Below are 57,671 nucleotides of genomic sequence, written 5' to 3'. Positions count from 1 at the left end.
GCGAAGAAGAAATTAGCCGCCAAGGGCATCGATATGATTGTGGCTAATGACGTGAGTCAACAAGCCATCGGTTTCTCTAGCGAAGATAATGCCGTTACCATCATTAGTCAAAAGGGGGCAAGATCCTTGCCTCAAGCCGATAAAATGATGATTGCTGGAGGAATCTTTGCCCAAATTGCCCAAGAATTGAATGCATAAGAAAAAGGACTTAGCTCCAAGCCAATTTAATGGCTGGATCAGCTAGGTCCTTTTTTTCTTGGTCAAGGATTAAAACTCATCACCTAAAAGATAGGTGTGTTCGCCCAAGGAATATGGATCGGTTTTATTAATTCGCTCGTAGTAGAGGTGACCGTCAAGGTGGTCGATTTCATGTTGCAAGACGATGGCAGGATAGCCTTTGAAACGTTTCTTAAAGTGATTGCCTTCCAGGTCATCGTAAGTAATAGTGATGCGAGCGTAGCGGGGCACATAACCGGACACATCGTCATCGACTGAGAGGCAGCCTTCGCCCTCTCTGAGGCAAACTTTTTCTACGGAATGACTAATGATCTTTGGATTGACCATAACCCCTTCTAAAATAATCTCTTCATCGGAATCAGGATCTTCGATATTAGGAACCAAAAGGGCGATCATCTTTTCGCCGATACCTACTTGAGGGGCAGCGAGGCCTACACCAGCGCGGAGACCAAGTTCAGGGCCCTTTTCCTCATCTTGACTATTATACAGGTATTCCATCATATCATGAGCGGCTTGTTTTTGCGCTTCATTTAAGGGAAAAGTGATGGTGTCTGCTTCACGGTGTAAAACTGGATTACCATCACGGGTTATGTCATCCATTAAGTACATACAGCTTATCCTCCATTAACTATCTTATATTTTAATTCATTTTCTCAAATTACAGCAAATAAGTCAAAAGGATCTCGCCGTTTTTTAAGGCCATAAATCATCGAATCAGAACAATAAATGTATCGCTTAATTAATAAAAATTTCACAAGGTAAGCGCTTTCCTTGCTAAACTGTAACAGTATTATAACAGTTGTAAACACCTGTATTATTTTGGAAAATGGCTTTATATAAGTACTTTAGCCAGACTTTTAGGAAATCACTCACTACGCACATGTTAACGTTTACACAAATAAAGCAACTGTTCTAATATAGAAAGTTAGGATTTGACCTCAATTGTTTGAATTCGCTTCCTTTCCATGATAAATTAGTGAAGTGAAGGGTGAATAAGCCAATGCCAAGGCATGGCAAAATATTTTCTTTACAGAAAGGAATGTGTACAGATGGCAAAACAACCAGTAGATTATCAAGCACAACTTGCTGGTATTGACGAACAGTTCCAAATGGTTCGTATACTAGACGAGGAAGGGAAAGTCGTTAACCCTGACATTATGCCAGATTTAACTGACGACCAACTTGTAGAAATAATGAAACGGATGGTCTTTTCAAGAACCTTACACGAACGCTCAATGGCACTTGCTCGCCAAGGACGTTTAGGCTTCTATGCGCCAACTTATGGACAAGAAGCTTCACAAATGGCTAGCTCTTATGCCTTTGAACAAGATGACTGGCTATTCCCAGGTTACCGTGATATTCCACAATTAGTGGCTAAGGGATTACCAGTAGATAAGGCTTTCCATTGGTCTCGTGGACACGTTGAAGGAAATGATTATCCAGAAGACTTCCATGCAATGCCTCCACAAATTATTATTGGGGCCCAACTTATCCAAGGTATGGGTAATGCTGTTGGTCAAAAATTAAATGGTTCTAAGAATGTCACTTACACCTACACTGGTGACGGTGGTTCAAGTCAAGGGGACTCATATGAAGCTTGGAACTATGCTGGTCGCTATAAAGCACCAATTGTTTTCTTCATTCAAAACAATGGTTTTGCGATTTCCACCCCACGTCAAAAACAATCAGCGGCTAAATCCTTAGCACAAAAAGCCGTTGCAGCTGGTATGCCAGGTGTTCAAGTGGATGGTAACGATGCCTTAGCAGTTTATGCGGTAGCTAAACAAGCACGTGAATGGGCTGCAGCAGGTAACGGACCAGTCTTAATTGAAACCATTACCAACCGCCTCGGTGCTCACTCCACTTCCGGTGACGATCCTAAGATTTATCGTACCGATGAAGATATCCAAAGCTGGACCAGTCGTGAACCACTTATTCGTTTCCGTGCATACCTAGAAGAAAAAGGTCTCTGGGACGAACAAACTGAAAGCGACTATGTCGAAAGCGTTAAAGAAGAAGTTCAAGCAGCCATCAAGAAAGCTGAAGCTGCACCTAAGCAAAAAGTTTCTGACTTCTTGAAGAATATGTTTGAAGAACCAGGACAAAATATTAAAGAACAAATTGAAAAATATGAAGCGAAGGAGAGTGAATAAGGATGGCCAAGAGAACTGGAAAAACAATGGTAGAAGCCATCACTGCAACGTTAGACCAAGAAATGGCTCGTGACGATAAAATTTTACTTTTCGGTGAAGACGTAGGTAAAAACGGTGGTGTGTTCCGTGCTTCTAAAGGTTTATATGATAAATATGGTGAAGACCGTGTAAGTGATACGCCTCTATCTGAATCTGGTATTGGTGGTATGGCAATCGGACTTTGTCTCCAAGGTTTCCGTCCTATCATGGAAATCCAATTCTTCGCTTTCGTATTTGAAGTGATGGACTCCTTAGCTGGACAAATGTCACGTTACCGCTTCCGTTATGGAGCAACCCGTAACTTCCCAATTACCGTTCGTTCACCATTTGGTGGTGGGGTTCACACACCTGAAATGCACGCGGACTCAGTAGAAGGTCTCTTTGTCCAAACCCCAGGGATGAAAGTGGTTGTGCCATCAAGTCCTTATGAAGCTAAAGGTTTACTTGCTTCAGCAATTCGTGACAATGACCCAGTCTTATTCCTTGAACACATGAAGTTATACCGTTCATTCCGTGAAGAAGTTCCTGAAGAAGAATATACCATTCCTCTAGGTGTAGCCAATGTGGCTCGTGAAGGCTCTGACGTTACTGTGATCGCTTATGGTTACATGGTACGTGAAGCGCTTAAGGCTGCGGAAGAATTAGAAAAAGAAAATATTTCTGTTGAAGTCATTGACTTACGGACGATTTCACCAGTTGACTATGAAACCATTGGTAAATCTGTTGAAAAAACCGGCCGTGTTGTCATGGTACAAGAAGCTCAACGTGAAGCTGGTGCAGGTAACAATGTGATCGCTGAAATTTCTCAACGTTTCATTCTTTCTCTAGAATCACCAATTGAATTCGTATCAGCTCCTGATACAGTTTACCCATTTGGTTTAGCAGAAAATGACTGGTTGCCAAATGCTGATGACATCAAAGAAGCAGTTAAGAACACAGTTAATTTCTAGAAATAAGTAATCCTATTGAATCACTTAAGCTAAGAAGGGATGATGAAAAAAGATGACATATACTTTTAATATGCCAGACGTCGGTGAAGGCATGAGCGAAGGCGAAGTTGTTAGCTGGCACGTTGCTGTCGGAGACTCCGTCCAAGAAGAAGATGTTCTTGTTGAAATCCAAAATGATAAATCTGTTGAAGAAATCGCTTCACCTGTAAGCGGTAAAATTGAAAAATTATACGTTGAAGAAGGTGACGTAGCTATCGTTGGGGAACCTTTGATTGACTTCTCAGGGGAAGGTTTACCAGAAAGTGATAATACAGCCTCTGAAGCTCCAGCTAATGAAGAAGCCTCAGCTCCTTCAGCTAACGCAAGCACCGGCTATTACCAATTCCGCCTACCAGATGTTGGTGAAGGAATGGCCGAAGGTGAGATCGCTGAATGGTTAGTCAGTGAAGGCGACGAAGTCACTGAAGATACTGCGGTTGTTGAAATTCAAAATGACAAATCCGTAGAAGAAGTTTACGCGCCAGTTGCTGGTACCATTAAGAACATCATTGTGCCTGCCGGTGAAGTAGCCAATGTGGGTGATGTTCTTGCTGAAATCGACTCACCAGAACATAACAGCGAAGGCTCAGCACCATCTTCAACTCCAGCTTCTCCAGCTCAACTTGAAAAAGCTGACGAAGGCAATGAAGGAGCAACCGGTGCAGCTAATGGCAACGGTGGCGTTCCACAAACCGCTGATCCAAACAAACGCGTATTAGCAATGCCTTCCGTGCGTCAATATGCGCGTGAAAAAGGTGTTGACATCTCTCAAGTTGCAGGTACCGGTAAGAATGGCCGTGTTCTCAAAGAAGACATTGATAACTTTGATGGACAAGCTGCAAGCGCAAGTGCTCCAGCTGCTGAAGCAACAAGTGCTAAAGCCAGTGAAGAACCTGCTAAGAAAGCTGCACCTAAGAAGGAAAGCCATGAAGACGGCGATGTAGAACACGTGAAGATGACTCCAATGCGTAAAGCTATCGCTAAATCCATGGAAACCTCTAAATATACTGCTCCTCAAGTGACCTTGTTCAAGGATGTCGAAGTATCCAAGCTATGGGATCACCGTAAGAAATTCAAGGGTATTGCTGCTGAACGTGATACCAAGCTAACCTTCTTACCGTATGCAGTGAAAGCTTTAATCGCTGCGGTTAAGAAATACCCAATGCTTAATGCCTCAGTTGATGATGATGCCCAAGAATTCTTATTGAAGAAATATTACAACATTGGTATTGCTACTGACACTGATCAAGGATTATACGTTCCTGTAGTTCATAATGCTGACCGTAAATCCATGTTTGATATTGCTGATGAAATTAATGATAAAGCTGCCAAGGCCCATGAAGGTAAATTGAAAGCTGCTGACATGTCAGACGGTACTGTTTCAATTTCTAACATTGGTTCAGTTGGCGGGGAATACTTCACCCCAATTCTTAACTACCCAGAAGTTGCCATTTTAGGCTTCGGTGCAATTGTGCAACAACCTGTAGTTGACGACAATGGTGAATTAGCAGTTGGTCGCGTATTGAAACTTTCATTAACATTCGACCACCGTATCGTCGACGGCGCAACAGGGCAAAAAGCCTTGAACGAAGTAGGTCGTCTGCTTAGCGATCCTGAATTGTTATTAATGGAATCTTAAGGAGGTAGTTAGTAAATGGTTGTAGGTGCAATGGCAATTGAACTGGATACAGTCGTTGTTGGGGCTGGACCTGGCGGATACGTTGCGGCGATCCGCGCAGCCCAAATGGGACAAAAAGTAGCCATTATTGAACGTGAATATATTGGTGGTGTCTGCTTAAACGTTGGCTGTATTCCTTCCAAGGCTTTAATCCAAGCTGGACATGCTTACCACGAAGCCAATGGCGGTTTAGACGTCTTTGGTGTGGATTCAAAAGCTAGCTTAGATTTCACCAAAACACAAGAATGGAAAGACAATAGCGTGGTTAAAACCCTAACTAGTGGGGTAGAAATGCTATTGAAGAAAAATAAAGTGGAAATTATCCGCGGGGAAGCTTTCTTCAACAATGAACGTGAATTAACCGTGATGGGTGAAGGTGATGAACACCAACTCTATAGCTACAAACACGCAATCATTGCAACAGGTTCCCATCCAATTGAAATCAAAGGCTTTAAGTTTGGTGGCCGTGTCATTGACTCCACAGGTGCCTTAAACTTAAAAGAAGTGCCTAAGAAACTTGTTGTTATCGGTGGTGGGGTCATCGGTGCTGAGCTCGGTTCAGCTTATGCTAACCTCGGCAGCCAAGTCACCATCTTAGAAGGTTCTCCTCAAATCTTACCTAACTTTGAAAAAGATATGGTTAAGGTTGTCGAAAAAGGCATGAAAGCCAAAGGCATGGATATCCATGTTAATGCCATGGCTAAGGAAGCTGTCGACAACGGGGAATCTGTAACCGTTAAGTATGAAATTGACGGTAAGGCTAACGAAGTTGAAGCGGACTATGTCTTAGTCTGTGTTGGTCGTCGTCCTAACACTGAAGATCTTGGCTTAGAAGCCTTAGGTGTTAAGAAGAATGACCGTGGCCTAATTGAAGTTGATAACCAAGGTCGCACCAGCGTGAAGAATATCTTCGCTATTGGTGATGTGGTTCCTGGTGCTGCTTTAGCCCACAAAGCGTCCTACGAAGGTAAAATTGCTGCGGAAGCTATTTCTGGTAAAGCCGCTGCAGTGGACTACAAGGTAATGCCTTCCGTTGCCTTCACTGACCCTGAAATTGCTTCTTATGGTCTAACCGAAAAAGAAGCCAAAGACCAAGGTCTTGACGTGAAAGCAACCAAGTTCCCATTAGCTGGGAATGGACGGGCTTTGTCATTGAACCAAAAAGAAGGGTTCGTGCGCCTAGTTGCTACTAAGGATGACAAGGTGATCGTTGGTGCTCAAATGGTCGGCGTTGGAGCTTCAGACGTGATGGCTGAAGCAGGCCTAGCTATTGAAGCAGGTATGAACGCTGAAGACATTGCCCTCACTATCCATGGCCACCCATCCCTCGGGGAAAGCTTAATGGATACAGCAGAAGGCGTTCTCGGCATGCCAATCCATATGTAAGCATAAAATAATACAAGAAAGGCTCTTGCTCCGGCAAGGGCTTTTTTATTAGCTAATATGTGACTAATCAATGATCTATGACTTGCACTTTAGGGATTTCTTAGCCATACTAAGGAAAAAGACTAGGATGGAGTGTCGCTATGAGTAAAATTACTGATAAATTTAAGGACTATGCCTTAAAAGGAGGCGTTCCGGTTGAAGAATCTAAGCTGGAAGGTGGACAGAAGCTCTTCCGGATGGGAATACAGCTGCCGGATAGGGAGGTTATCCCTGTAGCCATCATTATCGACGGTAAGGAAGACCCGGCGGTGGATTATCAAATTACCTACAGTAAGCTAGCCTATGTGAAGGACTATAACCAACGAGGCGAGGCTTTAGATGAAATTAACCGGCTTAACCGGGTCCATACTGGCTATTTCCACCTGTGTTTAGCGGGTGATGGTGAAATTTATTTAAGAACTTTAGGCCGGGTATCGGAAGATGTGCGCCCCCTTTATGAGATTATTATGGCCGGCCAACAGGTCTTAAGGATCTTAGTCAAAGAATCAAAGCTGTTTAAAAACTAACGGATTAGACTTGATAGAGGAGACTGCATGCTAACATGCGGTCTTTTTTTATGCGCTTTTTTAGCTGAAAATTGTTAAAAAAAGTAACACATAAAAACCGGTTTTTCACGTAATGATTAGCAAATAACTTATTTTATTAATAAATAATAAAGAACCCTTAAATTTCTATGTAAAATAGTTTGACAATTCAGAAGTAAATACGTAAAATATAAACAACTATAGCAAATATGTAAGAAAATATAACATATTTGATTATCGCAGGATTGGAGTGAGAAAAATGATCATTGAATTTAAAGATGTGGAAAAGTATTACGGTGATTTTCATGCCTTAAAAGATATTAACCTTGGCATTGCTGAGGGAGAGGTGGTCACCTTGATTGGGCCGTCTGGGTCTGGTAAGTCGACCCTTTTGCGTTGTATTAATGGCCTGGAAGAAATTTCTAGTGGTCATCTCTATTGTGATGGCGAGGATATTGCTGATCCTAAAACCAATATCCGTCAAATCCGCCGTGACTTTGGCATGGTCTTCCAACACTTTGAATTGTATCCGCATATGACCGTTATGGAGAATGTGACCCTGGCACCGATTAAGGTCATTGGAAAGACCAAAGAAGAAGCCTATGAGCGTGCAGAGCGGCTACTCAAACGCGTGAATATGTGGGACAAGCGGGATTCTTATCCAAGCCAACTCTCTGGTGGTCAAAAGCAAAGAGTGGCCATTGCTCGGGGCCTGGCTATGAAGCCTAAGGTCTTGCTTTTTGATGAACCCACTTCAGCCCTGGACCCAGAAATGGTCGGTGAAGTCTTAGAAGTTATGCAAGGCATTGCCCAACGTGATCAAATGACCATGGTGGTGGTTACCCACGAAATGCGCTTTGCCCGCCATGTCTCAACCCGGACTATCTTTATGGAGGCGGGTGAAATTGTCGAAGATCGTCCGAGTGAGGAATTCTTCAGTCAACCGAAATCACGACGGGCGCGTGACTTTATCTCCTCCCTTGAAGGTTTATAAAAGGAGGGACTACCATGAAAAAACCGTGTAAAAAGCTCTTGCTCCTCGCCCTGACAGGCCTGCTGTGTTTGCTCAGCGCCTGTGGGAAATCTGTGAGTGAGAAAAATATTATGGACCGCTTGCAAACTGACCAAGCCCCTAAGATTCGTTGGGGAGTCAAGGTGGATACCAATTTATTCGGCTTTTACAACATTGAAAAAGGAGAAGTTGAGGGCTTTGATATTGATATCGCTAAGGAATTGACCAAGCGGATCGCCGGCCCCAATGCTCAAGCAGAATTTGTCGAAGTGACCTCTAAAACCCGGATTCCATTACTCAAAAATGCCAATATCGACGCTATTATTGCCACTATGACCATTTCTGACGAGCGGAAAAAACAGGTCGATTTTTCTGATATTTATTTTAATGCCGGGCAAGCTCTCTTAGTAGGACCAGATGTCAAGCTTAAGGGGGTTGAGGACCTGGGATCTGACCATACGGTTCTTGCGGTTAAGGGGTCTACTTCAGCACAAAGAATTAAGGAACACGCCCCTGAGGCCAAGGTCTTGGAATTGGAAAATTATTCGGAAGCCTTCACTGCTCTGAAATCTGGTCAAGGCCAAGCCATGACCACTGATAATGCCATTCTTTTGGGGATCAGTAAGGAAAATCCCGACTACCATATTGCGGGATCTACCTTTACCCGGGAGCCTTATGGGATTGCGGTCAATAAAGGTCAAGACGACTTCCGCCAAGCCATCAATCAGGGCTTAAAAGACATGGTTGCTGACGGCAGCTATCAAGCCATTTTCAAGAAGTGGTTTGGTGACCAGGCTCAAGAAGCGTCTATTGCTAATGACGCCAAGGAGGGGGAGTAAAATGTTTCAATTATTGAATAACTATTCCAGTGAATTGTTCCTCGGTTTTAAGAATACCATCATGGTCAGTGTCTTAGCCTTAGTTTTCTCCTTAGTTATCGGGAGTTTGGTGGGGATTATGCAAACCAGCCATCATAAGGGCTTACGGATGCTAGGAGACATCTACGTGGAATTTTTCCGCAATATTCCCTTGTTAATTATTGTAATGTTCTTCTACGTGGTGGTGCCCTTATACTGGGTGAAATTAAATGGATTTACTGCCGGTTTAATCGGTCTCACTATCTATACCTCGGCCTTTATTGCTGATGTGGTGAGGTCGGGAATTGAAGCCGTTCCCCATGGACAAATGGAGGCGGGTCTATCTCAAGGTTTCACCGCGACTGAGACCATGGTCTACATTATCTTCCCCCAAGCCGTTCGCATTGTGATCCCACCATTAGGCAACCAGTTCATTAATCTAGTGAAGAACTCGAGTATCTTGGCTATGGTTGCTGGGCTAGACTTGATGTATTTTGGGGATTTGATTGCTAGTGAAACCTTTAATACCTTTGATTCTTATATCTTAGTGGCTTTGTTCTACTTAGTGTTAACCATACCACTGACTGCCTTGATGCAGTATCTAGAACGGCGCTTGAGTAACTAGGAGGGATGATCATGAATTTTTCTGATGCTTTTTCTTGGGTAAATATTTCCTTTCTTTTAGAAGGATTATGGGTGACTTTGAAGGTCACCGGGATAACCATCCTTTTGAGCTTACTCTTAGGGACATTCTTAGGAGTCATTCGTTACCTCAAGCTCCCTTTTATAGCCAAGGGAGTAGGCTTAGTTGTTGATACCATCCGTAATTTACCCTTGCTATTAATTATATTTTTTACTTACTTTGCCTTACCACAAATCGGTCTGCGCTTGAATATCTTTTGGGCAGCGGTGGCAGCGATGACCATCTTTGAGTCTTGCATGATTTCAGAAATCATTCGTGGTGGGATGAACGCTGTGCCTAAGGGGCAAATGGAGGCGGGGCTTTCAACTGGCTTCACCCGTGGTCAGGTGATTATTTTAATTATCCTACCCCAAGCGATCCGGTCCATGCTACCGTCCATTGTCAGTCAGCTGATTGCTCTCATTAAGGATACCAGCTTAGCAACGGTGATTTCCTTACCAGAGCTGACCCATAATGCCCGGATTATCTATGGTCAGGAGACCTCTTATGTGATTCCAATTTTTGTGGCGATGACCTTCCTCTATTGGATCACCTGCTTCCTCCTGTCACGCCTAGCTAAGCGGTTGAAATTTGCCGGATAAAATGACAAATAAAAACTCCTCAATGCTTGCTTTAGGACTCTGTTGATTTAGAGCCAGAGCAGCAATGAGGAGTTTTTTATTTGATATGGATGGGACTTTTAGTCGGTCTCGTTTTGTAAAGCTAACTGGGCTTCCTCAGGGAGGAGTTTAAAGGCAGTACCGAGCTCAAGTTCTTCAGGCAGGTAAAGCGAACCGATTCGAAAGCGTTGCAGGTAGATAACCTCTTTTCCAACTGCTTGAAACATGCGCTTGACCTGGTGATACTTGCCCTCTGTCAAGGTCACGGTGATTTCCGACCGGTTCTTAGCTGGATCAGTGGCCAAGATATCTAGCTGACTCGGGGCACAGTGGTCGCCTTGGTCGATGGTTAAGCCTTTAGCAAAAGCTTCGACATCCTCTTCAGTCACAATACCCTCAATCTCAGCATAGTACTCCTTGCTGACTAATTTCTTGGGTGAGAGGAGGTCATGGGCGAAGTCGCCGTCATTCGTCAGAAGGAGAAGGCCCTCGGTATCCTTATCTAAGCGCCCCACGGGAAAAGGTTGGTAAATCTCAACTTCGTTAGCTGGCAGAAAATCCGTCACAATCGCTGTGGGACCGGGACGGGTAGTAGATAGACAATTTTGTGGTTTATTAAGCAGGTAATAAATGTAAGGTTCATATCCGATCCATTGCCCGTCTAGACTAATGGTATCGGTCTCTTCGTCAATCTGCATTTCTGGTCGGCTGGCAATAGAATCGTTCACTGTAATCCGTTTGGCCTTGATTAACTTTTTGACTTCTTTACGGCTATAGAGGGTAAAATTGGCAATGAATTTATCTAAACGCATAGTAATGCTCCTTTATTAATGACTTTATGGCTGGGATTAAAGTTCCAAACTTCTTTAATAGGAATGATTGTTCTTTGGCGTGACTGTCGCATTCTATCCAAACGTGCTCCAAGCGCAAGGCAAGCGTCCACTTCAGAAAATGCCGACAAATTCTCTTTGAGAATTCTTACGCCATTTTCTTCCAGTGGTCTTGCCTTCTGGTGCGCTTGTCACACTCTATTTCTTTATTAGCTGTTTTTGTTTGCTATAATAAATATAGTTAATATTAAGAGAGGAAATAAACATGAAAGCTTATTCTTATCCCTTTCCCTTTGAATGTTCTAGTCAAGAGATTGCTGATGTGATTGCTTTATGGGTTGCCTTGGAGGCGGCTTATGAAGGCGGTATTGACCGCCAGGAGTTTCTCGACAAGTACAAGGGCTTTAAGGAAATTATACCAAGTAAGATGGAAGAAAAACAATTAGCTAAGGAATTTGCCCAAGCATCTGGTTATGAACTCTATCCTACTGTGAAGAAAGCCCAGCAAGAATCCAGTAAAACAATAAAAATGGCTTAATGCTTTACACTCTTTTAAGTCTAGCATAAAGAGTGTAGGGCAGGATTAATGGAAACTATCTATATTAAAGGAGGTAATCTTTTGGATTTAAATAAACGTGCCCAATTGGTGAGACAGTGGATTTACCAAGCTGCTGATCAGATTCATGAAGGCTTGAAGAATCCCTTGATCGTTCAAACCAAGTCCAATCCTAAAGACCTAGTGACTAATCTCGATCAATCAACCGAAAAATTTATCCGCAGTCAGATTAAGGCCCACTTTCCTCAAGATAAGATCTTAGGTGAAGAGGGGGGGCAAGGACAGATTGACAGCTTGGAAGGACCAGTCTGGATCATTGACCCCATTGATGGGACCACAAATTTTGTCTGCCAGCATAATCACTTTGCTATCATGGTGGCCTTTGCCTTGGATGGGGATGTCCAACTTGGCGCCATCTATGACGTGATGAATGACGACTATTTTTCAGCTGTCAAGGGCCAAGGGATCCAACGCAATGGTCAACCCTACCAAGTCCCTTATGACGACTTAGCTATCAGTGAGAGTCTGATCGCCCTTAACCGGCAAATCTTACTCGATGACCGCTACCATGCTAAAGACCTGGTCAGTCAGTCCCTAGGGATTCGCTACAACGGCAGTGCGGGTTTGGAAATTCTCAATGTCTTAAAAGGGGAATTGTCCCTATATGCCGCCTTAGCCCTCAAGCCTTGGGATTTAGCGGCAGGGGTGGCCCTAGTCAATGAAAGTCCTTTGAAACTGACCCAGCTCGATGGCCAAGCCCTTAATCTCATGCAGGCTAATGCTTCTGTGATTGCCTATCCTAGCGCCTATCAAACCTTCCGTGACCTCTATGAACGCTCAGTGCAGGAAGGCAATTAGGTGAGTCGCTCTTGTCCATCGACTGTTAACCAAACTTTTGCTTGACTGCAGTCGAACGGATAAATCCTAGTTTTTTCCCAACTGATAAAAAAACTAGGATTTTAGACAGATGAGTGTTACAATGAATCGTCTGTAAAAACCAAAAGCATTAACAGAAAATCAAAACAAGTTCATTATTATTTTGTTTGGAGGAATTAAAATAATGGGAAATCGCAATGATATTCGTAACGTCGCAATTATTGCTCACGTTGACCACGGGAAGACAACGTTGGTGAACCAACTCTTAGAAGAATCAGATACACTGGATGAGCGTACCCAGCTGGCTGACCGTGCCATGGATTCCAATGCGATTGAACGTGAACGCGGAATTACTATCTTAGCCAAGAACACTGCGGTGAATTACAAGGGCACCCGGATTAACATTATGGACACTCCAGGCCACGCCGACTTCGGTGGGGAAGTGGAACGGATTATGACCATGGTGGATGGTGTGGTTTTAGTGGTGGACGCCTTTGAAGGGACCATGCCTCAAACCCGCTTCGTCCTACAAAAGGCCTTTGAAGCGGGTAAGCCAGCCGTGGTTGTGGTCAATAAAATCGATAAACCTGCAGCCCGTCCCCTAGAAGTGGTTGACGAAGTCTTAGACCTCTTCATCGAACTGGGGGCTGATGAGAGTCAAATTGAATTCCCAGTCGTTTATGCTTCCGCTGTGAACGGGACTTCAAGTTTGGCTCCTGATCCTGAAAAACAAGAAAAAACCATGGATCCGCTCTTTGATAGTATTCTGGAAAACATTCCTGCCCCAGAAGATAATGAAGATGAACCCCTCCAATTCCAAGTCTGCATGCTCGATTATAATGACTATGTCGGTCGTATCGGAGTGGGCCGGGTCTTCCGGGGAACCATTCGAGTGGGCGATACCGTGACCTTAAACAAGTTAGACGGTAGTCAAAAGAACTTCCGGGTCACTAAATTATTCGGTTATCTCGGTTTAGACCGGATTGAAATCGATGAAGCCAAGGCCGGCGACATCATTGCCGTTTCTGGGATGGAAGACATCTACGTGGGTGAAACCGTGACCGATACTGAAGTTCAAGAAACCCTACCAGCCCTACACATCGATGAACCAACCCTACAAATGACCTTCTTAACCAACGACTCACCATTTGCTGGTCGTGAAGGGGATAAGGTGACCGCACGTAAGATTGAAGAACGGTTGAAATATGAACTTCACACCGATGTTTCCTTACGGGTTGAAGATACCGACCAACCAGACCAATGGGTCGTTTCTGGTCGTGGGGAACTCCACCTTTCCATCTTGATTGAAAACATGCGTCGCGAAGGCTTTGAACTCCAAGTGTCACGGCCAAAAGTTATCCGCAAGGTTATTGACGGAGTAGAATGTGAACCATTTGAAGCCGTACAAATTGATACGCCGGAAGAATACCAAGGTGCCGTGATTCAATCCTTAAATGAACGCCACGGGACCATGCGTAATATGGAAAACACCGGACGGGGAACCGCGCGTTTAGAATACTTAGTACCTTCCCGGGGGATGATTGGTTACTCTACTGAATTTGTGCAAATGACCCATGGTTACGGGATCTTAAACCATACCTTTGAACAATACCAAGCTGTGATTAAGGAAGAAATTGGTGGCCGGCGTAATGGGGCCTTAGTTTCTACCGAAACTGGTAAGGCTACCACTTATGGGATCATGCAGGTTGAAGACCGCGGGACCATCTTTGTTGAACCAGGGACTGAAGTCTATGAAGGCATGATTGTCGGAGAAAACGCCCGTGAAGCGGACATTGACGTGAATATTGTTCGTTCTAAGAACTTAACTAACGTCCGTTCAGCAACCAAGGACCAAACCGCTACCATCAAGGCACCACGGATCCTAAACCTGGAACAATCGCTTGAATTTATGGATGACGATGAATACTGTGAAGTGACTCCAGAAAATGTTCGTCTCCGTAAACAAATCCTGAACAAGAGCGAACGGGCCCGTTACAACAAGCGTAAAAAGAAAAATGACTAAGCATGCTGATTGAAGCGGACTAGTCGAATAAAGGTTGAGACTTTGTCTTGGCCTTTTTTATTGAAATTTTATTTAAAACCTGTTCCAAAAGTCAGCCCTGACGTCCACTTCACAAACTATGTACGATAGGCTTTCGCCTATCTTTCATAGTTTGCTCCAGTGGTTCAGGGCTCTTTTGACTTTTGTCACACTCTCCACTTTTTTCCCCTCGCTATGCTATAATTGAAAAATAGGTCAGCATTTAATCTTTATTTTATAGAATATAATCAATGAGGAGCGTTTTGATGCGATTGATTCATTCAGCTAGTCAAGGCAAGGCTAGCCAAGCAAAATCTAATAAAAAAAGTAAAAAAGCCAGAAAAAAAGCGAAGTTTTCCCATCCGATTTTTCAAAACTTTTCCTGGGGGTTAAACCAGCATATCCTGATTCCTAGTTTTCTCTTGCTGGTGCTCGGTCTGATTGGGGTCTTTTCGGCTTCCAGTTACCGGTCCCTCCAAGAAACCGGCTATGAATCGGCCACCACTTATATTGTCCGCCAGGTTGTTTTTGCCTTCATTGGGACAGTTGTTGGCTTAGTGACTTATCGCTTTAAGCCTGATTATTTCAGAAAACCCAAGTTCAGAAGTGGCTTGCTCTTAGTGATGACAGTTCTCCTCTTGGTGGTGCGTTTCCTGATGCCAGCCATTAATGGGGCCAAGGGCTGGATTATTTTGGGGCCGATTTCGATTCAACCAGTCGAATTTCTTAAGCCCGTGATGATTCTGCTCTGGGCAGACTACCTAGACCGCCACCGCTTGGCGATCTTGAATAAAGGCTTCTTTAAGACGGTGAAGGCCAACCTGGTCCTTCCTTTGGCCTTATTTTTCTGGCTGGGACTGGTCCTCACTTTCCCAGATACTGGGGGAGTCCTCTTATTAGGCTTAATCTTAGGGGGCATGACCTTAGCGTCAGGAATTTCTAGTAAGTATACCCTCAGAACCCTGGGACTAGGCGCCTTAGCCTATGTCCTCGTGATAGGACTTTTGAACCTCTTCGATTTTTCGGGCTCAGGGGACGTCAACTACCGGATCCAACGCTTTATTTCCTTTACTGATCCCTTCAAAGTCGCCAAAAGCTCGGGACTGCAACTAGTCAACTCCTTCTATGCCTTAGCCATGGGCGGCTTACTGGGTCAAGGGCCAGGCAACAGTATCCAAAAGACCGGCTACCTGCCTGAAGCCCATACCGACTTTATCATGGCGATCATCGGAGAGGAGTACGGCTTTATCGGCCTCTTTGTAATCTTGGCCCTTTATTTCTATCTCACCTTCTATATTTTCTACCGGGCCAAGAAAATTCAAAATAACTTCTACCAATTGGTTATGATTGGCGTGGGTTTCTATTTCCTCAGCCAGGCCATTGTCAACCTGGGCGGGATTACTGGTCTTATCCCTATTACCGGGGTTACCTTCCCCTTTATTTCCTACGGGGGTTCCTCAATCATGACAACTGGAATTATGGTAGGCTTGGCCCTAGCCATTGACTACCGTAACCGCCGGATGATGCTTGCTCAACAGCTTTCTTAATTTCTTGTGTTATAATGAGGCTATTATAACCGCTTTCATAGGCAAAGCTAATTCAAGCATTAACGGAGGGAATATTATGATTAAAAAAGTCTTAGTCGCCAACCGTGGCGAGATTGCGATTCGGGTCTTTCGGGCCTGCTATGAATTAGGCATTGAAACTGTGGCTATCTTCGCCCGTGAAGATGAAACCAGTGTCCACCGTTTTAAGGCTGATGAATCCTACCTGGTTGGTGCCGACAAGAAACCTGTTGATGCCTATTTAGACATTGAAGATATTATCCGCATCGCTAAGGAAACCCAGGCCGATGCCATCCATCCCGGCTATGGTTTTCTCTCTGAAAACCAAGAATTTGCTAGTCGCTGCCGGGAAGAGGGGATTATCTTCATTGGACCAAATACCGATACCCTAGACATGTTTGGGGACAAGATTAAAGCCAAGGCTGCTGCCCATCAGGCGAGCATCCAAGAAGTTCCCGGGACTGAAGGGGACGTGGAATCGGTTGAAGAGGTCAAGGCCTTTGCCAAGGAAGCTGGCTATCCGATTATGGTCAAAGCTGCCCTAGGTGGCGGTGGCCGGGGAATGCGGGTAGTTCGCTCTGACGATGAAGTGGAAGAAGCTTATAATACCGCTAAAAGTGAAGCCAAGACTGCCTTTGGTTCTGATGAAATTTATGCGGAAAAATACATTGAAAACCCTAAGCATATTGAAGTCCAAATCTTAGGTGACCAGGCCGGCAATGTGGTCCACCTATGGGAGCGGGACTGTTCGATCCAGCGTCGCCACCAAAAAGTAGTGGAAATGGCGCCTTCCGTTTCCTTAGACCATGACTTAAGGCTGCGGATTTGTGAAGCAGCTCGGCAATTGATGGAGAATGTGGGCTATGTTAACGCGGGAACTGTGGAATTCCTGGTTTCTGGTGATGATTTCTACTTTATTGAGGTCAATCCCCGGGTCCAAGTGGAACATACGGTCAGTGAAGAAATTACCGGTATCGATATTGTCCAAGCTCAGATCCAAATCGCAGCAGGGAAGACTTTAGCAGAGATTGGGATTCCTAAGCAGGAAGGCATGCCCCTGATTGGCTATTCCATCCAATGCCGGATCACGACGGAAGACCCTGCCAACCATTTCTTCCCTGATACCGGGAAAATTAATACTTACCGGTCACCGGGTGGATTTGGCTTGCGTTTAGATGCTGGGAATGGTTATACCAATACTGAGGTTTCGCCTTACTATGATTCCCTCTTAACCAAGTTGGTTTCCCATTCCATGACCTTTGAAGATGCGGTGCGCAAGATGGTCCGGGGGCTACGGGAATACCGGATCCGGGGTGTCCACAATAATATTCCTTTCCTAATGAATGTGCTCACCCATCCGACCTTTACCAGTGGCCAAGCCACCACCACCTTTATTGACAATACTCCCGAACTTTTCGATTTTCCTAAGGAGCGTAACCGTGACCGGGGCAATAAGATCCTCCAATATATTGGGGACACGACCGTCAATGGTTTTCCAGGCTTACAACAAAAAGATAAACCCCACTACCGTCCGGCCCATCTTCCAGATTTAGAAGAAGTTTCTCTAGACCGACCAACTGCCAAACAAGTCCTTGACCAAGAGGGCGTTTCAGGAGTGCAAAGTTATATCCATGACACTAAGGAAGTCCTCTTAACTGAAACCACCATGCGGGACGCCCACCAAAGTCTGATCGCGACCCGGATGCGGACCCGCGATATGCTCAAGGCGGCTGAACAAATGGAGGCGGCTAACCCAGCCATTTTCTCCCAAGAAGTTTGGGGCGGGGCGACCTTTGACACGGCCTATCGTTTCCTAACCGAAGACCCTTGGGTACGGTTAGAAAAACTCCGTGAAGCCATGCCTAATATCCTCCTGCAAATGCTCTTTAGAGGGTCCAATGCGGTGGGCTATACCGCTTATCCGGACAATGTCTTACGGGCCTTTATTAAGCAAGCGGCTGAAACGGGAATCGATGTCTTTCGAATCTTTGATAGTTTGAACTGGTCCAAGCAAATTGAACGGCCTTTGGAATTTGTCAAGGAAACTAGAAAGATTGCCGAAGCAGCCATGTGCTATACCGGGGATATTCTAGACCCTAACCGCAGCAAGTATGACCTCAATTACTATGTCAACTTAGCCAAGGAACTCCAAACTATGGGCGCTGACATTATCGCCATTAAGGATATGGCAGGGCTCTTGAAACCGCAAGCAGCCTATGTCTTGATTTCTGAATTAAAAGAAAAAATCGATGTTCCTATCCATCTCCACACCCATGACACTTCGGGTAATGGGATTATGATGTATTCCGAAGCCGTTCGGGCGGGCATTGATATTGTGGACGTGGCTACTTCAGCCTTCTCCTCAACGACCAGCCAACCAAGTATGACCAGTTTCTACTATGCCTTGGAACACAATGACCGTAAGCCAACAATTAACGTGAAGAACGCCCAAGCTATGAACCAATACTGGTCAGGTGTGCGGACCTATTATGAGGACTTTGCCTCCGGATTAAAAACCCCAGAAACCGAAATTTACCGGACCGAAATGCCAGGAGGCCAGTATACCAACCTCCAACAACAGGCCGCTTCAGTGGGCTTAGGGGACCGTTGGGAAGAGGTCAAGGTCATGTACCACGATGTCAACTTACTCTTTGGTGATATCGTTAAGGTCACTCCATCTTCTAAGGTGGTCGGTGATATGGCCCTCTTCATGGTTCAAAATGACCTATCCATTAAAGACTTCTATGAAAAGGGCAAGACCATCGATTTTCCTGATTCCGTGATTGAATTCTTCCAAGGTAAGTTAGGTCAACCTGCAGGCGGCTTCCCAGCAGATGTCCGCGACATCATCCTCAAAGGGGCTGACTACACTGAAGAACGCCCCGGTGACCTCTTAGAACCGGTTGATTTCGACCAAGTCAAGGAAGACTTAAGCGAAAAATTGGGCGATGAGGTCGATAATAAAGACGTACTCGGCTATCTCATGTACCCCAAAGTCTTCACCGATTATCGGGAGAAACTGGCTCGTTACAGTGACATCTCAAATGTCGATACGCCTACCTTCTTCAATGGCATGCGGCAAGGTGAGACCATTACCGTTGAAATTGAAAAGGGCAAGGTCCTCCTCATTCGCCTGATTGAAATTGGGGAAGCCGACCACTCTGGTCAACGGATTATTTACTTTGATCTGAATGGTCAACGGCGGGAAATTGCCGTCCAAGACGCCCACTACACCAATGTGGTGGCTAGTCGTCCCAAGGCGGATACCAATAACCCCAACCATATTGCGGCAACCATGCCCGGGTCGATTCTTAAGGTGGAAATCAGTGAAGGCGACCATGTCAGTGCTGGCCAAGTGGTCTTAGTGACTGAAGCTATGAAGATGGAAACCACGATCAAGGCACCAAAAGCTGGCAAGGTCCGCCAAGTCACTGTTCAAGCAGGAGAACAAGTTGAAATCGGAGACCTACTCATTGAACTGGAAACTGAATAAGACAATAATAACTTCAAAGAAAGGAGCCTGGTGCCATGACCAATTCATATACCCAACGGCAAGAACTCGTTGTCTGGTTGAATTCCACTCAAAAAACCCGACAATTGAAACGCTATGGCTACCTTCACTATCTAAATAAGGAACGCAAATACGCCATCCTCTATGTCGATAAGGACCAGGTAGAAGAAGCCATCGAGGGACTCAAGAAAGTCCGCCAAGTCATCAAAGTCACTGTTTCTCCCAAAGCCACCATTAACATGGACTTTACTGTGGCCTTGGATGGCGAAGAAGACCGCGCCAAAGTCATCAAGGAATTTGAGGACTTCACCTATCCGCCAAAATAAACAATCAACGTAGCAGAAAAACTGCTGCGTTTTTTATTTGCTTAGAAATAAAAGTTAATATAAAGCTAAATAAAATTATAATAAAACTTACAATGTCAGTGATGTTGACCCAATGATGACAATTGTCATAAAAATGTAATTTATTTAATAATTTCTATTAAAATATACAAATTGCCTGCTATGAATGGTTTTTATCGTGTCATATTTTAGTAATTTTATAAAATATGATTAAATTGTGAACTTTATGTGCTTTATTCGTACAAAAAATAAAAATATCTGTTAAAATAAGAGATATGAGGGAGAGCGGTGATAAATTTTGCACGGTAATCACAGCTTATAAGAAAGCTGAAATTCTTTACTAGTGCACTGGCAAAGAAAGATAAATATTAAATATAACAATTACTTAACGTAGTGTATCTATCACTCAATTTTGTAATGGGAGGTCAATAGATTATGAAAGACTTGAAAAAATTATTATTAGGCGCAGCGGCTACAACCGCAGCAGCTGGTGTATTCTTCGCTTCTGATGCTGCAGTTGCTCAAGCAGCTGAAACTTACGATGGTGTAACCTATAACTATACCGCAAATGCTGATACTTCACAAATGACTACAGCAGATGCAGTTGCTACTACAAATGAAGCTGTTAAACATTATGATGCAGCAAATGCGAATGCTAAATTAGCTGAAAGCCAAATTGTTGCTCAAGAAAAAGCAGTAGAAAAAGCTGAAAATGATGTTACTTACGCTCAAAATGAAGCAGAAAAAGCTAAAGCTACACTAGAACAAGCACAAAAAACTGCTGGTTCAACTGCTGAAACTAAAGTTGAAGCAGAACGTGAATACAACAACAAATTAGCAGAAGCAGAGAAAGTTTATAATCAAGAAGTAGCAGCTGCAGAAGAAGCTACAAAAGCTCGTATTAATAAGAATGCTGATGCTGTAGCTAATGCTGAAAAAGCTCAAGAAGATGCAACAACTGCATTAACTAACGCAAAAGCTGTTTTAGAAACAGCTAAAGATGGTTCTGAAGAAGTAGTTGCTCAATACAAAGCTGATGTTGAAGCAGCACAAAAAGCTTTAGACGATGCTGACTTAGCTCTTCAACAAGCTAAAGATTTCGAAACCGAAGATAACGCAGCAGCTGAAAAAGAAGAAGAAGAAGCTAAGGCCGCAGCAGCTAATAAAAAAGCTGAAACTGAACGTCAAGCTAAATTCCAATACGAAACCGAAGCTAATGGTGGAAATGACCGTTACAAACAAGACGGCTTAAAAGTTGCTGTTCAAGACTATGAACAAGCAAAAGCTGAATTAGCTGAAGCCGAACAAGCCCTTAAAGTAGCGCGTACTAAATTAGATGTACACTACAACGAATATAATTTAGCTCAAGCTCAAGCTGACAAAGCTTTAGCTTACATTGCTAAACTTTCACTTAACAAGAAAGTTGACGTAAACCAAGACTTACAACATGCAAGTCAAGATTTACAAGAAAACTTGAAGAAACTTATTGGTAAAGGTTCTGAAGCTGTTGATCAAACATTAAACGATGCTGCTGCTCGTGAAGAAGCTGCTCAAGAAGCTTTAGCAGAAATTGAAAAAGGTGAAGCTGAAGCTGGTCAACAAGAAAACGAAAAACCAGCTGAAAAAGATCCTAAGGCTGAAGAAAACGAAAAACCAGCTGAAGGCGAAAAAGACAACAAGAAAGACGAAAAAGACGCTAAAGTTGTTGTCGCTAACGAAAAAGATGAAAAAGCTAAGAAAGACGAAAAAGCTAAAAAAGAAGCTAAAGCTGAAAAAGCTAACGCTAAATTACCAGCTACTGGTGTAGTTGCTGGTTCTGTTGCTGGCTTAGGTGTTGCTTTAGTAGCTGCTGGTTCAGCATTTGCTTTCCGTCGTCGTAAATAATTAACTAGCTCTTTAGAGAATAGTTAATAATATCTTAATTGCTTAAAAAAGCGTGCAAAATATCATACTCTCCCTCTACTGAACCTTGGTGCTTCGGCGCCAAGGTTTTTTGTATTCTATAGTACCTAGGTGTTGATGAAAATTAAAAGTGCTTTATAAATATTTTTTTGCTTAAAATTTTAAAAATCATAAAAAGAAATAGAAATAAAGGATAACCTTGTTAAATTAATATTTTCGTAACTAAATTGTAATTTTTGTAAATATCAATTAGAATCCTTATAAAAACTAGCTTTATTGTGTCAAAAATATGAAATATTAGCCAGAAAACACTAAAACTGTGAAGATTTTACGAAGTATAACTTGAATATAATTGAATATGTACTAAAATTAATTTATAGAGGGAGATAAAAAATTTACTTGCACAAAAGTTCAGCATTAAAAAGCTGACGTTCTTTACTAGTGCACTGGAAAAGAAAAGTACAATTTAAAATCTTTAGAGTAATATATTTTTACTCTTTGTAATGGGAGGTCAATATTATGAAAGACTTGAAAAAATTATTATTAGGATTAGCGGCTACAACAGCAGCAGCTGGTGTATTATTTGCAGCTGATAACGCTGTTGCAGATGCTGCTGAAAAAACAGAAACTACAAGACAAAGCGTTAACTTACCTACTGAACAAGATGCACAAAAAATTGCTGCTCGTTTTGAAGAAAAACAACAAGTTGTTGACGGAAAACAACAAGTTGTTAACGAAAAACAACAAGCAGTCGATGCAGCAGATGCTAAAGTTGAAAAATTTGTAGCACGCAAGGATGCAGCTCATAAAGCTTTTGACCAAGCACAACAAGCAGAAGCAGCTAAACTTCAAGCAGAAGCTAAGAAAGCTCATGACGCATATGCTGCCGCATATGACAATCCAAGTATTGGTAAATACAGTCAAGAATTGGAACAATATAAAAATAAATCCGATGCTGCAAATAAGAAGTATCAAGACTACCAAGCAATTGACTACTACAATACTAATGAGAAAACATCACCAGTTTCTAAACTCTTTTGGGCTTATCAAGCAGCCAATGATGAAGTTGGTGTAACTCGTACATATCGTGCAGAAGCAGGTCAAGCCTTAGAAGCAGCTAAACAAGACCTACAAAAAGCTGTTCATGACCGCGATTTCTTAGGCAAGTTATTGAAATCTTCTAACGAAAAAGTATATAACGAAACCATCGCAAAACTTGGTCTTGGTAAGGTAGAAGAACCTAAACCTGAAGAAGGTAAGAAAGACGAAGTCAAGAAAGACGAAGTCAAGAAAGACGAATCTAAGAAAGACGAAGTCAAGAAAGACGAATCTAAGAAAGACGAAGTCAAGAAAGACGAATCTAAGAAAGACGAATCTAAGAAAGATGAATCTAAGAAAGACGAATCTAAGAAAGATGAATCTAAGAAAGATAAATCTAAGAAAGATGACAAGAAGAAATCTGACAAAGATTCTAAAGTTGTCGTAGCTAACGAAAAAGCTAAGAAAGACAACAAAGCTAAGAAAGACGCTAAGGCTCAAAAAGCTAACGCTAAATTACCTGCTACTGGTGTAGTTGCTGGTTCCGTTGCTGGTTTAGGGCTTGCTTTAGTTGCTGCTGGTTCAGCTCTATCTTTCCGTCGTCGTAAATAATTAACTAGACCTTAAGCGAATAGTTAATAGTATCTAAATTGCTTAAATAAAAGTGCAAGATTATCTTACTCTCCCTCTAGCGGACCTTGGTGCTTTAGTGCCAGGGTCTTTCTTTGTTTATAGCCGGAAAAGGGCTATGAATCGGTCGTCTCTTAGCAAGTGACTGTGCTATAATGAATAGCGAATTGAGAAGGGATGTGGCAAGATGCGGATTATTGCCGGTGAATTTGGGGGAATCCCCCTACAAGCGGTGCCAGGATCGAACACCCGGCCCACGACAGATAAGATTAAGGAATCCATGTTTAATATTATTGGTCAATACCTAGATGGCGGGATTGTCCTTGACTTTTATGCGGGATCCGGAGCTCTGGGACTAGAAGCCCTATCGCGGGGAGCCGATGAGGTCTATGCTTTTGAACGCTTCCGCAAGGCCCAAGAAACGATCGCTAAGAATGTGGCTAAGGCACACCTTGAAGATCGCTACCACTTACTTAAAGGTGACAACCAAAAGCAGTTGAAGTCTTTACGGAAGAAAGCTCCTGACTTACAATTTGACTGGGTTTTCTTAGATCCGCCTTATAAGGGCCAACATTTAGAAGACTTGCTTCTTCAGTTTCAAGAAGAGGGCTGGCTCAGTGACCAAGTCACGGTGGTTTGTGAGTTGGATAGTCAAGATAACCTGCCTGACACTGTGGGAAACTTACACGCCTTTAAAAACGCAACCTATGGCCATACTCGGGTGGTTTGCTATCGTTTTGAAGCATAGGGCATTCAAGCTGATTTCATGAAATTGAAGTCAGCTTTTTTCGTTAACTGATGCTTTCTTTACGGATGAATAAGTAGAGAAAGAGGTGTCCTTATGCAAGCGTGGTGGGAAGAAGTCAAAAAATTATCCTTTGCTGAAATCATTGAAAATTATGGAAAGTTACTAGCCGGGGCTTTTATGGCTTTGGTTTTATTGGCTGCTGGTGTGATTTACTTGGTTTTTAATCGGGTGATTGCGCCGGCTGAGCAAGATCCAGTGGCCGCAACGGCTCTGGTGGAGTCAGTTGATCTAGAAAGCAATAGCCAGTCGGAAACATTAGAGGTAGGGCAAGAAAATACAGGTGAAGTGGAAAATGTAGAGGACCAGGGAGACGATCTAATCTATGTGGATGTCAAGGGGGCTGTCAAGTCACCCGGCCTCTATCAAGTCCAGGCAGGGGACCGTGTCCTTGATGCTATTGATTTGGCGGGTGGGCTCAATGATCAAGCCGATTCTAAACGGATTAATCTCTCCCAGCGCCTCCAGGACCAGATGGTGGTCTATGTCCCGGCCTTGGATGAAGAAGTGGGAGCGGAAGACTTGATGGCCATAACTCCTGTTTTATCTGGGGATGGCCCAACTGCAGGAAGAAGCCAGGGAGATAGTCAGAAGATCAATATCAATACTGCTGACGCCAGCCAACTCCAAGAAATATCAGGCATTGGAGAGAAGAAGGCGGCTGATATTATTCAATATCGGGAAAGTAAGGGGTCTTTTCAAACGATTGAGGAGATTACCGAAGTCTCTGGTATTGGTGACAAGACCTTTGAGAAGATCAAAGAACAAATTACTGTGAATTAAGATGAAGACGAAGATTTTTTGGTTAGCCTTGGGGATTCTCTTACTGATAGCTCTCATGCTGGCGCCATCAGTTTGGACGCTGATTTTCTACCTCTGGTACTGGGGACGGGTGATTGCCTTAAAAGATAAAGGACTATTTAAGTGGATCTTAGTCACTCAGCTATTTATGGGCCTTTATCTTTATCTCCTTAGTCAAAGGATGTCCCACTTTACCACTGGGGAGGCTGCTCTAACTTTAGAAGTGGCTATCGATAGCTTGAAGGTGGAAGGCGACTTAGTCCAGTTTAGGGGGCAAGAAGTGGCAACGGGAGAAAAGTTTCAAGTCTTCTATTACATGAAATCTGAGGCTGAGCAAGCGGCTTGGCTAAATCAAGGGCGATCCTTTCAAATCAATCTCCTAGGCCAATTAACTCCTCCCAGCGGCCAGCGTAATTTTCATGGCTTTGACTACCAAGCCTATTTAAGACGGCAAGAGATTTATTGGGTCTTTGAGGTAGAGACGGTTCAGGGTCTGGTCGATTTACCCTATTGGGCTTATTTTTGGCCCAACCTCCGCCAGAGCATCTATACCTATTTACAGAGTCTAGACTTAGGAATCTTGGCAGATTATTTCCAGGCCTTATTTCTGAATGATAAGTCAGGTATTGATCCTTCTGCAATGGCTGCCTACCAGGAAATTGGGATTATTCATTTATTTTCCCTATCTGGTTTTCATGTCAACTATTTATTAGCCTTGTTGAAGCGATCGTTACTGCGACTAGGGGTCCTGGTAGAATACTACCAATGGATCGTCTTAGCTGTTTTAGTCCTTTATGGCTGTTTGTTAGGCTTGCCTTATGGGATGATCCGGGCCATTGGGTCTTATCTATACGCCTTTGTTCAAAGAAAAACTGATCGACCTGTCGATCCCTGGGCCGGACTCGCCTGGTCGGTAGCGTTTATCCTTCTCATCAATCCTCAGGCAATTTTTTCCTTAGGCTTTCAGTTGTCCTATGCCCTAACTGCCACCCTATTAATCATTAAACAAGCGCCGCCCTTTAAGCATGCTTGGCAGGAAGAGTTCATCTTCTCCCTGGCCTGTACCTTGGTCACTATTCCTTTTCTCATTGTCAGTCAGGCTGGTTTCTCTTGGTTAGTCCTGTGGGTGAATTACTTTTATTCCTGGCTGTTTTCCGTCTGTCTCTTTCCAGGCCTTCTCCTGGTAGTGGGCTTAGGGATAGGAGGATTAGGTTGGCTAGTGACCCTAGTGGCCTGGCCCCTGACCTGGGTGATCCTTCATATAGAGAAGTTGTCGCTCTTTTTTAGTGACCTGCCCGGATTTTACTGGCTAACTGGCCATATGCCCTTTGTCTTTATTCTGCTTTATTGCTTGGTGCTCGCATATTGGTTAGACCGGCAAGTCTTAGCCAAGAGGAAAGGGCGGGGCTGGTTGGCCTTGACTTTGGCTCTCTTAGGCTTATATCTTTTTCCATATTTATCCCCTCTAGGGCAAGTAGCTGTCTTAGATATTGGTCAAGGGGATTGTATCCTCGTCAAACCGCCGTTTTCTGCCTCGGCCTACCTGATTGACGCAGCTGGCAGACCCACTTTCCCAAAAGAAGACTGGCAAGAGCGGCCCAGGCGGACCTTGTTTGAAAGTCAGATCCAGCCTGTCTTAGCGGCTCAAGGGGTACGGAGCTTAGCAGGGCTATTCTTGACTCACGGCGACTTTGACCACTATGGGTCAGCACCTGAAATCATTCGTCAAATTCCGGTGGATACCCTCTATTTACCTGTTGGCATGCAGGAAGACCATGAAGTTCTAACCATCTTGGATCAGGCGCTCAAAGCCAGTAAGAACCCCCATATCCAAGTGGTCTGGCTCCAAGCCGGTCAAAGTCTGACTCTCAATCGGTCCATGGGCCTAGAGGTCTTGATGCCAGAAGAGTCGGGAGTAGGGGAAAACGAAGACTCCTTAGCCATGTTAGGGGCCATGGGACCCTTGACTTTTCTCTTTACAGGGGATATTGATGGGGAGGCTGAGGCACAAATGGCAGAAAAGATAAAGTGCCCGATCGATGTCTTGAAGGTAGCCCACCATGGCTCTGACCATTCCAGCCCTAGTGATCTAATCGCCCAATGGCAACCCCGCTATGCCTTGATTTCAGTGGGAGAGAATAACCGCTACGGCCATCCTAGTGATCGGGTAGTCGATGATCTAGCTGCCGTCAAGGCGACAACTTTCCGCACTGACCGGGATGGGGCTATCCATTATTTTTACCTGGGAAGGCATTATGTTTTTAAGACGGTAAAAGCAGCGGGGGAAGAAGATTCTATTAGAGATTGACTTGTTTAATGACAAAGTGAACCTTGTCAGTTAAAATAGATGGGATGTGAGGAGGGGCGTCATGACTTTTCAAAGCACGATACAGAAAATAAAAGCAGGACAAGTGGATCCCATCTACCTCTTACTAGGGGAGGAGAAGTTTTTGATCCAAGAATTTGAAAATCAGTTAAGCCGAGCGGTCATTGGGGACCAAGAAGCGGTCAGTGATTTTAACTTTGTCCGCTTAGACTTAGAAGAACATTCTTTAGAAGAGGCCTTAGTCGAGGCCAATACCATTTCTTTTTTCTCTGAGCCCAAGATTATCTGGCTGACCCAGCCGGCCTTTTTAAGTACAGAAAAAGGGAAGAAGGAGGAAAATACCCAAGCCCTGCTGGATTATCTGGCTGAACCGGCTCCTGACGTGACCCTGGTCTTTGTCTGTGACTTTGAGAAATTAGATGGTCGTAAGAAGGTGGTTAAGCAGTTAAAAAAAGCCGCCAATTTGGTCGATGTTTCCTTGGCGGATGAGGCGACTACGACTAACTACATCAAGGACTATGTCAGAAATGCGGGCTACTTGATGGATCGCTCAGTCTTACAGCTCTTTTTGGAAAGAACCAATTATCAATTATCCAATGCCATGAATGAATTGGAGAAGCTCTTTCTCTTTGTGGGTCAGGAAGATCGAATTAGCAAGCACGATGTCGAGACTGTGGTGTCGCCTTCCTTGGATAATAATATCTTTCACTTGACTGACTATGTCATGGCCCACCGCCTGGAAGCGGCCTTGGACTTGTACCGAACTCTGATTCAGGAAAAGCACCAGCCCATTGCGATTTTAGCCCTCTTAGAGGCTAACTTCCGTCTTTTTAGCCAAATTGCTCTTCTATCCCGTTCAGGTTATGACCAAGGGGCTATTGCTAAGTCTTTAGGGGCCCATCCTTACCGGGTCAAGATGAGTATGAAACAAATGCGCTCCTACGATGGCCAGCAATTACTGGCGGCCTACCAGGACTTGGTGGAGTTGGATTATGAGATTAAGTCAGGCCAGGTAGACCCTAACTTAGGCATTGAATGGTTTATCTTGCGCTTTGCGGCCTAGTCAGAGATAAAAATTACACAAAAAAACACCGCTTCTTCAACGGCTTAGGCCAGTTAAGAGAAGCGGTGGCTTTTTTAATTACTTGTTTAATTTTTGAGCCATACGTGAATTAATACGGCTTGCTTTATTAGCGTGGATTAAGTTCTTAGAAACTGCTTGGTCCACTAATTTTTGAGCATGTTGGTGTAATTCTTCAACGTTGTCTGCGCCTTCTTGGACAGCAGTTTCGAAACGTTTAATAGCGGTACGCATTTCGCTGACTTTTGCAGAGTTTACTGCAGCGTTCTTTTCGTTTTGACGTACGCGTTTAATAGCTGATGCAATGTTTGCCATGGAGTCCACCTCTTTCTTTTTTCGCTTTTTCAAGTGAACAGGTCACTAACATGAATATTATACAGAAATTTGACCAGGCTGGCAAGAGAAATTTTACTTAGTCCTTGGAAGCTTAAAATAGGGTTTAGGTCCTAGTCGTGATAAACTAGATAAGAGAAAAGAAAAAATGGAGTGAAGTATAGTGGACGGCAAGTTTGAATTAGTATCATCCTACCAACCTAGTGGGGACCAACCCCAAGCCATCAAAAAACTGGTTGAAGGGGTGGAAAATAACGATAAGGCCCAGGTCCTTTTGGGCGGTACCGGGACCGGGAAGACCTTTACCATGGCTAATGTCATTGCGGAGACCAACCGGCCGACCCTGGTCTTAGCCCATAATAAAACCTTAGCGGGGCAACTGTATTCAGAGCTCAAGGAATTCTTCCCCCATAACGCAGTCGAATACTTTGTCTCTTACTATGACTACTACCAACCAGAGGCCTATGTGCCTTCGAGCGATTCCTATATTGAAAAATCGGCCTCAGTCAATGATGAGATTGATAAGCTTCGCCACTCAGCCACCTCATCGATTCTGGAACGCCGGGATACCATCATTGTGGCTTCGGTGTCCTGTATCTACGGTTTAGTCGACCCAATGGAATATAAAAACCATGTCCTTTCCATCCGCCAAGGCCAAGAAGTTGACCGTAACGACTTTATGCGGCGTTTGGTGGATATGCAGTATGAGCGTAATGACATTGAGTTTCGCCGTGGGACTTTCCGCGTCCGTGGCGACGTGGTGGAAGTCTTCCTGCCTTCCCGTGACAGTGAAGCCATCCGGGTAGAGTTCTTTGGCGATGAAATTGATCGGATTCGTCAAGTTGATGTTTTGACCGGTGAAGTCAAAAATGACGTCAAACACTATCCCATCTATCCAGCCACTCACTTTGTGGTTGATTATAACAAGATGCAAAGAGCGGTTGACTCGATTGAGGCTGAACTAGAGGTCCAATTGAAGAAGTTTAATGACGAAGGCAAACTCTTAGAGGCCCAACGTCTGGAACAGAGAACGCGCTATGATATCGAAATGCTATTAGAAATGGGCTATTGTAACGGGATTGAGAACTATTCCCGCCATATGGACGGTCGGGCCCCGGGTCAACCCCCATATACCTTGCTGGATTTCTTCCCTGACGATTACCTACTCATGGTTGATGAATCCCACATGACCATGCCCCAAGTACGCGGCATGTACAACGGCGACAAGGCCCGCAAGGAACAGCTAGTCGATTATGGTTTCCGCCTGCCTAGTGCCTTAGACAACCGGCCTTTGAAATTAGCTGAATTTGAAGAACGGGTCAACCAAGCTATCTATGTTTCCGCTACCCCTGGAGACTATGAAATTGAGAAGTCTAATGGCGAAGTCGTGGAACAAATTATCCGGCCAACCGGTCTCTTAGACCCCAAAGTGGAAGTTCGCCCGATTAAGGGTCAAATTGATGACTTGATTAGTGAAATTAATGAGCGGGTAGATAGAGGCGACCGGGTCTTTGTCACCACCTTGACCAAAAAAATGTCAGAAGACCTGACTGATTACTTAGAAGAGGTCGGCATTAAGGTGAAATACCTACACTCGGATATTAAAACCCTTGAGCGGACCGAAATTATCCGTGACCTCCGTCTGGGCGTCTTCGATGTTCTGGTGGGGATTAACCTCCTGCGGGAAGGGATCGATGTGCCAGAAGTGTCTCTGGTGATTATCTTAGACGCAGATAAGGAAGGGTTCCTCCGTAATGAGCGGTCGCTGATCCAAACCATTGGCCGGGCTGCCCGTAATGAAAATGGCCATGTGATTATGTATGCCGATACTGTGACCGGGTCCATGCAGGCGGCCATTGATGAAACCGCTAGACGGCGGGCGATTCAAGAGGCTTATAATGAAGAACATCACATCACCCCGAAAACCATCCAAAAAGAAATTCGTGATTCCATCCGCATTACTACCGCAGTGAACAATGCAGAAGAAAATGAATCGCTCATGGATACCATCCGGGGCATGAACCGCAATGAAAAAGAAGAAGCTGTCCACAATGTGGAATTAGAAATGCGTCAAGCAGCTAAAGATCTGAACTTCGAAAAAGCGGCTGAATTGCGGGATATCATCTTAGAACTTAAGGCGGAATATAAGATTAAGTGATGTTGGTCAATTAAATAAACCATGCTCATTAACAGTAAAAAGTAAAGAACCACAAAAAAGCTCCCCATTGCTACAACCTGCATGGGGAGCTCTTTGCGCTTCAGATTTAATTTTTGTTTTCTTTTTTAACTAGTCCTCATTATCATCACTGGAGTCATGCTCTGCTTCCAATTTTTCTAAGTCGTCAGCTAAGTCTTGACCTTCAGCAGTGTCCAAGCTAGTGATGAAGCGGTCCTGTTGGTCTGGATCTTCACTCTTACTGTGGATAACATGGAGCTGGGGTGTGGTTTCTTCCTCTTCAGCTGGATCAGGACTTTCTGGTTCATCGTTCCAGTCTTCTGCTTGCTCATCTCCCTGGTCAGCTGCCGCTTCTTTAATGGCCCTTGGAAATGCAGGTAAGAGGGTGCTGGATAAGCTTAACCAGGCTACTCCTAAGGACAAGCCGGCCACGATGTCGGAAAAATAATGAACACCAAGGTAGACCCGACTGAGGGCAATGGCTAGGCAGAGCACACCGGTAGCAATTCCTAAAATTTGGCGCTTCTTGTAAGAACGGACAAAGTAAAAAGCAATTAAGCACAAGCCCCCATACATTAAGACGCTCCCCATGGAATGGGCGCTAGGGAAGGAATAACCGCCTTGTTCGATAAGGGGTTGGATAAAGCTAGGCCGGGGGCGTTTAACAATATACTTAATACTTTGGTTACCAAGCAGGACACCAAGGATGAGTTGGCTAGAAAACCAAATCCCTAGGAAGCGATACTTGAAGTAATAGAGGATGGCACTGATAATGAGAGCGGCAATAATAATATAAACCGTGGTCCCAATTTCAGTGAAGTAGGCGACAAAGGTCTGCCACCATTGAGGTCCCCAAGCAAACAGTGCCCCACCAATCGCTTGATCAGCCCCTTGGATAAAGGCAGGATGGATGGCTGCCGTTAAACAAATTAAGGCGAAGGGGATCAAGGCAAGTAGCGAGCCAAGTAAATGGGGGAAGAATGTTCGATCTAAATGTTTCATAAGTCTTCTCCTTTATTATAATTATCTTTATTTTAAGTGAAAAACTGAAAAAAGGCCAAAAAATGCTGGTGAAATCGAGTGAAATTAGGGATATTTCTTGCAAGTTTAGCCGATTTCTCGTATAATGACTGCTGTGCTATAGCACAACCATTTTCTTGGTCAGCCGAATCACCAACGGCTTACTCAGACTATGGAAGAATACAAGAGAAAGAAAGGTGAATATAATGGCATTAACTAAAGAAGAAAAAGACGCTATTATCGAAAAATACGCAACACATGAAGGGGACACTGGTTCTGCTGAAGTACAAATTGCTTTATTAACTGCAGATATCAACAACCTTAACGAACACGCTAAAACTCATAAGAAAGACCACCACTCTTACCGTGGTTTAATGAAGAAAATCGGTCACCGTCGTAACTTATTAGCTTACTTACGTAACAAAGACGTTACTCGTTACCGTAACTTAATTAAGAGTTTAGGTTTACGTCGTTAAGAGAAATTGAAAGCGAGATTCTTTGGAGTCTCGCTTTTTTTAAAGTAAAATCTAGCTAAAAGCCCCCATAGTGACCTCTTACTAATCAAAGTTATGTGCTTTAGAAAAAACATATAACCTTGCTTAGTAGGTGGTTGGGGGAGAAAAGGAGTAAATATGTCTGAAAAACAAGTATTTAAAATGAATTGGGCGGGCCGTCCGCTCCAAATCGAAGTCGGACAACTGGCTAAACAGGCTAATGCTGCGGCCTTGGTCCGCTACGGAGATACTGTTGTCTTAACCGCTGTTGTTGGGGCTAAGGAAGCCAAAGAAGGCCAAGATTTCTTCCCTCTTACAGTGAATTATGAAGAAAAACAATATGCTGCTGGTAAAATTCCAGGCGGCTTCATAAAAAGAGAAGGCCGGCCAACTGAACATGCCACTTTAACTGCCCGTTTGATTGACCGTCCTATCCGACCAATGTTCCCAGAAGGTTTCAAAAATGAAGTCCAAGTGATTAACACCGTCATGTCCGTAGATAACGACTGTAGCCCAGAGATGGCTGCGATGTTAGGGTCTTCCGTGGCCTTAACCATTTCGGATATTCCTTTTGATGGCCCTATTGCGGGAGTCAATGTTGGTCGCGTCGATGGTAACTTAGTGATTAACCCAACCCTAGACCAACAAGCCCAATCTGATTTGGAATTGACTGTTGCTGGGACTCAAACTGCTATTAATATGGTGGAATCCTCTGCCCAAGAATTAAGTGAAGAAGAAATGTTAGAAGCCTTGATGTTTGGTCATGCGAACATTAAGGAACTTTGCTACTTCCAAGAAGAGATCCGTCAAGCAGTTGGCCAAGAAAAAATGCCTTTTGAAGCGGAAGCTTTTGCTCCAGAAACTGAAGCGGAAGTCTATACTCGCTACCATCAAAAAATGGTAGACGCTATCCAAATCTTTGACAAGTTGGAACGTGAAGAAGGCGTTCAAGCGGTTAAGGACGAAATGATTGAGTTTTACGATAGCCAATTCTTAGATGACGAAGACTTTGTGGCTAAACATAATCAAATTGTGGCCCTAGCTGATAAGTTAGAGTATGACGAAGTTCGCCGTCTGATTACCGAAGACAAGGTCCGTCCTGATGGGCGTAAAATTGACGAAATTCGTCCCCTCTCTTCCGAAGTAGGGCTCTTGCCACGGGTTCATGGGTCCGGTTTATTTACCCGGGGACAAACCCAAGTCCTCTCCGCATGTACCCTAGCCCCTCTATCTGAATACCAACCCTTGGATGGGATTAGCCCTGAAACCGAACGGCACTTTATCCACCACTACAACTTCCCTCAATATTCAGTGGGATCCACTGGACGTTACGGGTCACCAGGCCGTCGGGAAATTGGTCACGGGGAATTAGGTCATCGGGCCTTACAAAGAGTGATCCCTTCCCAAGAGGAATTTCCTTATACCATTCGTTTAGTGGCTGAAGTCTTAGAATCTAATGGGTCTTCTTCTCAAGCTTCTATTTGTGCAGGGACGCTAGCCTTGATGGATGCTGGTGTGCCGATCAAAGCACCCGTAGCGGGGATCGCCATGGGCTTGATTATGGATCAAGAAGATAACAATAAATATACTATTCTAACCGATATCCAAGGCCTTGAAGACCACTTAGGCGATATGGACTTTAAGGTGGCCGGAACCAGACAAGGGATTACTGCCTTGCAAATGGATATTAAAATCAAAGGAATCACTGAAGATATCCTTCGTGAATCCCTAGCCCAAGCTAAAGTTGCCCGGATGCAACTATTGGACCACCTCCAAGGCACCTTGGATGCACCACGTGACCATCTCAGCCCTTATGCACCGAAGATTAAGATGATTCAAATTAAACCTGAAAAGATCGGTGAAGTCATCGGCAAGGGTGGCGAAACCATCGATAAGATTATCGAAGCTACCGGAGTCAAGATTGATATCGATGACGATGGTCAAGTAAGTATTTCTTCGAGTGATGAGGCCATGATTGATAAGGCCATTGAAATCATTGAAGAACTCACCTTGGAAATTGAAGTCGGCCAAGTCTTCACTGGGACCGTTACTCGGATTGAAAAATTTGGCGCCTTCGTCCAATTAACCCCTAAACAAAACGGGATGGTTCACATTTCTGAACTCCAACATAAACGCACCAATAAGGTTGAAGATGTGGTTCAAATTGGTGACCAAGTCAAAGTCAAAGTCATTGAAGTCGATAACCGCGGTCGGATCAACCTCTCCATGAAGGCGTTGACCGACAAAGACGCTGAATAAGTTTAATTTTTATAAAGGAAGGCTGGGACAAAAGTTCTAGCCTTTTTTAGTAGCAAGGCTCTAATCAAAACCTGCTCCAAACGCAGAGCAAGCGTCCTTTTTCTTCCAGCGGTCTTGCTCTTTGACTCGCTTGGCGCACTCTTTTTTGCCTAATACTACTTTACAATGAAGTTAATTTGTGAAAGCCTTGATAATTTGGTAAAATGAGTTATAAGCTTGATCGAACATGAAAATAGAGGAAGTGTAAACATGACAAAGAAATATAATATCGCTATTGTGGGTGCGACCGGAGCTGTGGGCGAACAACTCCGTTATTTATTAGCGCAATCCAAGATTCCTTACGACAAGGTACGTTTACTGGCTTCTAGCCGTTCTGCTGGAAAAGAATTAAGCGTGGGCGATGAAAAATATACTGTAGAAGAGTTAACTGATGATTCTTTTGAAGGTATCGATATTGCCTTTTTCTCAGCTGGTGGCGATCGCTCTAAGGAATTTGCGCCTAAGGCTGTTGAAGCCGGAGCAGTTGTGGTGGATAACACCAGCGCCTACCGGATGGATGAAGACACTCCTTTGATTGTCCCAGAGGTTAACCAAGAAGCCATGGATAACCACCACGGTCTCATCGCCAATCCTAACTGTTCAACCATTCAAATGGTGATGGCCCTTAGACCAATCGAAAAGGCTTTCGGTTTAAAGCGGGTCATTGTGTCGACCTATCAAGCGGTTTCTGGTGCAGGGACTCGGGCTGTTTTGGAAATGGAAAATCAATTCCGCGATATCTTATCTGGTGATGCGATTGACGAACCTAAAATTTTACCGGTAGCTGGTGATGAAAAACATTATCAAATGGCCTTCAATGTCCTGGCGCAAATTGATAAGTTCCAAGATAATCACTACACCTTTGAAGAAATGAAGATGACCAATGAAACCAAGAAAATCCTAGGTCGTCCTGATTTACCGGTTTCAGCAACCTGTGTCCGAGTACCAGTCGTTAAAGGTCACGCCGAATCCGTTTATATCGAAATTGACCGTGATGATGTGACTATTGAGGACTTGATGGCTGTTTTAGACCAAGCAGACAATGTGATTGTGGAAGATGATGTGAAGCAACAAGTCTATCCTCAACCCGTTAATGCAGTCAACCGTCCTGAAACCTTTGTGGGACGGATTCGCCAAGACCTAGATGTGAAGAATGGTTTCCATCTATGGATCGTTTCCGATAATTTATGGAAGGGTGCGGCTTATAATTCCATCGAGATTGCCGAAACCTTAATTGCTCGGAATTTGATCTAAAAGCTATAAAAGATGAAGTGAGCATCTTTACCAATAGGTTATAAAGATGCTTCTTTCCTTTATAAAGAATTTTTGTAAGAAGAAAGAGGAGTTGTAATGAGTGGAATAAGTATTATTCCATTGGGTGGTGTTCGTGAAGATGGTAAGAACATGTACCTGGTCGAAGTCAATGATAAGATTTTTATCTTAGACTGTGGCCTAATCTTCCCACCTGATGAAATGTTAGGGGTCGATATCATGATCCCTGATTTTACCTATGTCATCGAACACAAGGATAAGGTAGCTGGGGTCTTTTTAAGCCACGGCCATGCTGATGCGATTGGGGCCCTGCCTTATCTCTTAAAAGAGGTTAATGTTCCTGTCTTTGGGACGGAATTGACCATTGAATTAGCTAAGATCAATTGTAAGAAGCGTGGGGTGAAGAACTTCAAAGACTTCTACGTGATCGATGATTCTAACGAGATTGATTTTGACGATGCCGTTGTTAAGTTCTTCAGCACGACCCACACGGTCCCAGAATCACTGGGGATTGCAGTCCAAACTGAAGAAGGCAGCATCGTCTATACCGGGGACTTCAAATTTGATTTGACGGTTGGTGATGGTTATAAGACCAGCTTTAACCGCATTGGCGAAATTGCCTCATCTGGCGTAATTGCCCTCTTGAGTGATTCTCAACATGCGGATTCCTATTTTGAGAATACCTCGGAAGAAAAACTGGAACAGGCCATTTTAAAGGAAGTGGACAAGGCTAGCGGACGGGTCGTCTTAGCCACGGTGGATAGTAATATATTACGGATCCAACAAGTCTTAAATGTGGCGCGGGCAACTAACCGCCATGTCTTCTTATCAGGCGACCAAATTGAAGAAATTATCGATGTGGCCATCCGCTTGAACAAGCTCACCATCCCTTCCAAGAACCTGATTCAACCTAATGACAATTTAAAGAACTTTGCTGATGACGAAATTATTATCTTGGAGACTGGCGAATACGGGGAAATCCTAACCAATTTACAAGCCATGTCCAAGGGCTCGCACAAGAATATTAAAATTCAAAAGGGCGACTTAGTCTTGATTACTTCGAGTCCATCCGTGGGCTTAGAAACCGTGATGGCTGATACTGAAGATGAGATCTACCGGGCTGGTGGTCATGCCCTCCAAGTCTTATCGGCTTATAAATCCAGTGGTCACGCTTCACCCAAGGATTTGGAAGTCTTGATTGGCCTTTTCAATCCAGACTATGTGGTGCCTGTGTCGGGAGAATACCGTCTCTTACATGCGCATGGTAAAATTGCTCAAAGCCTGGGCTATGATGATGACCATATCTTCCTACTTGAAAAGGGCGACGTCCTTAAATACGAAAAGGGCAAACTTCGACTAGCCAGCTCAGTTCCGTCTGAGAATGTCTTGGTTGATGGGAGTGGGGTTGGCGATATTGGTAATATTGTCTTACGTGACCGCCGGATTCTCTCAGAAGATGGAATCTTTGTGATTGTCTTGACCATTTCGAGAAGTCAAGGCAAGATTCTTTCCCAACCGGAAATCATTTCTCGGGGCTTTGTCTTTATGAAGGAAAGTACCGACCTCCTTAACGCCAGCAAGGAACTGGTGCGTGAAGAGGTTGAGAAGGCCCTAGCAGATCCGAAGAACTTTGACTGGGCCGACTTAAAGGGTAAAATTCGGGAAGTGGTGGCTAAATACCTCTACAAGGAAACCAACCGCCGTCCCATGGTTTTACCGGTGATCATGGAATCTTCTCACCGTCGCGGTAAGCGTAATTTCAAGAAAGAAAACCAAAAGAATAGTTCCAATCAAAAGAATAATTCCAACCAAAAAAATAACTCCAAGAAAAATAATAAACCGAATCCAAAAAACAAGCGCAATAAAAATCACAAGAAACAAGATGCGAAATCCTAGCATTAGAAAGGACTAAGTTATGAAATCTTCCCAACGTTTAGTGATTATCGTTGAAGGCTTACTTTACCTAGCCTTAGCTTTTCTTATTCAGTTAATTTTCCCAGCGGTTATTTCCGAGTGGGGAATTGCTTTGAGAATTGGCTATACCTTGCTGATTTACTATGCTTTCAGGCGCGGAAATTTTGCCGGAAGTTTCGCTGGTCTCTTGTTAGGAGCCGTTTCCTGCATTGGACTGGATAACCCGGCTGACCATATAGGTCAAATTATTGGTATGATTATCGCTAGTGGTTGTTTAGGCATTGCGGGTCTCTTTGCCCGTAATTTACAAAGGACCTTGCATAATCGTCGGATGGGATCGGCCTATCTTAACTTGGTAACCGGCACTATCCTGGCATGGCTAGCCTATTTCTTAGTACGTTTCCTGACTTATGAATATTTAGTCAGTGATCTTAGCCTAACCACCCAGGTTAACTTCCAACAAAATGCCCTGTCAGCCTTGGTGAATATTGCCCTTAGCCTGATTATCTTGATTGTGATTATGAATGTTTCGGCTAAGAACTTTATCCCTAAAAATACGCCTTATATATCAAGGCGTGAGCGTTCTCGCTTACTGAATGATGATTAAAGCAAATACAGCCCAAGGAAGCTGGAGCACTGGCTCCAGCTCTTTTGCTTATTAGGGGAAGTATGCCTTTTAGTTTTTATTTTTATTTATTGTGAAATTTGCTATAATCTTATTTAGTTTGAGAGAGAGGTTAGGATTTATGACCAATTGGGTAAATATTTTAATTATTGCCATTATTTTAATTAATACGGTGTCGGCGATTTATACGGTTTTTCGCCAAGAGCGGCCAGTAGCGACGATTTGGGCTTGGTTACTTGTCCTAATCTTATTACCGGGACTAGGCTTTGTGATTTACTTTTTCTTGGGGAGGAAAATTTCTGATAAACAGATCTTCCAATTGAATGAGAAGGAAGCCATGGGGATGACTACCCTAGTCAATAAAAACATTGATGACTCGGGCAAACAGCGTTTTATCTCTGACTATGATCCTGAACTGCAAGAATTAATTATCCTGCTTTACCGCTCTAATTTTTCAATTTTAACCGCTAATAATGAGGTTGAAATCTTTGATGAGGGCAAGGAAAAAATTGAAGCCCTCTTAAAGGATATCGCAGCTGCCAAGCATCATATTCATATCCAATACTATATCCTTACTCCTGATGAGGTCGGTAACCGGGTCTTAGACGCCCTGACTAAAAAAGCCCAAGAGGGGGTTGAAGTCAGGCTCCTCTATGATGCCCTAGGAAGTCGTCAGTTAAAGGATAAAGATTTAGAAGCGCTTAGAGCAGCTGGGGGAGTGGCTTCGGCCTTCTTCGGTTACTCGACCTGGATTCAAAATTTCCGCTTGAACTTCCGTAACCACCGCAAAATTGTTGTTATTGACGGACGGGTTGGCTATATCGGCGGCTTTAATATTGCTAAGGAATATATCGGTAAGGGGCCCTTGGGTTACTGGCGCGATACCCATTTAAGGGTAGTTGGCGAGGCGGTTCAAGCCCTGCAAAGTCGCTTTGTGGTTGACTGGTATGCGTCAACGGACGAGGATACTAGTCTCTTACTGGCTGAACCTGAATTGGCCCATGACTATTTCCCCTTATTCCCGGTTGAAGATAAAGTTCCTATGCAAATTGTTTCCTCGGGACCTGAAGATGAAACCGACCAAATTAAGATGGGGTATTTGAAGATGATCACCATGGCCAGGTCACGGATTTACTTGCATACGCCTTACTTTATCCCGGATTCACCGATTTTGGAGGCTTTGGAACTTGCTGCCCTGTCTGGTATTGAAGTCCATATCATGATCCCATGTAAGCCAGACCACCCCTTTGTTTATCGGGCCACTGAATACTATAGTAAGGAAGTCTTAGCCTCTGGCGTCCATGTCCACCGTTATGACAAGGGTTTCTTGCATTCCAAGATGATGATTGTGGATGATCGGATTGCCAGTGTGGGGACCGCCAACTTCGATATTCGTTCTTTCCGCTTGAATTTTGAAGTCAATGCCTTTATCTATGATAAGGCGGTGGTGGCTGAATTGATTGCTCAATATGAACGTGACTTAGAGGATTCGACGGTTTTGACCCAAGAATACTTCGACAATCAATCCGGCTGGAAGAAGTTCAAACAAAAGGGTTCTCGTCTCTTAGCACCGATTTTATAAACATATAATTTAATTTCAAAAGCAGAACAGAAGCTCATTACGGATGCTCATTAAGATTAATTGATAAATAAAAACCAGTTTACTCTCTGGGGGATTTCTTAGTGCTTCGCTTAGGAAGGACATCAAGAAAGTGAGTAAACTGGCTTTTTCTTAGTTAAACGATGATTGAGAAGTTATTTTGGTGATGGTAGAAGTTTTTATTTAGTAAAGTGCTTGAATCAGGATGAATAAGTGCTCATTCTAGGCATTGGGTTCCCAGATGGCAAGGATTTCTTGCTTAGGAATCATAAAGTTAACCTCGCTATCGATATCTTCAAAGATAACCATTTGACTTTGGGGATGGGAAGAATATTTTTGAAAATAGCCAAAGAGGGTGTCCTTGGTATACATATTACCCATATTGCGTCTAACGGTAATGTAGACGGGAAGCTGTTGTTTTTGGTAGTACTTTATCTGGTTGGATAGGGCGTCATTTTCTGAACTAGGCGCTAGGTCTGTAAGCTTTTCAGCGGGGGTTTTATTAATGGACTGTAACGGTCTAGCGACGTTTGTCTGTGAACTTAACGGGATAATATTATGAATTAAGCTATTCCATGAGAACGATTGACTTGGATTTTGCATCTTAGACCCTCCTTAAATAATAAAAATAAACAATTTCAGAACGTTTGTTCTAACTGATTTATAGTATAGCGAACGTTCGTTCTGGTGTCAAGTGAAATTCGAACAGATGTTTTTTATAGGTGAGAAAGTTTTTAAGTGAAGTAAAATCGCTTCAAAGGGATAAATCTATGCTAAAATGAACTTAACTCTAATAAAGATCGTGTGGCTGCCTGTTTATTCCAGGCGACACTTAGTCATGAAAAGAATAAGGACTTTTAATTATTTACTTTATTTAAATAATTTACGACAAGTCTTTTAATTTGTGGTATGATACACTTTATAAACTTTTAAAGGATGAAAGGTGTTCTATGAAATCGAAAGGATTATTGGTTGTGCTTTCAGGACCCTCTGGGGTAGGTAAAGGGACGGTCCGTAAAGCATTATTTGAGACTGATCAAGAAAAAAATCAATTTTTCTATTCCGTTTCAGCAACTACACGTCAACCACGTGAAGGGGAAGTAGACGGAAAGGATTATTTTTTCGTATCGCGAGAAGAGTTCGAGAAAATGATCGAAGATGAAAAGTTGTTAGAATATGCGGAATATGTAGGGAATTTTTACGGGACACCCCTGGATTACATTGATAAAATGACAAATGCAGGAAAGGATGTCTTCTTAGAAATTGAAGTGCAGGGTGCCTTGCAGGTAAAACGGCGGATGCCTGATGGGGTTTTCATTTTTCTGGCGCCACCAAACTTAAGAGAATTGGAATCACGCATTGTTAACCGGGGAACGGACAGTCCAGAAGTGATTGCGGAACGGATGGACAAGGCTCGTACCGAGTTGCAATTAATGACCCAATATGACTATGTGGTGGAAAATGATGATGTGGATCTAGCAGTAAAACGGATCCAAACCATCATTAAGGCAGAACATTTGAAAGTTGACCGTTTTATTGACGATATTGTTGAGAATTATCTAGGAGAGGGAGATTAAATATGATTATTTATCCATCGATTGATTCTTTGTTAAAGCAAGTAAATTCTAAATATTCTCTGTGTACCATTGCCGCTAAACGGGCCCACGAACTTCAAGAAAACCAAAATCCGATGTTAACAGACTATCATTCTCCTAAGTATGTTGGCCAAGCCTTAGAAGAGATTAATTCTGGTGACTTAGGTATTGATCCAGATTCTTTAGCTAAGGACGAAAGCCTTAACTAATAATAACCACGAACAAAGATCGGTTAGCCGGTCTTTTTTTCGTGCTTAAGAAAACTAGAGATAGTTGGAAGCTGATTTAAGTTTTAGTACAATAGATAGAGAAATAGCGGAAAGGAGAATGAATATGGTCACAGAAAGGACAAGAGCCCCTCGTTTTGCCCGGGTTATTGTTGATGTTCCCACCATGCAGACTGACCATCCCTATGATTATTACATTCCCGACCGCTATCAGGACTTGATTCAGGTGGGGATGCGCGTCCAAGTTCCTTTTGGTGTTCGCCAGGTACTGGCCTACGTGGTGGAATTAACCGCGACCAGTGAATTTGAAGGTGAACTTAAGGAGATCACTAGCCTGCTTGATGACCAAGCGGTTTTAACTCCGGAAATGTTGAATCTGGGTCGAGATATAGCCGAGCATTTGTTTTCTTATGTGGTGACTTGTTACCAAACCATGCTTCCCCGCTTACTGAAGGTAGACTACCATAAGTACTTCGTCCCTAGTGAGACATTGACTTACCAACACCGGCAAAGCTACTTTAGAGACCAGGAAGAAGTGGCTTGGGAGACGGCTGAGGAAGCCGACCAGTTAAAAGACTTGCTAGCTTTAAAAGAGGCAGGCGAGGTCAGCGTTGACTACCGGGTTGCCGACCGCAAACATTATAAAACTGAAAAATGGATCCAGCCCTTGATGGATGCAGACCAATTAGAACAGGAGCGCGACCAACTTAGAAAAACCGCTAAAAAGCAGATCCTACTCTGTGAAGTGCTCATGGAACTTGAAGGCCGGCGGGTGAGCGTCAAATGGTTGCGGGAGAATTATGACCTCTCCTTACAGACTATCCGCCGTGGCCAAGACTTCGGCTGGTTAAAGTTGTTTGAGGTTGAAGTTGACCGTGATCCTTATGCTGACCGCTATCAAGAAAGAACCCAAGATAAACCCTTAACTGACGATCAGAATCGGGTTTACCAAGAAGTCAAACAGGCGATTAGTGACCAAGTTAATGACACCTATCTCTTGCAAGGGGTGACGGGTAGTGGGAAGACGGAAGTTTATCTGCAATTAATCCGCCAAGCCCTCGACCAAGGGCAAAATGCCATTCTATTGGTACCAGAAATTGCCTTGACCCCACAAATGGTGGCCCAACTTAAGGGACGCTTTGGAGACTTGGTCGCTGTCCTTCACAGCCAATTAAGTGTGGGGGAACATTTTGATGAATGGCGGAAGATGCGTCGGGGGGATGCCCAGGTAGTCGTGGGAGCTCGGTCATCGATTTTTGCCCCGATTGATAATATTGGCATCATCATTATTGATGAGGAACATGAGACCACTTATAAACAAGAGGAAGCTCCGCGCTACCATGCCCGGGATGTGGCTAAGTGGCGCGCACGTTATCATTCCTGTCCCTTACTCTTAGGGTCAGCCACCCCCGCCTTAGAAAGCCGGGCTCGGGCCCAAAATGGGGTCTACCACTTGCTTAGTCTCCCTGGACGGATTAACGGTAAGTCTTTACCGGCAGTTGACTTGATCGATATGCGGGAAGAGTTTAAGCATAAAAATTACTATCAATTCTCCCGCTCACTCAAAGAAGCCATCGATCAAACCTTAAGCCAGGGCCAACAAGTGGCCCTCATGCTTAACCGACGGGGCTATGCTAATTATGTCATGTGCCGGGATTGTGGGTATGTTTTTCAATGTCAAAATTGTGATGTTTCCCTAACCTATCATTATAGTGATCGCAGTTTGCAGTGCCATTATTGTGGCTATAACCGGCCCTATCCCCAAGTCTGCCCCCTCTGCCAAGGCCAACACTTACGTCCCTTTGGTAGTGGGACGGAAAAGGTTGAAGAAGAGATCTACCAACTCTTTCCTGGTAAGAACTTAGTCAGAATGGACAATGATACCACCCGTAAAAAGGGCGCCCATGAGCGTTTGTTAGCCAAAGTGGCAAGTGGCGAGGCAGATATCTTGCTGGGAACACAAATGATTGCTAAGGGGCTAGATTTCCCTAATATTACCCTAGTGGGAGTGATCAATGCGGATACCTCCCTATACTTGCCTGATTTTCGAGCCTCAGAGCGAACCTTTCAGCTCTTAACCCAGGTGAGTGGTCGGGCCGGCCGGGGTGACTTGGAAGGGCAGGTCATGATTCAAACCTTTAACCCAGACCATTATGCCTTACAACTTGCTAAACACCACGACTATGACCGCTTCTACCAAAAGGAAATGACCTACCGTAAACTCAACCATTATTCCCCTTATTTCTATACCATCAGATTATCTATCTCACACTTTAATGAAAAAAATGCCCTTAAAGCGGCCTTAACCTTGGCCACTTTACTGCGTGAACGCAGCCAGGGCAGTAAGGACTATGTCATTGGTCCCAGTCAAAATGCCATTTCTCGGATTAAAAACCGTTATTATTATCAAATTTTGTACCAGTACCGCAATCAAGCACACATTCAGCCCTTATTCCAAGAAATCCGTGACTTGGCTCAAGACTGGAGTAAAAAGAAACTCTATGTCTCTATTGATGTCGAGCCTTTATCTTTCTTGTAGGAAAACAGGGGACAGGAATTGCACTGAGGAGGAAGTTATTCATTATGAAAAAAATTGTATTTATGGGGACACCAGAATTTTCGGTGAAGAGTCTACAGGCCTTAATTGACCACCCTGACTATGAAGTTACTGCCGTGGTTACCCAGCCTGACCGACCCGTGGGACGGAAACACCGCCTCCAAGCCTCAGCGGTTAAAGAAGCCGCCCAAGCGGCTGATATTCCCGTTTACCAACCTGAAAAAATCAGTCAAGATCAAGACCTCGACCAGCTGCTCAGCCAGGGGGATATCGATTTAATCGTGACTGCTGCTTACGGGCAATTTTTACCTGAGCGTTTATTGAACTATCCCAAATACGGGGCCATTAATGTCCACGCCAGCCTCTTACCCAAGTACCGGGGCGGGGCACCCGTCCACTACGCCATCTGGAAGGGAGAAAAGGAGACCGGGATAAGTATTATTCGTATGGTCAAGAAAATGGACGCTGGAGCAATCCTAAAGCAAGCCGCTATCCCTATTGATGACCAAGTTACTGTCGCTGAAATGTTTGACCGCTTGAGTGAACTGGGCAGTCAAGTATTGCTAGAAACCTTACCCGCTCTCTTTGACGGAACAGTGACTGAGACTCCTCAAAATGAAGCGGAAGCAACTTTTTCACCTAATATCACCCGGGAAGAGGAGCGGATCAACTGGGACAATACTGCCCAAGAAATCCATAACCAAGTTCGAGCCTTTAATAGCTGGCCAGTGGCCCACACTTTCTTTGATGACAAGCGCTGGAAGATCTGGGCAAGTGAAGTGCTTGAAGACGATGAAACTGACCAAGTCCCAGGAACGGTGATCGCTATTGACAAGAAACCAGCCCGTTTCCTAGTGGCTTGCGGAGAGGGAACGGTCTTAGCTATTACTGAAATCCAACCAGCAGGGAAGAAGGCCATGGATATTACGAGTTTTATTAATGGAGGAGCGGGTCAAATTGAAGTCGGCGACACATTCCAATAAGCCCTCAGGCCTCAAAGCTAGCGCCCGCTACCAGGCTATGGAAACCCTAAACCTAGTCTATAAGGGCGAGGCATTTGTTAACCAAGAAGTCAACCAGGTGCTCAGCCACAGTCGGGTAGGAGACTCGGACCGTGATCTCTATACCCGCCTAGTTTACGGGAGTCTGCAATTTCATTGGACCCTCCAAGAACTCTTAAAACAGGTATTGAAACGCTATAAGCGGACCAAGAAGTGGCTGCTAGCCCTACTCGAATTATCAGCCTACCAGCATTATTATCTCGCTGCTATTCCTGACCACGCCATTGTCGACGAGGCCGTACGTATCGCTAAGAAGCGCGGTAACCAGACCATGGGACGTTTTACCAATGGGACCCTGCGTAACCTCTTCCGAACCTATCCGACCATCGAGGACTTTATTAGCCAGCAGGCAGGCGACCAGGCCTATGTTCTTTCCTTAGAGACTAGCTTGCCCTTAGATTGGGTGAAATATTTTACTCAACGCTTTGGTTTTGAAACTACCCAGCAAATTGCCCAAGCCATGGTAGAACCAGCCCAGGTTAATGTGCGGATTAGTCGCAACTATTGGCAGGACCAGGATAAAATTAGCCAAGCCTTAGCCGATCAAGGTTTTCCTAACCAAAGCAGTCAGATAGCTCCTCACCAGCTAAAAGTTAAAACCGGTAATCCGGCCCATTCCGAACTCTTTGAGAAGGGAGTTATTACTATTCAAGATGAGGCTGCTAGCCTGGCTGTTGATATCTTGAACCCCAAAGCTGGCGACCGGGTCCTAGATGCCTGTGCGGCACCTGGGGGCAAGACGGTTCAATTAGCTGAATATGTAGGTAAAACGGGCCAGGTCTTAGCTTTTGATATTGCTGAGAATAAATTACCCTTAATTGCTGATAATGTTAAACGCATGCATGTCGATAGTCGGGTAAGTATCCAACAAGGGGATGCCAGCCAACTAGGTGAAAAATTTCCAGAGGAAAGTTTTGACGGAATTTTAGTTGACGCTCCCTGTTCAGGTGTGGGCCTCTTCCGGCGCAAACCGGATACCAAGTTAAACAAGGATTTTCAAGATCTAAAGAATTTGCAAAAAATTCAATTAGAAATCTTAAATAATGTCAGTCCCCTACTAAAAAAGGCTGGCCGCTTGGTCTATAGTACCTGTACAATAACAGCAGAAGAGAATTGGCAAGTGGTCGAAGAATTTTTAGCGACCCACCCAGACTTCGCCCTCAAAGCCATTGGTCCCGAGTGGCAGGAAGTCTTACAGCCATCTTTGATCAATGACGCTTGCCTGGAAATCTTACCACATCATTTTAATAGCGATGGCTTTTTTGTCGCCTTATTAGAAAAACAAAGTTAGGAGCAATTACTATGGAAGTTAGTCAGTTGACCGATACTGGTCAAATTAGAAGCTCAAATCAAGACCAAGTAGGGGTTTTTTATAATCAAGCCGAGCAGGCCCTACTCCTGCTCTGTGATGGCATGGGCGGCCATAATGCTGGAGATGTAGCCAGTGAAATGGCCCTCTATGCAGTTGGCCATGCCTGGGAGGAGTCTCCTAAGACCGATACTGAAGCGGTTCAAACTTGGTTGGAAGATAATATTGTTTCTGCTAATGACCGGGTTTTACAAGCTTCAAAAAAATATAATGATTTGTCAGGCATGGGGACCACTATTGTGGGAATTGCAATTATTGAAGGAAAGGGGATTGTTGCCCATGTGGGCGATAGTCGGGCCTATTGCTACGATGGGGAGGCCTTGAAACCTTTGACCCGCGACCATTCCTTTGTCCAAGAACTCTTAGATATGAAGATGATTACCCCGTCTGAAGCCCAAAACCACCCGCAAAAGAATATTGTGACTCAGACCGTGGGGGTAAGCGAAGATATCAAGGTAGATATTTCGGTATTTACCCTAGAAGCGCAGACCATGCTCTTACTCTGTTCAGATGGCTTAACCGATATGCTGACTGATGACGATATCGGTCAGATTATCGCTAGCGATGAAGATGTTAATCAAGCGGCTCAGGCCTTAATCGCTGCAGCCAACCAAGCTGGGGGCCGGGATAATATTTCGGTGGTTCTCGCCAGGATTGAGGGAGGGGATGTGTCATGAAACAAGGTCAAGTGATTGGTAATCGTTATGAAATTATCCGCCACCTTGGCTCTGGAGGAATGGCAACTGTCTATTTAGCCTATGATCCGATTTTGGAACGGGAGGTCGCCATTAAATTCCTCCGCATTGGGACTTCGGATATGGATGACGCGACTCGGCGCTTCAAACGGGAGGCTATGTCGATTTCAGAAGTAAACCACCCCAATATTGTTAATATTTACGATGTCGGTGACGATGATGATGGCCACTATATCGTGATGGAATACATTGAGGGAATTGACCTTAAACAATTTATTCGCAAAAATCATCCCATCAGTAAAGAAACTTATCAAGGAATCATGATGCAAATCCTGGCTGGGGTTGAATGCGCCCATCGCAAGGGGATTATCCACCGGGACTTAAAACCGCAAAATATCATGATTAAACCGGATGGTCAGGTAAAAATCATGGACTTTGGGATTGCCTTGGTCTCTACCGAGACTTCAATTACCCAGACCAATACCATTATTGGTTCGGTTCATTACCTCTCCCCCGAACAAGCCCGGGGGTCGATGGCTAGTTACCAATCCGACATTTATAGTTTGGGGATTGTTTCCTTTGAAATGCTCACTGGCCAGGTCCCCTTCGACGGGGAATCTGCCGTTAGCATAGCCATTCAGCACTTCCAGGAATCCCTTCCGGATATTAATCAATTCCGTTCCGATATCCCCCAAGCCATGCAAAATGTTATTATGAAGGCAACGGTCAAGGAAGCTAATGAACGCTATCAGACTTGCGAACAGATGCGGCAAGATTTAGCGACCTGTCTAGATCCCAGCCGGGCCAATGAAGCACCATTTACGCCTTCATTGATGAAGAATGAAACCATTGTTATGGCTAAGGACGCGATCGAAAAACAAATTACTGACGAAAGAAAGGTCTCCACAGAAGCTCAACCAGAGCCCAAAGAGACGGCTCAAGCGACCAAGGCCATGCCGATCGGTGCCGGCTTAGCGAGTCAAAAGACAGAGGCTCAAAGTGAGCCAAAAGTAAAAGCAGCTCCGCCAAAAACATCCAGTCGGCCCAAGCGGAGATGGCCTTGGTTCATTGGGGGAGTCTTGGCTATCTTATTGCTTCTCGGCGTCTTTGTCTTTGGCCAGGGGCAAAGTCAACCGGTCCCTGATTTAACCAATATGACCGAAGACCAGGCCCGTAATAGCCTGGTCAATAATGGCTTTAGCCTGGGTGAGAGTCATCAAGAATATAGCGACCAGGTGGAAAGCGGGCGAGTGATCCGGACTGATCCGAGTAGTGGGCGGAAGGTCAAGGCTGACCAGCCCATTGACCTCTATATTAGCCAGGGTAAGGAACCCATTGAAATCCCTAACTACCAAGGACAGACCCTAGACCAGGCTAAAAAAGATGCTGAGAAGAAAGGCTTTTCTGTAAGTAGTGAAGAAGTCTATAGTGAAGAGGTTGAAAAGGGGAAAGTGATTTCCCAAAACCCAGCGCCAGGTTCTAGCGTGGTGGCTAGTGAAACCAACCTGCACTTGGTCGTGAGTCTGGGTAAGGAACCCTTAACGATGGCCAACCTGCAAGGCTTAAACCAAGCGGGTGTCCAACAATATGCCCAAAGCGTGGGCTTGAATGTCAGCTTTAATGAAGCGAATTCAGATTCTGTGGCTAAGGGCTTAGTGGTCTCCCAAAGTATCGCGCCTGGAGCCAACTTCAACCGCGGGGCGAATTTGACTGTGACCCTTTCTTTAGGGCCTGAGGAGGAGCCCACACACAGCTTCCGTCACACCATCACTATTCCTTACAAGGGCAAAAGATCTCGTGGAGATTCGGATAGCGAGTCTACTTCTCAACGGCAGGCAGCTAATGACATTGAGATTTACATTGATGATTTAAACCATTCTTACAATGAAGTGGCCGATCACTTTACCATCACTGACGATAAGTCTTATACTTTGAGTTTTGAAACTGAGCCCAATAAAACCGCTCGTTTCAAGGTGGTCCGTGACGGCAAGACGATTTTAGAGAATCGAGTGAAACCAGGCGATGACTAATAGACCAGCAGAAAAACAGGGCCAGATCGTTAAGGTCTTGAGTGGCTTTTACTATATTGAAGACCAAGATAGTCGGGAGATCTATCAAACCCGGGCGCGCGGTCTCTTTCGTAAGGAACAGCTGACCCCCTTAGTGGGTGACTATGTCAGCTTTCAAGCAGATAATCTCCATGAAGGGGTCTTAACTGCCGTGAAGGAGCGCAAAAATGAGCTTGACCGGCCGCCCGTGGCCAATATTGACTTAGCCTTTGTGGTTGCTTCCGTGACCCAACCACAAATCCCTAGCAAGTTGATTGACCGCATGTTGGTCTATAGTGAAAGCCAAAGGATCCAACCAGCGCTTTACTTTTCCAAGTTAGACTTACTCGATGAAGCAGAACGTGAAGAATTGCAGCCGCTCTTGGCTAATTACCAGTCCCTGGGCTACCAGGTCTTAACGAATTTAGACCTATCTCAAGCAGACGAAGATTTACTGACTGAACTTTTTCATGGGAAAACCATTGCCGCTATGGGACAGTCAGGGGTTGGTAAGACCACCTTGTTAAACCATCTCCTGCCTGATCTCCATAAGGAAACGGCTGCTATTTCTAAGGGCATGGGCCGGGGCAAGCATACCACCCGCCATGTTGAATTACATGATGTCTATGGGGGTAAGCTAGTCGATACGCCTGGCTTTTCCAGTTTAAGCTTAGATAGCATTGAAAAGGAAGACCTGGGAGACTACTTCCCTGAAATGAGAGAGCGGAGTGATTTCTGTAAGTTCCGGGAATGCTCCCACACCCACGAGCCCCAATGCGCCATTAAAGCAGCCCTAGCGGCAGGCGAGATTAGTCAGAGTCGTTATGACCATTATGTGGAATTTTTGCAGGAAATTATCAATAAAAAACCCGATTACCAACAGAAAAATAGGAGGAAGAAAAAATGAAAATTGCCCCAAGTATTTTAAATGCTGATACCGGTCGTATGCGTGAAGAAGTTGCCCGGATTGAAGAGGCTGGAGCAGACTGGGTCCATGTGGATATTATGGATGGCCATTTTGTCCCCAACCTCACGTTTGGTGCGCCCATGGTGGAAGCCCTACGTCCCCACACCAAACTCTTCATTGATTGCCATATGATGGTAGATAATCCGGATGACTATATCGAATCCCTAGCCCAAGCGGGAGCAGATAGCATGACGGTGCATTTTGAAGCGGTCACCCACTTACACCGGACCATTCAAAATATTCAATCCCAAGGCATGAAGGCAGCGGTGGCGCTTAACCCAGCGACTCCAGTTTCAGCCATCACACCGATCTTGAATATGGTTGATATGGTTTTAGTCATGACGGTTAACCCGGGTTTTGGTGGCCAAGCCTTCATTCCAGATATGGTAGAAAAAATGACTGAATTGGACCAAATTCGTCAGGAAAAAGGCTACCATTATCAAATCCAAGTCGATGGAGGGATCGATAACACCACCATTCGTCAGTGCTACGACCAAGGGGTAGATGTCTTTGTTTCCGGCTCTTATGTCTACAAAGAGGATTCTAACCAAGCCATCGCTTCCTTGCGGGATGCTTGCTGCTAAAAGTGAGTGAGGAAAATGATTCAACGTATTATTGCTGTGGGAAGTTCAATTGCTCATTTGGATAATCCCATTATTGCCGGCTACAAAAACGATCCCCAAGTGGCCTGGGTAGGCATTGACCGGGGGGCGAGAGAGTTGCTCCGGGCCGGCTTACCCCTCAACCTGGCTGTGGGGGACTTTGATTCGGTGACGGCGGAGGAAAGACAAGCGATCCAAGAAGCGGCCCAAAAATCGATTGTCTTACCCAGTGAGAAGAACGATACTGATACCGAGGCTGCTCTCACGGAAATGATAAAAAATTGGCCCCAGGCCGAACATATCATTTTTTATGGCATGCTGGGTGGTCGTCTCGACCATACCCTTAATAACTTATGGATGGCCTACCAAGACCGTTTTCAACCGGTCATCTCTCGTTTAGAATTTGTTTCCGATACTAACACGGTTCGCTTTTTGGAGCCTGGTGACCATACCATTTATCCCTATGAAGGCATGACCTATCTTTCCTTGATTTCTATGGGGCCCGTGAGCGGGCTGACCTTAAAAGACGTCAAATACCGCTTAGAGGACTTTGCCTCTGATAACCCGCGGTCCTTTATTTCTAACGAGTTTCTCCCTGATGGACGGCCCATGTCCTTAAGCTTTACTTCTGGGCTCTTGATGGTCTTACAAACCCGGGATGCTCACTAGTTATTTGCTAAGTATTTTCTAAAAGAACTTGCAAGCCAGTAACCCCTATGATAAAATATTCTAGTATGTTCAAAAAACTGTAAGAAGGGAGTTATTCAACATGGCAAAACAATGTTATTTCACAGGTCGTAAAGCAAAATCTGGAAACAACCGTTCACACGCTTTAAACAGCTCAAAACGTACCTTTAAACCAAACTTGCAAAAAGTTCGTGTGTTAGTTGATGGAAAACCTAAACGTGTTTGGGTTTCAGCTCGTGCCCTTAAATCAGGAAAAGTTCAACGTGTTTAGTCAACAAACTAACGATAGAAAATCACATTAGCCATAGAGTGTTAATCATTCTACCGCTAATGTGTTTTTTTATTATTAGCTTTTAATTTAGGCCAGAGAGTGCAATATCCGCCAAAAATTGGTACAATGGGAAAAGGATTATGATATAAGAATCTTCAAGCGTATTCATCAAAAAATGACTCTTATTAACAAGGAGGAAAAACAATGCCTGTAAAAATGGATTCTGAATATGGCGAAATTGAAATTACTAATGACGTGATTGCTAAGGTTGTAGGAATGGCTACCACACAAAATTATGGTGTGGTTGGCATGGCCAGCAAGAACCAAATCCGTGATGGCATTTCTGAAATCTTAAAAATTGAAAATTATACCAAGGGAGTCGTTGTTCGTAGCGAGGCTGATCTGGTGATCGTTGATGTTTATATTATGGTAAACTATGGCACCAAGATCTCAGAAATTTGTCGTAACGTACAACGCTCTGTAAAATATGATTTAGGACGGCAACTAGGCATCACTGCAAATGTAGTGAACGTCTTTGTCCAAGGCATATATACAGAGGATCAATAAGCGAAGGGAGGAAGACGCTGCATGAGTCAGTTAGTCATTGATGCATCAGATTTAAGAAACATGGTTGCCGTAGGTTGCGACAAGTTAAAGCAAGGAGCAGATTATGTCGATTCCTTAAATGTCTTTCCGGTACCTGATGGGGATACAGGGACAAATATGAACCTATCCTTTTCAGCGGGGTTAGACGGAGTCGAGAAGAACGATGGGCAAAGTGTCGAAGAAGTTGCCGATGCCCTAGCTAAGGGTTTGCTAATGGGAGCACGGGGGAATTCCGGCGTAATCCTATCCCAAATCTTTAGAGGTTTTGCTAAGGGCTGTAAGGGTCTCGAAAAGTTAGATGCCAAGGCCCTAGCCAATAGCTTTGACCAGGCGGTTAAGTCAGCCTATAAGGCAGTCATGAAGCCAGTGGAAGGGACGATCTTGACCGTGGTCCGTGAGGGAGCAGAAGCCGGTCTAGTCCAAGCTGAAAAGAGTGATGACGTCATTGAGGTTATGCGCGCTGTTTCTGAAGGCGCTAACTTGGCTTTAGAGAATACCCCTAACCTGCTTCCTGTATTAAAAGAAGTAGGCGTGGTTGATTCTGGCGGGCAAGGGCTGTGCTTAATCTATGCTGGCTTTTTAGAAGCCTTGACGGGTGAAGCGGTTGCTAGTTTCCATACCAATGTTGAAAATACCGACCTCACTGAATTAGCCCATGAAGAAAATTACTATAATACATCCCATTCCGTGTCTTCAGAAGATATCAAATTCGGCTTCTGTACCGAAATTATGGTAGCCTTAGGGCAAGGGTCAGAAGACTATGAAGACTTTGACTACGAGACTTTCCGGAATTACCTGAGTGAACGCGGGGATTCCTTATTAGTGGTTAATGATGATGAAGTGGTCAAGGTCCATGTCCACACTGAACGTCCTGGTGATGTCCTCAATTATGGGCAAAAATTTGGGACCTTAATCAAGGTGAAAGTGGATAATATGCGCCAGCAACATGAGGATATCTTGACCAATAAGGCCAAGGCAGTCCCTAAGGAAAAGCAAGCCTACAGTATTATTGCTGTTTGTGCCGGTGAAGGCGTGAGCGAACTCTTTAAAGAGGCGGGGGCCAGTTACATCATTTCCGGTGGTCAAACCATGAATCCGTCGACGGAAGACTTTGTTAAGGCCATTGAAGCAGTTAACGCTGAAAATATCATCCTCTTACCTAACAATAAGAATATCTTTATGGCAGCTAAACAAGCGGCTGATGTCAGCGAGGTGCCTACCGTGGTCTTGGAAACCGAGTCGATTACCCAAGGGCTAGCAGCCTTACTCGGCTTTAACCTCAATGATGACTTAGCAAGTAATGAAAGCTCCATGAAAGAAGCCTTCCATGAAGTCAAGAGTGGGCAAGTGACCCATGCGATTCGGGACACCTCGATCTCTGGTTTAACCATCCACAAGGGTGACTATATGGGACTGGTTGAAGGCGATATACAAGTCTGTGATACTGATAAGAGTCAGGCTGCCCGTAAAACGGTCCAGGCCTTAACCGATGAAGAAAGTGAATTAGTGACTTTAATCTATGGTGAAGACATCAGTGAAGAAGAGGCCAGTCAGTTAGCAGATCTTATCACTGAAGATAATGATCAATTAGAAGTTGAAGTCTATAAAGGGGACCAGCCTGTCTATAGTTATTTAATTTCTGTTGAATAGTTAAGAAACAGGCTGTCTTGCAGTCTGTTTTCTATATTTAGAAGGGTGAAAGAGAATGAGTCATATGAAAATAGGTATTTTGGATTTTATCCCTCGCGATCGTGAAATGACTGCGATCGAATCCTTTAAAAGCGCCATGAATTTATTACAATTGGCAGATGAAAAGGGACTGACTCGTTACTGGTTTGCTGAACACCACAGCACTCCGGCACTCTTAGGGTCAAGCCCCCAAGTCACATTAGGCTATGCAGCGGCGATTACCAAGCATATCCGCCTGGGTACAGGTGGGGTGATGCTGGATAATTTAAGTGCCTATCAATTGGCTGAGAACTTTAAAGTTTTGGAATGCTTAGCCCCCCACCGGATTGAAGCCGGGGTAGGTTATAGCAATCCTAAGGAACAGGCTGACCAAAAGGAAATGGGGGGCTTTGACTTTAAGAATCCCAAACCCTATAAGGATGAATTAGTCGCCCTTTATGACTATATGCATGATCAACGGTCAGTCCACCAAGAGGGGAAAGCCCGGGCCATGCCAGTCTTATTTGACCATGAGATTCCTTATTATGTCATGGTAACCAGCACTCGCCATGTTCGTTATATTGCTGAACAAGGCTGGGGCATGCTTTTTGGTCTCTTCCTCAATCCTTCCTATGAAGAATGTAAAGAAGCTATCCGCATTTATCGCAAGTATTTTAAACCCAATGGGATTAATAATAGCCCCCATGTCATGGTGTCGCTCTATGTCATTTCAGCCTATGATGAGAATGTCTTGGAAGGTCTAGAGAAGGCTATTGATGCTTGGATACTGACCTTTAGGAGTAACAAGCGGGCCTTGTACCAACTCTTGAGTGTGGAGGAAGCGGAATTCTATCCTTTTTCCGATGAGGAGAAGGAAACCATTGACCATTACCAAGAGGCTAAATTAATCGCTAGTCCTAAAGAAATTCAGGCTAAATTTAGCCATTTGATGAAAGAATTAGACTGCGATGAATTCCTGGTGGTTAACCAATTATCTGGTTACAATTATCGCCGCGACTTAATTAATATCTTAGCGGACATCGATCTTTAGTCGCCTATAGCGGGAAGGAGTAAGCCAATGACGAGTATCACGGATCCAGTCAGCGTCTTAACTGGAGTAGGCCCTAAAAAAGCAGCCCTGTTGAAGCGTTTGAAGATTGAAAGCATTTATGATTTACTTTGTCAATTTCCTTTTCGCTATGAAGACTTATCGGTTAAAAGTATTCAGGAATTGGCCGACAATCAAAAAGCGACCTTAAAGGGCCGTGTGGTTACTGAACCAGTGGTGAATTATTTTCGGGGACGCAAGGGCAACCGCCTGTATTTTCGTTTGCAGGTGGACCATGAAATTATCAATGTTAATTTCTTCAACCAAGCCTACCTCAAAAAGCAAATTCATAGCCAAGAAGAGATCCTGATTTATGGGACTTATGAAGCCAAGCGCCAGCAATTGTTGGGGATTAAACTTATCAATTTTTCCAGTGAGGATAATGAGACTGCCTCTGTCTACCATACAACTAAAGGCCTCTCACAGTCCGCTTTAAGGCAGTTAATTAAGACGGCTCTTGACCAGTATGAAGATCAGATTCCTGAGCTTATTCCCGAAGAATTGTCAAAGCGCTATCAGTTAATTCCTCATCGCCAGGCCATACGCTTGATGCATTTTCCAAATACTGAGGCTGATAGCCAGCAAGCCCGGCGCCAGATTAAGTACCAGGAACTCTTCCTCTATAGTCTCCGTATCCAGTGGCGCAAGCTCAACCAGCGCTACCAAGAAGCGGGGGTACAAATCCAATATGATAATGATCAGTTAAAAGAATTTATCCGCTCAATTCCCTTTGAATTGACCCAGGGGCAAAAAGAAGTAACCAACCAAATTTGTCGGGACCTCCTACAGCCCTATCCCATGAACCGACTTCTTCAAGGGGATGTGGGGAGCGGAAAGACTATTGTGGCCTTGATCGCTTTAGCAGCAGCTGTGTCGGCTGGCTTTCAAGGGGCCTTAATGGTGCCTACCGAAATTTTAGCTGAGCAGCATTTTAAAGAGGCCCAAAGTATCTACCAAGCCACGGGGCTGCGCTGTGCCTTGTTAACTGGGTCTACCAAGGGCAAAGAACGCAAGCAAATTCTCGCCCAGTTGGCCCAGGGAGACCTTGACCTGATGATCGGCACCCATGCCCTCTTCCAGGAGGATGTTCACTTTAAGGACCTGGGGTTAGTCATTATCGATGAACAGCACCGCTTTGGGGTCAAGCAGCGCCGGCAATTAATCGATAAGAATAGAGACCGCCACCCCAATGTCCTCTATATGACCGCTACTCCCATCCCTCGAACCCTAGAAATTACCTTGATGGGTGATATGGAAGTTTCCAAGTTAAAGGAACTCCCCGCTGGTCGCCAACCGGTTAAGACCCTCTGGCTAAGGCCCCAGGAGGCTAGCCAGGTCGACTATCTCTTAAAGCAGGAATTGGCTAAGGGGCGACAAGCTTATATTATTTGTCCCCTGGTAGGCGAGTCAGAAAAAGTCGAGGCCCAAAACGCCGAAAAAATTTATACCGATTACCAGGCCCGTTTTGGTGACCACTACCAGGTCGGCCTCCTTCATGGGCAGTTATCTAATGAAGAAAAAGAAGCTGTCATGCAGGCCTATAGTGACAATACGATCCAGCTTTTGGTAGCCACCACTGTGGTTGAGGTAGGAGTCAATGTTCCCAATGCCAGCTTAATGGTTATTTTGGATGCCGACCATTTCGGTCTAGCTCAACTCCACCAATTACGGGGTCGGGTTGGTCGGGGCCAGGCAGCCTCTTTCTGCCTCTTGTTGGCTGACCCCCATACTGAAAACGGTAAAGAACGGATGCGAATCATGACTGAGTCTAATGATGGCTTTTATTTGAGCCAGCAAGACTTAGAGTTACGGGGAGCAGGGGATTATTTTGGAACCAAGCAAAGTGGCTTACCTGAATTCCAGTTAGCCGACCCGATCGAAGATGGCGATATTCTGGAATATAGCCGCCAGGATGCCATTCAATTTGCTCCCTAT

Annotated in this window: 49 protein-coding genes (2 of these 49 cut by a window edge); 44 read left to right on the top strand and 5 right to left on the bottom strand. The window is 44.3% G+C overall.

Annotated elements, in window-relative coordinates:
• Nucleotides 1–198, top strand: the 3' end of a protein-coding gene (gene coaBC, locus JFU01_RS02890) for a bifunctional phosphopantothenoylcysteine decarboxylase/phosphopantothenate--cysteine ligase CoaBC (protein ID WP_195855991.1). The gene continues 1,041 nt to the left of window position 1, outside the view; only the last 198 of its 1,239 coding nucleotides appear in the window; the start codon falls outside the window, past its left edge; its stop codon occupies nucleotides 196–198.
• A gap of 69 nt (nucleotides 199–267) precedes the next feature.
• Here the strand turns inward: coaBC and def are convergent, their stop codons facing one another.
• Nucleotides 268–846: a peptide deformylase gene (gene def, locus JFU01_RS02885; protein ID WP_070558554.1), complete on the bottom strand. Its 579-nt coding sequence runs from the start codon at nucleotides 844–846 to the stop codon at nucleotides 268–270.
• 440 nt (nucleotides 847–1,286) lie between these two features.
• On the opposite strand from def, the gene pdhA reads away from it, so the two are divergent.
• The 9 genes from pdhA to JFU01_RS02840 all read left to right on the top strand — a co-directional run bounded on the left by pdhA (nucleotide 1,287) and on the right by JFU01_RS02840 (nucleotide 10,219).
• Nucleotides 1,287–2,390: a pyruvate dehydrogenase (acetyl-transferring) E1 component subunit alpha gene (pdhA, locus tag JFU01_RS02880; RefSeq protein ID WP_064292729.1), complete on the top strand. Its 1,104-nt coding sequence runs from the start codon at nucleotides 1,287–1,289 to the stop codon at nucleotides 2,388–2,390.
• Between the two features lie 2 nt (nucleotides 2,391–2,392).
• A complete protein-coding gene (locus tag JFU01_RS02875) occupies nucleotides 2,393–3,379 on the top strand; it encodes an alpha-ketoacid dehydrogenase subunit beta (RefSeq protein ID WP_070558552.1) in 987 nt (328 codons plus the stop codon).
• A gap of 52 nt (nucleotides 3,380–3,431) precedes the next feature.
• The gene (locus tag JFU01_RS02870; protein ID WP_195855992.1) at nucleotides 3,432–5,057 is read left to right on the top strand and encodes a dihydrolipoyllysine-residue acetyltransferase; all 1,626 of its coding nucleotides are present in this window, start codon (nucleotides 3,432–3,434) and stop codon (nucleotides 5,055–5,057) included.
• Nucleotides 5,058–5,072: 15 nt separating this feature from the next.
• Nucleotides 5,073–6,482, top strand: coding sequence for a dihydrolipoyl dehydrogenase (gene lpdA, locus JFU01_RS02865; protein WP_195855993.1), 1,410 nt, complete (start codon nucleotides 5,073–5,075; stop codon nucleotides 6,480–6,482).
• Nucleotides 6,483–6,622: 140 nt separating this feature from the next.
• Nucleotides 6,623–7,048 carry a hypothetical protein gene (locus tag JFU01_RS02860; RefSeq protein WP_195855994.1) on the top strand — a complete coding sequence of 142 codons (426 nt, stop codon included), beginning with the start codon at nucleotides 6,623–6,625 and terminating at the stop codon, nucleotides 7,046–7,048.
• 277 nt (nucleotides 7,049–7,325) lie between these two features.
• A complete protein-coding gene (locus JFU01_RS02855; protein ID WP_013669549.1) occupies nucleotides 7,326–8,060 on the top strand; it encodes an amino acid ABC transporter ATP-binding protein in 735 nt (244 codons plus the stop codon).
• 14 nt (nucleotides 8,061–8,074) lie between these two features.
• Nucleotides 8,075–8,917 (top strand): glutamate ABC transporter substrate-binding protein, encoded by an 843-nt coding sequence (locus tag JFU01_RS02850; RefSeq protein ID WP_195855995.1) that lies wholly within the window; start codon nucleotides 8,075–8,077, stop codon nucleotides 8,915–8,917.
• A gap of 1 nt (nucleotide 8,918) precedes the next feature.
• Nucleotides 8,919–9,560: an amino acid ABC transporter permease gene (locus JFU01_RS02845; RefSeq protein WP_064292723.1), complete on the top strand. Its 642-nt coding sequence runs from the start codon at nucleotides 8,919–8,921 to the stop codon at nucleotides 9,558–9,560.
• 11 nt (nucleotides 9,561–9,571) lie between these two features.
• Nucleotides 9,572–10,219, top strand: coding sequence for an amino acid ABC transporter permease (locus JFU01_RS02840; RefSeq protein ID WP_013670079.1), 648 nt, complete (start codon nucleotides 9,572–9,574; stop codon nucleotides 10,217–10,219).
• 98 nt (nucleotides 10,220–10,317) lie between these two features.
• Here the strand turns inward: JFU01_RS02840 and JFU01_RS02835 are convergent, their stop codons facing one another.
• Nucleotides 10,318–11,049, bottom strand: coding sequence for a pseudouridine synthase (locus JFU01_RS02835; protein WP_195855996.1), 732 nt, complete (start codon nucleotides 11,047–11,049; stop codon nucleotides 10,318–10,320).
• Between the two features lie 283 nt (nucleotides 11,050–11,332).
• Between JFU01_RS02835 and JFU01_RS02830 the strand changes: the two genes are divergently transcribed.
• The 12 genes from JFU01_RS02830 (at nucleotide 11,333) to holA (ending at nucleotide 28,525) form a co-directional block, all read left to right on the top strand.
• Entirely contained in the window at nucleotides 11,333–11,605 is a 273-nt protein-coding gene (locus JFU01_RS02830; RefSeq protein ID WP_195855997.1) for a UPF0223 family protein, read from the top strand.
• An 81-nt stretch (nucleotides 11,606–11,686) separates the two neighbouring features.
• Entirely contained in the window at nucleotides 11,687–12,481 is a 795-nt protein-coding gene (locus JFU01_RS02825) for an inositol monophosphatase family protein (protein ID WP_195855998.1), read from the top strand.
• A gap of 202 nt (nucleotides 12,482–12,683) precedes the next feature.
• On the top strand, nucleotides 12,684–14,522 hold the full coding sequence (gene typA / locus JFU01_RS02820) for a translational GTPase TypA (protein ID WP_013669550.1): 1,839 nt from the start codon (nucleotides 12,684–12,686) through the stop codon (nucleotides 14,520–14,522).
• Between the two features lie 284 nt (nucleotides 14,523–14,806).
• Nucleotides 14,807–16,087, top strand: coding sequence for an FtsW/RodA/SpoVE family cell cycle protein (locus JFU01_RS02815; RefSeq protein WP_195855999.1), 1,281 nt, complete (start codon nucleotides 14,807–14,809; stop codon nucleotides 16,085–16,087).
• Nucleotides 16,088–16,163: 76 nt separating this feature from the next.
• A complete protein-coding gene (locus tag JFU01_RS02810) occupies nucleotides 16,164–19,598 on the top strand; it encodes a pyruvate carboxylase (RefSeq protein ID WP_195856000.1) in 3,435 nt (1,144 codons plus the stop codon).
• Nucleotides 19,599–19,633: 35 nt separating this feature from the next.
• Complete coding sequence (locus tag JFU01_RS02805) at nucleotides 19,634–19,942, top strand: YlbG family protein (RefSeq protein ID WP_195856001.1); 309 nt, start codon at nucleotides 19,634–19,636, stop codon at nucleotides 19,940–19,942.
• A 453-nt stretch (nucleotides 19,943–20,395) separates the two neighbouring features.
• Complete coding sequence (locus JFU01_RS02800) at nucleotides 20,396–21,844, top strand: LPXTG cell wall anchor domain-containing protein (protein ID WP_195856002.1); 1,449 nt, start codon at nucleotides 20,396–20,398, stop codon at nucleotides 21,842–21,844.
• Nucleotides 21,845–22,381: 537 nt separating this feature from the next.
• On the top strand, nucleotides 22,382–23,512 hold the full coding sequence (locus JFU01_RS08875) for an LPXTG cell wall anchor domain-containing protein (RefSeq protein WP_232617430.1): 1,131 nt from the start codon (nucleotides 22,382–22,384) through the stop codon (nucleotides 23,510–23,512).
• Nucleotides 23,513–23,696: 184 nt separating this feature from the next.
• Nucleotides 23,697–24,278: a 16S rRNA (guanine(966)-N(2))-methyltransferase RsmD gene (gene rsmD / locus JFU01_RS02790; protein ID WP_267995839.1), complete on the top strand. Its 582-nt coding sequence runs from the start codon at nucleotides 23,697–23,699 to the stop codon at nucleotides 24,276–24,278.
• Nucleotides 24,279–24,371: 93 nt separating this feature from the next.
• The gene (locus JFU01_RS02785; protein ID WP_195856562.1) at nucleotides 24,372–25,118 is read left to right on the top strand and encodes a helix-hairpin-helix domain-containing protein; all 747 of its coding nucleotides are present in this window, start codon (nucleotides 24,372–24,374) and stop codon (nucleotides 25,116–25,118) included.
• Between the two features lies 1 nt (nucleotide 25,119).
• Nucleotides 25,120–27,444: a DNA internalization-related competence protein ComEC/Rec2 gene (locus JFU01_RS02780; protein WP_195856563.1), complete on the top strand. Its 2,325-nt coding sequence runs from the start codon at nucleotides 25,120–25,122 to the stop codon at nucleotides 27,442–27,444.
• Between the two features lie 61 nt (nucleotides 27,445–27,505).
• Nucleotides 27,506–28,525 carry a DNA polymerase III subunit delta gene (gene holA, locus JFU01_RS02775; protein ID WP_195856564.1) on the top strand — a complete coding sequence of 340 codons (1,020 nt, stop codon included), beginning with the start codon at nucleotides 27,506–27,508 and terminating at the stop codon, nucleotides 28,523–28,525.
• A gap of 78 nt (nucleotides 28,526–28,603) precedes the next feature.
• Here holA and rpsT read toward each other — a convergent pair whose 3' ends face one another.
• Nucleotides 28,604–28,858 (bottom strand): 30S ribosomal protein S20, encoded by a 255-nt coding sequence (gene rpsT / locus JFU01_RS02770; RefSeq protein ID WP_060777862.1) that lies wholly within the window; start codon nucleotides 28,856–28,858, stop codon nucleotides 28,604–28,606.
• A 181-nt stretch (nucleotides 28,859–29,039) separates the two neighbouring features.
• Here rpsT and uvrB point away from each other — a divergent pair, with 181 nt between their 5' ends.
• Nucleotides 29,040–31,034 carry an excinuclease ABC subunit UvrB gene (uvrB, locus tag JFU01_RS02765; RefSeq protein WP_013668746.1) on the top strand — a complete coding sequence of 665 codons (1,995 nt, stop codon included), beginning with the start codon at nucleotides 29,040–29,042 and terminating at the stop codon, nucleotides 31,032–31,034.
• Between the two features lie 129 nt (nucleotides 31,035–31,163).
• Here the strand turns inward: uvrB and JFU01_RS02760 are convergent, their stop codons facing one another.
• On the bottom strand, nucleotides 31,164–32,054 hold the full coding sequence (locus JFU01_RS02760; protein WP_195856565.1) for a phosphatase PAP2 family protein: 891 nt from the start codon (nucleotides 32,052–32,054) through the stop codon (nucleotides 31,164–31,166).
• 224 nt (nucleotides 32,055–32,278) lie between these two features.
• On the opposite strand from JFU01_RS02760, the gene rpsO reads away from it, so the two are divergent.
• From rpsO to cls, 6 genes are all read left to right on the top strand, one after another.
• Nucleotides 32,279–32,548 carry a 30S ribosomal protein S15 gene (gene rpsO / locus JFU01_RS02755; protein WP_013668480.1) on the top strand — a complete coding sequence of 90 codons (270 nt, stop codon included), beginning with the start codon at nucleotides 32,279–32,281 and terminating at the stop codon, nucleotides 32,546–32,548.
• A 156-nt stretch (nucleotides 32,549–32,704) separates the two neighbouring features.
• Nucleotides 32,705–34,825 (top strand): polyribonucleotide nucleotidyltransferase, encoded by a 2,121-nt coding sequence (gene pnp / locus JFU01_RS02750; protein ID WP_070558516.1) that lies wholly within the window; start codon nucleotides 32,705–32,707, stop codon nucleotides 34,823–34,825.
• A 249-nt stretch (nucleotides 34,826–35,074) separates the two neighbouring features.
• Complete coding sequence (locus tag JFU01_RS02745; RefSeq protein ID WP_195856566.1) at nucleotides 35,075–36,118, top strand: aspartate-semialdehyde dehydrogenase; 1,044 nt, start codon at nucleotides 35,075–35,077, stop codon at nucleotides 36,116–36,118.
• A 96-nt stretch (nucleotides 36,119–36,214) separates the two neighbouring features.
• A complete protein-coding gene (locus JFU01_RS02740; protein WP_198434179.1) occupies nucleotides 36,215–38,032 on the top strand; it encodes a ribonuclease J in 1,818 nt (605 codons plus the stop codon).
• Between the two features lie 19 nt (nucleotides 38,033–38,051).
• Entirely contained in the window at nucleotides 38,052–38,657 is a 606-nt protein-coding gene (locus JFU01_RS02735) for an energy-coupled thiamine transporter ThiT (RefSeq protein WP_060777868.1), read from the top strand.
• 139 nt (nucleotides 38,658–38,796) lie between these two features.
• Nucleotides 38,797–40,257: a cardiolipin synthase gene (cls, locus tag JFU01_RS02730; RefSeq protein ID WP_111851810.1), complete on the top strand. Its 1,461-nt coding sequence runs from the start codon at nucleotides 38,797–38,799 to the stop codon at nucleotides 40,255–40,257.
• A gap of 240 nt (nucleotides 40,258–40,497) precedes the next feature.
• Here cls and JFU01_RS02725 read toward each other — a convergent pair whose 3' ends face one another.
• A complete protein-coding gene (locus tag JFU01_RS02725) occupies nucleotides 40,498–40,878 on the bottom strand; it encodes a hypothetical protein (protein ID WP_195856568.1) in 381 nt (126 codons plus the stop codon).
• A 347-nt stretch (nucleotides 40,879–41,225) separates the two neighbouring features.
• Here JFU01_RS02725 and gmk point away from each other — a divergent pair, with 347 nt between their 5' ends.
• The 15 genes from gmk to recG form a co-directional block, all read left to right on the top strand.
• Nucleotides 41,226–41,852, top strand: a complete 627-nt coding sequence (gene gmk / locus JFU01_RS02720) for a guanylate kinase (protein WP_064293552.1) — start codon at nucleotides 41,226–41,228, stop codon at nucleotides 41,850–41,852.
• Nucleotides 41,853–41,854: 2 nt separating this feature from the next.
• Complete coding sequence (gene rpoZ, locus JFU01_RS02715) at nucleotides 41,855–42,079, top strand: DNA-directed RNA polymerase subunit omega (protein ID WP_013669681.1); 225 nt, start codon at nucleotides 41,855–41,857, stop codon at nucleotides 42,077–42,079.
• A 124-nt stretch (nucleotides 42,080–42,203) separates the two neighbouring features.
• Nucleotides 42,204–44,636, top strand: a complete 2,433-nt coding sequence (gene priA / locus JFU01_RS02710) for a primosomal protein N' (RefSeq protein ID WP_195856569.1) — start codon at nucleotides 42,204–42,206, stop codon at nucleotides 44,634–44,636.
• Nucleotides 44,637–44,680: 44 nt separating this feature from the next.
• Complete coding sequence (gene fmt / locus JFU01_RS02705) at nucleotides 44,681–45,637, top strand: methionyl-tRNA formyltransferase (protein WP_195856570.1); 957 nt, start codon at nucleotides 44,681–44,683, stop codon at nucleotides 45,635–45,637.
• Nucleotides 45,612–47,006 (top strand): 16S rRNA (cytosine(967)-C(5))-methyltransferase RsmB, encoded by a 1,395-nt coding sequence (rsmB, locus tag JFU01_RS02700; RefSeq protein WP_195856571.1) that lies wholly within the window; start codon nucleotides 45,612–45,614, stop codon nucleotides 47,004–47,006. The genes fmt and rsmB overlap by 26 nt, the downstream gene beginning before the upstream one ends.
• 11 nt (nucleotides 47,007–47,017) lie before the next feature.
• On the top strand, nucleotides 47,018–47,761 hold the full coding sequence (locus JFU01_RS02695) for a Stp1/IreP family PP2C-type Ser/Thr phosphatase (protein WP_195856572.1): 744 nt from the start codon (nucleotides 47,018–47,020) through the stop codon (nucleotides 47,759–47,761).
• Complete coding sequence (pknB, locus tag JFU01_RS02690; RefSeq protein ID WP_195856573.1) at nucleotides 47,758–49,809, top strand: Stk1 family PASTA domain-containing Ser/Thr kinase; 2,052 nt, start codon at nucleotides 47,758–47,760, stop codon at nucleotides 49,807–49,809. Before JFU01_RS02695 ends, pknB begins: the two co-directional genes overlap by 4 nt.
• Nucleotides 49,802–50,734, top strand: coding sequence for a ribosome small subunit-dependent GTPase A (gene rsgA, locus JFU01_RS02685; RefSeq protein WP_195856574.1), 933 nt, complete (start codon nucleotides 49,802–49,804; stop codon nucleotides 50,732–50,734). Before pknB ends, rsgA begins: the two co-directional genes overlap by 8 nt.
• Entirely contained in the window at nucleotides 50,731–51,378 is a 648-nt protein-coding gene (rpe, locus tag JFU01_RS02680) for a ribulose-phosphate 3-epimerase (protein ID WP_195856575.1), read from the top strand. Before rsgA ends, rpe begins: the two co-directional genes overlap by 4 nt.
• Nucleotides 51,379–51,393: 15 nt before the next feature.
• A complete protein-coding gene (locus tag JFU01_RS02675; RefSeq protein WP_195856576.1) occupies nucleotides 51,394–52,065 on the top strand; it encodes a thiamine diphosphokinase in 672 nt (223 codons plus the stop codon).
• A 100-nt stretch (nucleotides 52,066–52,165) separates the two neighbouring features.
• The gene (gene rpmB, locus JFU01_RS02670; protein ID WP_041706165.1) at nucleotides 52,166–52,354 is read left to right on the top strand and encodes a 50S ribosomal protein L28; all 189 of its coding nucleotides are present in this window, start codon (nucleotides 52,166–52,168) and stop codon (nucleotides 52,352–52,354) included.
• Nucleotides 52,355–52,558: 204 nt separating this feature from the next.
• Nucleotides 52,559–52,921 (top strand): Asp23/Gls24 family envelope stress response protein, encoded by a 363-nt coding sequence (locus tag JFU01_RS02665; RefSeq protein ID WP_013668911.1) that lies wholly within the window; start codon nucleotides 52,559–52,561, stop codon nucleotides 52,919–52,921.
• A gap of 21 nt (nucleotides 52,922–52,942) precedes the next feature.
• The gene (locus JFU01_RS02660; RefSeq protein WP_195856577.1) at nucleotides 52,943–54,610 is read left to right on the top strand and encodes a DAK2 domain-containing protein; all 1,668 of its coding nucleotides are present in this window, start codon (nucleotides 52,943–52,945) and stop codon (nucleotides 54,608–54,610) included.
• Between the two features lie 64 nt (nucleotides 54,611–54,674).
• Nucleotides 54,675–55,679, top strand: a complete 1,005-nt coding sequence (locus JFU01_RS02655) for an MsnO8 family LLM class oxidoreductase (protein WP_195856578.1) — start codon at nucleotides 54,675–54,677, stop codon at nucleotides 55,677–55,679.
• Nucleotides 55,680–55,706: 27 nt separating this feature from the next.
• Nucleotides 55,707–57,671: the 5' portion of an ATP-dependent DNA helicase RecG gene (gene recG / locus JFU01_RS02650; RefSeq protein ID WP_195856579.1), read on the top strand. It continues 75 nt past the right edge of the window; 1,965 of the gene's 2,040 nt are visible here — the first part of the coding sequence; the start codon lies at nucleotides 55,707–55,709; its stop codon lies beyond the right edge, outside the window.

The organism is Aerococcus sp. Group 2 (assembly GCF_905125285.1).
Lineage (GTDB): Bacteria > Bacillota > Bacilli > Lactobacillales > Aerococcaceae > Aerococcus > Aerococcus urinae_E.
Note: the sequence above shows the minus strand (reverse complement) of the source record. Positions and strands in the feature narration are given on the sequence as shown.

Excerpts from the sequence above, each read along its gene's own strand:
- JFU01_RS02870 (WP_195855992.1), top strand. The coding sequence starts at position 3,432 with ATGACATATACTTTTAATATGCCAGACGTCGGTGAAGGCATGAGCGAA.
- rpoZ (WP_013669681.1), top strand. The coding sequence starts at position 41,855 with ATGATTATTTATCCATCGATTGATTCTTTGTTAAAGCAAGTAAATTCT.
- priA (WP_195856569.1), top strand. The coding sequence starts at position 42,204 with ATGGTCACAGAAAGGACAAGAGCCCCTCGTTTTGCCCGGGTTATTGTT.
- JFU01_RS02830 (WP_195855997.1), top strand. The coding sequence starts at position 11,333 with ATGAAAGCTTATTCTTATCCCTTTCCCTTTGAATGTTCTAGTCAAGAG.
- JFU01_RS02740 (WP_198434179.1), top strand. The coding sequence starts at position 36,215 with ATGAGTGGAATAAGTATTATTCCATTGGGTGGTGTTCGTGAAGATGGT.
- JFU01_RS02800 (WP_195856002.1), top strand. The coding sequence starts at position 20,396 with ATGAAAGACTTGAAAAAATTATTATTAGGCGCAGCGGCTACAACCGCA.
- JFU01_RS02735 (WP_060777868.1), top strand. The coding sequence starts at position 38,052 with ATGAAATCTTCCCAACGTTTAGTGATTATCGTTGAAGGCTTACTTTAC.
- JFU01_RS02850 (WP_195855995.1), top strand. The coding sequence starts at position 8,075 with ATGAAAAAACCGTGTAAAAAGCTCTTGCTCCTCGCCCTGACAGGCCTG.
- JFU01_RS02855 (WP_013669549.1), top strand. The coding sequence starts at position 7,326 with ATGATCATTGAATTTAAAGATGTGGAAAAGTATTACGGTGATTTTCAT.
- rpsO (WP_013668480.1), top strand. The coding sequence starts at position 32,279 with ATGGCATTAACTAAAGAAGAAAAAGACGCTATTATCGAAAAATACGCA.
- rsgA (WP_195856574.1), top strand. The coding sequence starts at position 49,802 with ATGACTAATAGACCAGCAGAAAAACAGGGCCAGATCGTTAAGGTCTTG.
- JFU01_RS08875 (WP_232617430.1), top strand. The coding sequence starts at position 22,382 with ATGAAAGACTTGAAAAAATTATTATTAGGATTAGCGGCTACAACAGCA.
- JFU01_RS02860 (WP_195855994.1), top strand. The coding sequence starts at position 6,623 with ATGAGTAAAATTACTGATAAATTTAAGGACTATGCCTTAAAAGGAGGC.
- JFU01_RS02665 (WP_013668911.1), top strand. The coding sequence starts at position 52,559 with ATGCCTGTAAAAATGGATTCTGAATATGGCGAAATTGAAATTACTAAT.
- JFU01_RS02725 (WP_195856568.1), bottom strand. The coding sequence starts at position 40,878 with ATGCAAAATCCAAGTCAATCGTTCTCATGGAATAGCTTAATTCATAAT.
- JFU01_RS02660 (WP_195856577.1), top strand. The coding sequence starts at position 52,943 with ATGAGTCAGTTAGTCATTGATGCATCAGATTTAAGAAACATGGTTGCC.
- JFU01_RS02815 (WP_195855999.1), top strand. The coding sequence starts at position 14,807 with ATGCGATTGATTCATTCAGCTAGTCAAGGCAAGGCTAGCCAAGCAAAA.
- JFU01_RS02875 (WP_070558552.1), top strand. The coding sequence starts at position 2,393 with ATGGCCAAGAGAACTGGAAAAACAATGGTAGAAGCCATCACTGCAACG.
- holA (WP_195856564.1), top strand. The coding sequence starts at position 27,506 with ATGACTTTTCAAAGCACGATACAGAAAATAAAAGCAGGACAAGTGGAT.
- JFU01_RS02745 (WP_195856566.1), top strand. The coding sequence starts at position 35,075 with ATGACAAAGAAATATAATATCGCTATTGTGGGTGCGACCGGAGCTGTG.
- pknB (WP_195856573.1), top strand. The coding sequence starts at position 47,758 with ATGAAACAAGGTCAAGTGATTGGTAATCGTTATGAAATTATCCGCCAC.
- JFU01_RS02805 (WP_195856001.1), top strand. The coding sequence starts at position 19,634 with ATGACCAATTCATATACCCAACGGCAAGAACTCGTTGTCTGGTTGAAT.
- JFU01_RS02760 (WP_195856565.1), bottom strand. The coding sequence starts at position 32,054 with ATGAAACATTTAGATCGAACATTCTTCCCCCATTTACTTGGCTCGCTA.
- pdhA (WP_064292729.1), top strand. The coding sequence starts at position 1,287 with ATGGCAAAACAACCAGTAGATTATCAAGCACAACTTGCTGGTATTGAC.
- rpmB (WP_041706165.1), top strand. The coding sequence starts at position 52,166 with ATGGCAAAACAATGTTATTTCACAGGTCGTAAAGCAAAATCTGGAAAC.
- rpe (WP_195856575.1), top strand. The coding sequence starts at position 50,731 with ATGAAAATTGCCCCAAGTATTTTAAATGCTGATACCGGTCGTATGCGT.
- pnp (WP_070558516.1), top strand. The coding sequence starts at position 32,705 with ATGTCTGAAAAACAAGTATTTAAAATGAATTGGGCGGGCCGTCCGCTC.
- JFU01_RS02835 (WP_195855996.1), bottom strand. The coding sequence starts at position 11,049 with ATGCGTTTAGATAAATTCATTGCCAATTTTACCCTCTATAGCCGTAAA.
- JFU01_RS02675 (WP_195856576.1), top strand. The coding sequence starts at position 51,394 with ATGATTCAACGTATTATTGCTGTGGGAAGTTCAATTGCTCATTTGGAT.
- JFU01_RS02780 (WP_195856563.1), top strand. The coding sequence starts at position 25,120 with ATGAAGACGAAGATTTTTTGGTTAGCCTTGGGGATTCTCTTACTGATA.
- fmt (WP_195856570.1), top strand. The coding sequence starts at position 44,681 with ATGAAAAAAATTGTATTTATGGGGACACCAGAATTTTCGGTGAAGAGT.
- JFU01_RS02785 (WP_195856562.1), top strand. The coding sequence starts at position 24,372 with ATGCAAGCGTGGTGGGAAGAAGTCAAAAAATTATCCTTTGCTGAAATC.
- cls (WP_111851810.1), top strand. The coding sequence starts at position 38,797 with ATGACCAATTGGGTAAATATTTTAATTATTGCCATTATTTTAATTAAT.
- JFU01_RS02695 (WP_195856572.1), top strand. The coding sequence starts at position 47,018 with ATGGAAGTTAGTCAGTTGACCGATACTGGTCAAATTAGAAGCTCAAAT.
- JFU01_RS02840 (WP_013670079.1), top strand. The coding sequence starts at position 9,572 with ATGAATTTTTCTGATGCTTTTTCTTGGGTAAATATTTCCTTTCTTTTA.
- rpsT (WP_060777862.1), bottom strand. The coding sequence starts at position 28,858 with ATGGCAAACATTGCATCAGCTATTAAACGCGTACGTCAAAACGAAAAG.
- gmk (WP_064293552.1), top strand. The coding sequence starts at position 41,226 with ATGAAATCGAAAGGATTATTGGTTGTGCTTTCAGGACCCTCTGGGGTA.
- JFU01_RS02810 (WP_195856000.1), top strand. The coding sequence starts at position 16,164 with ATGATTAAAAAAGTCTTAGTCGCCAACCGTGGCGAGATTGCGATTCGG.
- JFU01_RS02655 (WP_195856578.1), top strand. The coding sequence starts at position 54,675 with ATGAAAATAGGTATTTTGGATTTTATCCCTCGCGATCGTGAAATGACT.
- typA (WP_013669550.1), top strand. The coding sequence starts at position 12,684 with ATGGGAAATCGCAATGATATTCGTAACGTCGCAATTATTGCTCACGTT.
- lpdA (WP_195855993.1), top strand. The coding sequence starts at position 5,073 with ATGGTTGTAGGTGCAATGGCAATTGAACTGGATACAGTCGTTGTTGGG.
- def (WP_070558554.1), bottom strand. The coding sequence starts at position 846 with ATGTACTTAATGGATGACATAACCCGTGATGGTAATCCAGTTTTACAC.
- JFU01_RS02845 (WP_064292723.1), top strand. The coding sequence starts at position 8,919 with ATGTTTCAATTATTGAATAACTATTCCAGTGAATTGTTCCTCGGTTTT.